A 57,671-nucleotide genomic window follows, 5' to 3' on the forward strand; every position below is an offset into this window, starting at 1 on the left:
AACAGGGCCCGCACGGCCCTCACGGCGTGGAAACCCTCGGCGAGGACGAGGATGGTGCCGCACTCGATGACGTCGACGTGGGGGGCCGCCTTCTGAAGCGGCCCGAGCGCGCTGGGAAGGTCGAAGGTGTCCAGGGCGATCTGCAGCCCGGGCGAAGGTGACATGCTCCTCTCCCCCGTTCAGCCGGCGAGGGGCTCGAAGGCGAAGAAGGTCGCCGCGTTGTTCACCAGGAGGTCCTGGACGTAGGCGGGGTCGACCCCTTCGTCGTCGATGAGGCGCGGGCAGAAGACGGCCGGGTCGTAGTCGATGCCGGAGACCGAGCCGTAGGCCTTCTGGTAGGAGGCCTTGCCGGAGTCGGTGCCCAGCAGGATCTGCTTGCCGTAGCCCTTGTCCCCCAGGGTCTTGATGATGTTGACGCGGGCGTTGTCCGGCACGTACTTGATGCGGTTGGTGCCGTCGAGCTCCACGTAGGCGCCGAGGGAGGTGATCTGCTCGTGGATCCAGGGGTCCCAGTTGCGCTGGATGTGGCCGATGGCGATCTTCTCGGGCGCCACGCCGTGCTCGATGAGGAAGCGCGCCTGCTCGGGGCCGCAGGTGCCGGCGGTGACATGCGTGTTGATGGGGGCGCCGGTCTCCTTGGAGGCGATGGCGACGGCCTGGCCGGTCTTGACCTCCCAGTCGGTGATCTTGCCGTAGGCGGTGGCCCACTTGATGCAGCCGGCCTTGATGTCCGTGCGCTTGACCAGCGGCCCCATGTAGTCGTTGGCGTCGACGCCCTCGACGATGTCGGCGATGAGCAGGTCGGCGATCTCGGTGACGGTGTACTGGTTGACCCAGGACTGACGCCATTCCAGGTAGACCTTCTGCTGGTGGAAGCCGGTAGCCTGGATGACCTGGAGGTCGGGGACCCGGTCGACGACGTCGCGCAGCTTCAGGACGCCGCGCCCCGAGGAGGCGGGGCACATGTCCACGATGGTGCCGGAAGTGGCGAAGCGCTTGGAGGCGTCCACGAAGTACGTGGCCTCCTCGACAGCCTTATCCTCGTCGATGAGGAGGTGGTCGGGGTCAATGTAGACCTCGCCGGCGCCGACGCGGATGAGGTGGTCGTGGGCGTTGACGACGCCGAGGGTGGAGGCGTCGACATCACCGTGGATGGTGCGGACGATGCTCATGCGGGTTCTCCTTCGAACGGACCGCGCCCAATGCGCGGATGGCATGGACGAGCCTAGGAGTCGGCCAGTGAGGATCACGCCCCAGCGGTGCACATAGGTTCACGACCTCTGACGCGCTCTCGGGCCGGCGCGTCCTAGAATCGCAGCACGCGCCTTGGAAACGCCGCCCACCCACGCCCCTGACGAGTCGAGAAGGAACAGATGTGCGCTGCAACTAGTCGATCCCGACTGTCCCTGCTGCTCGACGTCGCCCGCCTGTACTGGGAGGACGGGCTCGACCAGGCGGCGGTCGCCTCCCGCCTGGGCTACTCGCGCCCCACGGTCTCCCGGATGCTCGCCGAGGCCCGGCGCGAGGGGGTCGTCACGATCACGGTCGCCCATCCGATCGAGCGCCTCATGGGGCTTGAGGAGGAACTGACGCGGGTCTTCGGCCTCAAGCAGGCCCGGGTCTGCGAGGCGCGCCCCCCGGGGGAACAGGGCGTCAGCGCGGAGCTGGCGCGCTCGGCCGGGCAGCTCCTGCTGGAGCACGTGGGACGGCGCTGCGTCGTCGCCGTTTCCAATGGGCGCGCCGTCGGGGCGGTGGCGCATCACCTGCCGGAGCAGATCTGGCCGGACTCGATGGTGGTGGCGATGGTGGGCAGCGCCGGCGAGTCCTTCAACCTGGAGGACGGCCCCAATATCTCCCGTTCCATGGCCCTGCGCCTGGGCGGGCACTACCGCAATCTCACCGTGCCGCTCGTCTTCGACTCCCTGGCCATGGCCACGGGCATGCGCCAGGAGGAGCAGGTCTCGACGACGATCGAACTTGCCGCCCGCTCGGACGCGGCGCTGACCGGCATCGGCGCCGTCGGCGATGGGCTGGGGGTGAGCCCCCTGCTGCGGCGGTGGATGACGCCGGAGGTCATCGCCGAGTGCCGGGCCAAGGGCGTCGTCGCCCATATCTGCGGGCATCACCTCGACGCCAACGGCCGCCATGTGCATACCGCGATCTGCGAGCGCACCCTGTGCCTGGGACTGGAGCGCCTGGCGGGAATCCCGCTGGTCATCGGGGTCGCGGCGGGAGCCGATAAGACGACGGCGATCCTGGCGGCCCTGCGCAGCGGCTACCTCTCCGCGCTGGCCACGGATGAGCCCACCGCCCGCGCCGTTCTCGCCCCGGAGACCGCGAGGCGCTGAGCCCTTACGCCGACCGGTGCGATTCGCGCCCACTGGAGCGGGCGGCCCGCGCCTGTCGGGGCGGGGAGCGCCTGTCGGGGCGCAAGGCGCCTGTCGGCGCGGGGAGCGCGGCCCGGGCAACTCCCCGCGGCTCAGAAGCAGGCGAGGGGGCCGTGAGGGCCCTCGATGACCGTGATGTCGGTACCGAAGACCTTCGAGAGGACCGCGGGGTCCATGACCTCGGCCGGGGTACCGAAGAAGGCGACGCCGCCGTCCTTGATGGCGCAGATGCGGTCCGCGTAGCGGGCGGCGATGTTGATGTCGTGCAGGACGATGAGGATCGTGCGGCCGAGTTCCGTGGCGGCGTGGCGCAGGTGCGTCATCATCTCCACGCTGTGGGCGATGTCGAGGTTGTTCAGCGGCTCGTCGAGGAGCACGTACTCGGTCTCCTGGGTGAGGACCATGGCCACGTATGCGCGCTGGCGCTGGCCGCCGGAGAGTTGGTCGAGGTGGCGCGACTCCAGGTCGGTCAGGCCGAGGAAATCGATGTAGCGGCTGATGACGCGCTCGTCGTCGGCGGTCAGGCGCCCATGGCTGTGGGGGAATCGCCCGAAGCCCACGAGCTGGCGGACGGTGAGGCGGGAGATGAAGTGGTTTTCCTGGCGCAGGATGGACAGGATCTTGGCCATCTCGGCGGACCTCGTGGTGGTCACGTCCTTGCCGGCCACGGTGATGGCGCCCTCGTCGATGCCCAGCAGTCGGCCGATCATCGTCAGGAGCGTGGACTTGCCCGCGCCATTGGGGCCGATGAAGGCGGTCATGCCCCCGGCGGGTATCTCCAGGCTCACCGGCCCGATGGAGACCTCGGAGGAGTAGGCCTTGCGGACACCGGACAGGTCGATCATGGTGTCTCCTTCATCCGGGGGCTCACAGCCGGCCCCGGCGCAGTAGGACGATGAGGAAGAGGGCCCCGCCGACGAACTCGATGATGATCGATACGACCCCCTGGGCGGAGAAGACGTTCCTCATGAGGAAGTAGGCGCCGCACAGGGTAAGCATGGCCAGGCTGACGGCCATGGGGAAGACGTAGCGGTGGTCGTAGGTCGGCGAGAGCTGGTAGGCGAGGGTCGCCACGAGGAAGCCGAGGAAGGTCATGGGGCCGACGAGGGCGGTCGAGGTGGCCATGAGCACGGAGATGAGCACGAGGACGGCCAGGGAGATCCTGGCATGGCCGACGCCGAGGCTCGTCGTGGTGTCGCGCCCCAGGGCGAGGACGTTGAGGCGCTTGGACAGGGCGTACAAGAGCGCCGCCGCCCCCAGGACGAGGGGGATCGCCACCGGATAGTAGTCGGGGTCGGCGTTGTTGACGGAGCCGAAGAGCCGGGCCGTGAGCACGTCGAACTCGCTGGGGGTGAGCAGGCGCTGCATGAAGGTGGACAGGCTCCCCAGGCCCGCGCCGATGATGATGCCCACCAGCAGCATGGGGTACAGGCCCTTGACCGAGCCCAGGAGCAGCCAGGAGTAGAGCATGAGGCTGAGCCCGATCATGAGGGCCAGTTGGAGCAGGAACATGCTCGTGGTTCGGGCGGCGTTGAGGCCTGCGACGCCGAACAGGAAGATCGTCGTGGTGTGGATCGCCCGGTAGAGCGATTCGAATCCGAGGATCGAGGGGGTCAGGATCCGGTTACCGGTGACGGTCTGGAAGGAGACGGTGGCCATGGCCTGGCACAGCGCGACCACCGCCATGGCGATGACCGCGTCCATGCGGCGGTCGACGATCCTCCAGAACCCGCGAGAGCCGACAACCGCGGGGTTGCCGTAGAGGACGAGGCCGACGACGCAGGCCGCCGCCAGCGCTGTGATGCCGAGGAAGAGGAGCCACCAGCGGCGCCGGTCGGCCCGCGAGGCGAAGGCGCCGGAGCGCCGCTCTTGGGTCGTGCTCATACGGTCCCCCTCCTCACCTGGCCGATGATGAGGCCGATGAAGACCGCGGCGCCGAGGAGCCCGAGGATGACGGCCACCGGCACCTCGAAGGGGGCGATGATCGTGCGCGCCACGAGGTCGCACACGGTGACGATGCCGACGCCCAGCAGGCAGACCCAGGGCAGGTTCGAGCGCAGGTCGTCGCCTCGCCGCATCGACACGATGTTGGGGACGATGAGGCCCAGGAAAGGCAGAGAGCCGACGACGACCGTCACCACCCCTGTGGCGATGGCGATGAGGCCGGTGCCGATCATGACGGCGCGCCGGTAGTCCAGGCCGATCGTCGTCGCCACGTCCTCGCCCAGGCCGGCCGCGGTGAGCCTGTCGGCGTAGATGAAGACTGCGAGGACGACGGCCAGCACGATCCACAGCACCTCGTACTGGCCGCGGTAGACCGAGGTGAAGGAGCCCTGGAACCAGACGCCCAGGGCCTGCAGGGCGTCGGCCTCGAGGGCGATGAAGGTGGACACCGCGCTGACCACGGCGCCGAGCATGATGCCCACGATGGGCACGAGCAGGGAGGATCGCAGGCTGATTCGGCGCAGGATGAGGAAGAAGATCATCGTGCCGACGAAGGCGGCCGTCACCGCCCCGACCATGCGCGTGAGCACCGTGGCGTTCGGCAGGAGGATCGTGACCCCCAGGAGCCCCAATCCCGCCCACTCCGTGGTGCCCGTGGTGGTGGGCTCCACGAAGCGGTTCTGGGTGAGGGCCTGCATGACGAGCCCCGACATGGCCATCGCCGCGCCAGAGAGCACGAGGGCGACCGTGCGCGGGACGCGCACATCCAGGAACAGCCGGGCACCGTCGGCCCCGCGGAGGATGGAGTACTCGCCGGTGGCCAGGCTCGCGGCGAGCAGGGCGAGGACGACGGCGAGGCCGATGAGTTGGCCGCGCCCGAGCAGTGGGGGGCGGGTCGCCCGACCGGCGCCCGGTGCCAGCGCCACTCAGGAAGCCTTGCCGGAGAAGGCGTCGGCGATGGAGTTGACGATCTCGGTGTAGGTGATGATCGACTCGTTGGTGTAGGTGTCCGCGGGGGCGTAGACGATCTGCCCCTTGCTCACCGCGGTGACGCTCTGCAGCGCGGCATTGCCGGCGATGACGTCCTTGGCCGGGACGTAGGCGGGGTCGTTCGCCTTGATCGCCGCGTCGCGGTCGAGGACGAGGATCCAGTCGGGGTTGGCCTCAGCGATGGCCTCCACGGAGATGTCATCGCCCTGGTGGTCATTGGTGGCGCCCGGGACCTCGAGGGCGGGGGTGAGCCCCAGCAGGTTGAAGACCGGGCCCCAGGTGCGCCCCTTGCCGGGGCCGACGTACCCGATGTTGCCCCCGGAGACGTTGACGGCCATGACCTTGTGAGAGGCGTCGTAAGCGCCCTTGGCCCTCTCGATGGCGGAGCGGAAGTCGGCGATGAGCTTGTCCGCCTCGGCGGTCTTGTTGAAGATCCGCCCGAGCGCGGTCACCTCGCGGCCGAGCTCGGCGTCCAGGGGCTGGCCCTCGCGGGGCTCCAGGTCGATGACGGCGGCCTCGGGGTTGTCCTTGACGACGCGGTCGTAGTGCTGGGTGAAGCGCTGGCCGATGATGATGAGGTCGGGCGCGGCGGCGATCAGGGCGTCGAAGTCGGGCTCGCGGTGGTTGCCGAGGTCGACGACGTCGCTGCCGGAGTAGGCGGTGATGGTCGACGGGATGATCTTCTTGGGAACCGCGGCGAGCGTGACGCCCCAGTTGGCGAGGACCTCGAAGGTGCGGTTGTCGGTGGACACGACGGTCGCCGGCGGCAGGCTGACCTTCACCGTGCCGTGGTTGTCCTCAATGCTGACCGAACTGGGCGCCGCCGAGCCATCCGCGGCGGAGGCACTACTGGCGGCCTGCGAGCCGCTCTCCTTCTTAGAGCCACAGGCGGCCAGAGCGGCTGCCAGGCCGAGCGCGCCGGCCCCGGTCAGGGCTCCACGGCGGGTGAGCAGATACGGTGCGGCGAGGTGTCGGCGAGGGGCCACGGGAGATCCTTCTCAGTAGAAATCAGCGGTAAGCGGAGGCCAGCGGTGCGCGGCAGGGAAATAATGCCTGAGGGAACCGGGTTTTAAAAGGTGAGGCTTACCTCAGCCTCTCCATCGCGACAGGGCTTGACTGGACCGCCCCCACATGCGAATCGGCATCGGAGCGAGTCCCGGGGCGTCCACCATTCGTGTCAGAGCCCCTGGATACTCTCGGGGCATGCCGAGCAACACCGCTTCCTCTGTCAAGGCGCCCAAGCCCTCTTACCGCTGCTCCGAGTGCGGTTGGTCGAGCCCCAAGTGGCTGGGCCAGTGCCGGGAGTGCCGCGCCTGGGGGACCCTGGAGGAGGTCGCGGGCGCGCTCGGGGGCTCCGGGGTGACGCGGGCGGTGCCGGCGGCGCGCCCCTCCTCCCCCGCCCGCCCCATCGGGCAGGTCAGCGCGGAAGCGGCCCGGGCCCGCCCCACCGGGGTGGGAGAACTGGACCGGGTGCTCGGCGGCGGGATCGTGCCGGGCGCCGTGGTCCTCCTGGCGGGCGAGCCCGGGGTCGGCAAGTCCACCCTCCTGCTCGACGTCGCCGCCAAGGCGGCCGCCGTCGCCCGGCAGCGCGGCGAGGGGCCCGTCCTCTACGTCACCGGCGAGGAATCCGCCTCCCAGGTGCGCCTGCGCGCCGAGCGCATCGAGGCCATCGATGATGCCTTGCTCCTCGCGGCGGAGACGGAGCTGGGCGCGCTGCTGGGCCATGTGGAGGAGGCCTCCCCCTCGCTGCTCGTCGTCGACTCGGTGCAGACCATCGCCTCGGCCGCCGTCGATGGCTCGGCGGGCGGGGTGACGCAGGTGCGGGCCGTGGCCGGCGCCCTTATCGCGGTGGCCAAGGAGCGGGGGATCCCCGTGCTCCTCGTCGGCCACGTGACGAAGGACGGCGGCATCGCCGGTCCCCGGGTCCTGGAGCACCTGGTGGACGTCGTCACCCAGTTCGAGGGGGACCGCCACGCCCGCCTGCGGCTCCTGCGGGCGGTGAAGAACCGCTACGGGCCCACTGATGAGGTCGGCTGCTTCGACCTCGGCGAGCGCGGCATCGTGGGGCTGGCCGACCCCTCCGGGCTCTTCCTATCGGCCGCCCGATCCGAGGTGCCGGGCACCTGCGCCACCGTCACCCTGGAGGGGCGCCGGCCCATGCCCGTGGAGATCCAGGCACTCGTGGCCGCCACCGGAGCCGGGTCGCCGCGCCGCACCACCTCCGGCGTCGATCACGCGCGGGTCGCCATGGGCCTGGCCGTGCTGGCCGCCCGGCTCAAGGTGGACGCCAGCGGCTCGGATGTCTACGTCTCGACCGTCGGCGGGGCGCGCGCCGTCGAGCCGGCCACGGACCTGGCGGTGGCGATCGCCATCGTCTCCGCGGCCCAGGGCGTGCCCACGCCACCGGGGCTCGTGGCCTTCGGGGAGGTGGGGCTGACCGGGGAGGTGAGGGCCACCGTCGGCATCCAGCGGCGCCTGGCGGAGGCGGCGCGCCTCGGCTTCGACCGCGCACTGGTCCCCCTGGCCGGCTCCCAGGAGCTGCGGGAGGTGCCCGGCATGCGGGTGCTGCCGGTGAGCCATGTGGGCGAGGCCGTCGGCGCGGCGCTCCCCCGCGGCTGAGGCCGGCCCATCCGCGCGGGGCGGGGAAGACGGGCGGCGATGATCCGGGAAGGCAACAACTCGGCGTCGGAACCCGTGGTCTTCAACACCTTGCCGAGGCGGGCCGCCACCCGGCCACTACGATTGCCGAGGATCAGCCACGACAGCGCCACTCACCCATTGAGCGAGCGCCCGACCAGGAGCACTGATGAGTGACACGAGCAGTCTCATGCGTGAGACCCTCTCCCTCGTCGCCCCCGGCACCGAGTTGCGCGACGGCTTGGAGCGCGTCCTGCGCGGCCGCACCGGCGCGATCATCGTCATCGGCTACGACGAGACGGTCGAGGAGATCTCCTCGGGAGGCTTCCAGATCGACGCCGAGCTCTCCGCGGCCCGGCTGCGCGAGTTGTCGAAGATGGACGGCGCCGTCGTCATCGACTCCACCGCCACCCGCATCCGCCGCGCCAACGTCCAGCTCCTGCCCAGCGCCTCGATCGAGACCGCGGAGGCGGGCATGCGGCACCGCACCGCCGAGCGCGTGGCCCGCCAGACCGGCTACCCGGTCATCTCGGTGAGCCAGTCGATGCAGATCATCTCCCTGTACATCGATGGCAAGCGCCGCGTCATCGAGCCCAGCGAGTCGATCCTGGCCCGCGCCAACCAGGCCCTGGCCACCCTCGAGCGCTACACAACGCGCCTGTCCCAGACCACCTCCGGGCTCAACACCCTGGAGATCGAAGACATCGTCTCCGTCCGCGACGTCACCAGCGTCCTGCAACTGCTTGAGATGGTGCGGCGCATCGCCTCGGATATCGAGGGCTACGTCCTCGAGCTCGGCACCGACGGCCGCCTGCTCGACCTGCAACTCGAGGAGCTCACGCGAGGCCTGATGGCCGAGCGGGACTTCCTCCTGGCGGACTACCTGCCCGACAGCCTCGAGGTCGCCACCGTGGACGCGCGACTGAAGTGGGTGGGTTCTCCCGCGCTGCTCGACCTGGCCATGGTGGCCCGCTCCATGGGCCTGGGCGGCCCGGACGGCCAGGAGCTTGACGCCGCCATCTCCCCGCGAGGCCTGCGCCTGCTGTCCAAGATCCCGCGGCTGCCGCTGGTAGCGATCCGCGCCGTCGTCGACCACTGGGGGTCCCTGCAGGGGATCCTCGGGGCGTCGAGCGAGGAGATCGAGGCCGTCGAGGGCATCGGGCCGCGCCGCGCCCGCACCCTGCGCGACGGTCTGAGCCGCCTCGCCGAGGTCTCCCTCAACGAGCGTTGAGGCGAGGCGCTCGCGAGCGGCCGCGTCACTTGACGACGAACACCCTCTCGTCGCCAAGATTGGCGTCGCCCAGGCGCAGTTGGAGCTTGTAGACCCCGGTGGTGGCGACGTCCCCGTCGGACTGGGCGGGGGCCAGGGGCGAGGCCGACGGCGTCGGAGTGGCGGCGGGGTCGGCGCTGACGCTGGGAGCGGCGCCCTGGGAAGCGCTCGGGTCCACGGCGGGATCCTGGGAGGGCGTCGCGCTGGGTGATTCCGAGGCAGTGGTGGTGGGCGTCGCCATGGCCCCGGTGGCGGTCGCCGTCGGGGCGGCGGGGACGCACTTGGACCCACTGCGCCGCCCGTCCCAGGTGATGGTGGCGGAGGCCGAGGCACCGGGCTTGACGAGGAGCAGGCGGCTGCCGGCCGACGGCGAGCAGGTGTCCGATGCCCACACCGGGTTTCCCCCGGAGGTGATCCGGGCGCCCAGCGACTGGCCGCCCAGATCGAGGAGGCAGGCGTCGGCGCCGTTGTTCGTCGCGGTGACCTCGACGCTCATGCCCGCGCCGGGGGCGACTTCCTCGGGGGCTCTGACCGACACGCCAAGGGCGTCCGCTGCGCAGGCCCGCGGGGCGGGGTAGGGGGTGACCGTCCGCTCGGCGGCCTGCTGGCGGTCCTGCTCACGAATCTGGTCCCGGACGGCGTAGGCGGCCTGGACGATGCCCACGACAAGCGCCAGCAGGAGGAGGACGACAGCGCCCAGCAGGCTGAGCCGGCGCAGCCAGTAGCGGGGCTGGGGCGGAGGCACGGGGCGCTGGCCGCGGGCCCCGCGCGGGCCCCGTGGGACTCCCCCGCCATTGACCGCTGCGCGCCCGGCGCCGCCCCGGGGGCTCGCACCGGAGCGCCGCCCGGAGGCCCTGGCCGCGGAGGAGCGGGCCGCGGAGGAGCGGGCCGCGCCCGCCGTTCGCGGGCCCGCCGCTCGCGAGCCCGAGGCTCTTGGGCCGGCGGATCGCGGGCCGGCGGATCGCGAGGAAGAGGCGCGAGGTGAGGAGAGGCCGGGGGCCTTGCGGTCTTGGGAACGGGAGGCGAGGGAGGCGAGTAGCCCCCTCACGGCGCCGATGGCGCCCGCGCGCGGATGTCGCTGGGTGCTCAGGGCGTCGGCCGTGCGGTCCAAGCGCCCTTTGCGCGATCCCTGACCGGGCGACGGAGCGGAGCGGTGGCCCTTGGCGCGCCCTGTGGCAGCGGTCACTCGCTGGGAGGAGGCTGCCCGACGGCGCTTGGGAGCAGAGCCGGACCCGGCGCGCGCGCCCTCTCCGCTCATGGCTGAGCGGGCCTGCTGCCCCGAGGAGGATCCCCGCGACAAGGATGACGAGCCGGGTGCGCGCCCGCTTCCGGCCCCTCGGCCTGAGGAACGCGCCGAGCCCGCGGGGCGCGGTCGGCCGCTCTTCCGGCCCTTGGCAGCGCCACCGCTGCCTCCACCGCCCCCTCCGCGTCCCTGTGCCATGCGGCCGACTGTACCGCCCGAATCCTGCCCCGCCCGAGAGCACCCCGCCCAGTCGGCCGCGTGTCCCGGATCCTGCCCCGCCCGAGAGCACCCCGCCCAGTCGGCCGCGTATCCCGAATCCTGCCCCGCCCGAGAGCACCCCACCCGAGAGCGCCCCGCCCAGTCGGCCGCGTGTCCCGGACCCCTCGCACGCCGACCGGGCGCCCCAAGACTCGCTCCACCGCGCCAGGGTCGGCTGCTCTTGCGCGCTTGTCGGGTCGTGTCCTTCGGCGCGGCGCTCTTCACCCGGCCCGTCACGGGGTGGGCATCGACGGCGTCGTTGGTGGGCGGACGAGCCGGAGCGCCCAGGCCCCTGGATGGGTATCGGCGTCCCGGTCCTCCCCGAGGTGAGTCCCGCGTCTTGAGCAGCACTAGGAACTCTTGAGAAGCACCTGACCGTTTCGGGCAGCGCTGGGACGTTGAAAGCAGCGGTCCCCGCGATGCTCCCAACGTCCCAGCGCCGCCCACGACCGCCCAGCGCAGCTCAAGACCGCCCAGCACCGCCAAAAACCGCCCAGCGCTACTTAATGCCCACAACCGCCCAGCGCGGCCCACAACCGCCCAGCGCAGCTCAAGACCGCCCAGCGCTGCCCAGGTCGCCACCTGCCGCTCCACCCCTGGCCACTCGAACGGCTCGGGCCGTACCCATGACCGCCCAGTTTCGGCATGTTGATCTCACTGGTATCGCGACAAGAACCCGCAGTCGGACCGCTGCGGGGCGCAGGGGGACGAACACGGATCCCCACGATGCCAGCTGAACGCCCCTCACCGCGGAGGCGCGGGAATTGCCACCGCGCAACAGTACGCGTCCCACGCAGCGGGAAAGCCGGGCGGACACAACGACAGCGACTCCCGCGACGACACGCGTCCCACGCAGCGGGAAAGCCGGGCGGACACAACGACAGCGACTCCCGCGACGACACGCGGCCCACGCAGCGGGGAAGGCCGGTTCCTCACCCGCCTCGCCCCGCTCACGGCAGGCGATAGGTGGCGCCGGCGTCGTCGGTAGCGATGAGGCCATCGGCCAGGAGGCCCGCCAGTGCTCGGCTGGGCTGCCCGGCATCGGCGCTCCCCCGCCTGGCCGCGCGCGCGGCGGCGGCGAGCAGCACCTCGGCGACGACGCCTCGCCCCTCGGGCGCCTCCCGCAGGACCGCCATGACCAGGCCCCGCGCCTGGCGGTCCGTGCCCGCCCAGGCCTGAGTCCGACGCCGCCCCGCATGCGCGTCGCCGGGACGCCCCGCGGCGAGCCAGGCGCAGCGCTGGCTCCAGGGGCAGGCCCCGCAATCGGGCTCACGCGCCACGCACACCAGCGCCCCCAGCTCCATGACGGCCACGGACCACTGGGCCGCCGTCGCATCGTCATGAGGCAGGAGGCGCTCGGCGCGATCGCGCTCAGCGCGGCCCAGATGAGGGGCGGGCAGCGCCTCCCCGCCGGCACTGCGGGCCAGGACCCGGCGCACGTTCGTGTCCAGAGCGAGGGCGCGGCGCCCATACGCGAAGGCCATCACGGCTCCGGCCGTGTACTCCCCCACGCCGGGCAGGGCCAGGAGGAGGTCGCGCTGGGCGGGCAGCGCGCCGTCGTGCTCGACGACGACGGCGTCGGCGCATTCCTTCAGGCGCAGCGCCCGGCGGGGGTAGCCCAGGCTGCCCCAGACCCGCAGGACGTCAGCGGTGGGGGCGGCGGCGAGCTCGGCGGGCCCCGGCCAGCGGCGCTGCCACTCCTGCCAGGCCGGGATCACTCGGGCGACGGGGGTCTGCTGGCTCATGACCTCGCTGACGAGAATCGCCCAGGGCGTTGTTCCGGGACGGCGCCAGGGCAGGTCGCGGGCGTGGTGGCGGTACCAGGCGATGATCTCTGAGGCGGCGTCCTCTCCCCCAGTGACCCCGCCAGGGCAGCCGGCGCTGCCGGTGGAGCCGGTGGAGCCAGTGGAGCCAGCGCTATCGGCGCTGCCCATGGGGCTCCCGGCGCCACCTGGGGCCTGAGCGATCCCGCGGCTCAGGGTGCCCGATCCTCTTGCTCCATCCACGCGTGCCTCCTGGGCCCGCATCGTAGCGGCCCAGCGGCCATGACCTGGGCGCCAGGGCCCGGGCGCCAGGGCCCGCGGGACGGGGTTGCCTGGGCACCAGAGCCCGCGCGTCGGGTTCGCCAACGGGACGGTTCGCCAACGCGACGGTTCGCCGGCGCGTCCCCGTGGGACGTTCCACGACCACGCCGCGCGTTGGCGATCGCGGTCAGGGCCTGGCAGCGGATCAGAGTTCCAGGAGCATCCGGGTGTTGCCCAGGGTGTTGGGCTTGGCCCGGGCCAGATCGAGGAACTCGGCGACGCCGTCGTCATGGGAGCGGACGATCTCGGCGAAGGCATCGGTGCCCACGGGCGTCCCCGTGATCTCCTGGAAGCCGTGCCGGCTGAAGAAGCCGACCTCGAAGGTCAGGCAGAACAGGCGCTTGAGGTCCAGGGAGCGCGCCCTGATGATGAGGGCGCGCAGCAGCGCCGAGCCGACGCCGCGCCCCTTGAGGCGGGGGTCTACCGCCAGGGTGCGGACCTCAGCGATGTCATCCCACATGACGTGCAGTGCGCCGCAGCCCACGATCCGCCCCGGCTCGATGCCCGTGGGGCGTGAGGTCCCCGGCACCGGGGGCAGCTCGGCGACGGTGAACTCCTGGATGTCCTCGAAGTAGGTGATGAGGTCCTTGGCGACCAGGATCCGCCTCTCGGCGAAGGGCCGGACGAGCTCGGCGATGGCTCGCGCGTCCGCCGGGCGAGCGGGCCGCAGGATCGGGAGGCTCTCCCACTCAGCCGCCGGGCCGCCCGGCGCAACGCCCGATCCACTGCCTGCAGCGGGCGCCTGAGCGTGGGAAGGCTTGGGCTCTTTCACGGGGGTCACCGATCCACCCTACTCAGTCCCGTTCAGCTCGCCAGGATCGCGGAGGCCGTGGCTGAATCGGTGACGACGGCGGTGGCGAAGCCGGCGGAGAGGGCCACGCGCATCGGCAGCGCCTTGTCCGGCCCGTGGCCCGCCATGATCCGCCGGCCCGGCCCGGCGAGCGCCTCCAGGCCGATGGAGATGACGCGGTCCTCCACCTCGGGGATGACGGGCGCGCCGCGGGAGTCGACGAAGTGGGAGAAGAAGTCGGCCACCGCCCCCTTGGCGCGCAGTCGCTCCATCACCCCCTTCTTGAGGTATCCCGAGCGCACGAGGATGGAATCGTCGCGGATCGCCCCGGGCGAGTAGAGGATGGTGTCGGCGCCAGCGGCGTCGCGCAGCGTGCGGGCGATGCTCGGCTCCTGGCGCAGGCGCTGGGCCAGCTCGACGTCGCGCACGAAGGCCGGGGCGGGCAGGAGGCGCCCGACCCCCTGACCCTTGCGCGCGATGAGGCTGATCGATCGCCCGATGACGTCGTCATCGTCATCGGAGCGGATGAGCCCACCGAAGGCCTGGTAGACCTTGAGCCCGCTCGTCCAGCGTTCGGGCATGGCCTGGGCGACCGCCGCGACGGTGCGCCCCCAGGACACACCGAGGGTCGCCGGGCGTGGGCGCAGCCCGGTGAGGTAGTCGCTCGTCGCGGAGGCGACGATGCGCCGGGAGGTCCGCGCCTCCTCATCGCAAGTGACGACGATGGCGTCGGCGATGCCGAAGGCATCGCGCAGCCGGTTCTCCAAGGGACGGTCGCGGGCGTTCGGATGAACGATCGAGATGGTGATCATCCCGCAGTCCCGGGCCTCCTCCAGCAGGCGCCCGACGGTCCATCGCGAGCACATGAGGCGGTCGGCGATGGCCGCCTGCGTGAGGCGCTCGTAGTAGTAGAGTTCGGCGGCCCGCAGCATGAGGGCTTCGCGCTCTGAGTCAGTCATCATCATCCTCCCCAGGCTCCGGGCGCTGCGCGGCCCCGGTCCCGCCGGGCGCCGCGCAGCGCCATGCGCGTCGCTCAGTGCCGGCCGGCCTCGCCCGGCGCGGGCTCGTTGGCCCGGCGCCGCAGGGCGTCGGCCCGCAGCGCCTTGAGGGCGTGCATCGTCTCGTCCCCGCGCCCGAAGAGCCCATGGAGATGGCGGTAGATCTCGTAGAGGCGATCGTATTGAACCGCCGCGCTCTCGTTGGGCTCGTAGATCCTCTCGGAGACGCCGCCCATCGCGGTCGCCGCGGCGGGAAGGTCCGGGTGGGCGCCGGCGGCGACGGCCGCGAAGATCGAGGAGCCGTGGGCCCCGGCCTGGATGGTGGAGGCGGTCAGCAGGCGTCTCCTGGTGATGTCGGCGTACATCTGCATGAGGAACCCGTCCTTGATGAGGCCGCCGGCAACGCGCACCTCGGTGACGGGCACGCCGTGGGACTCGAAGTTCTCGATGATGACGCGGGCGCCGAAGGCGGTGGACTCCAGGAGCGCGCGGTACTGGTCCTCGGGGCGGGTCACGAGCGTCTGGCCGATCATGAGGCCGGTGAGCTGGGAGTCGACCAGTGGGGACCGGTTGCCGTTCCACCAGTCGAGGGCCACCAGGCCGTGCTCGCCGATCTCCTGCTCGGCGGCCAGGCGGGCCAGGAGCGCGAAGATCGAGACGCCCTCGGACTCGGCCTGGATGAAGTACGAGCGCGGCACGTTGTTCTCGATGAACCAGGCGAAGGAGTCCCCCACCGCGCTCTGACCGGCCTCGTAGCCCCATGTGCCCTCGGAGATGCCGCCGTCGACGACGCCGAAGACGCCCGGCACCTCCACGCACTCCTCGGCGGGCAGGACCCAGCAGGTCGAGGTGCCGAGGATCCCGGTGAGCTGACCGGGGCGAACCGCGTTGACCGAGGCGGCGTGGACATGGGCGTCGATGTTGCCCGCGGCCACGGGGGTGCCCTCGCGCAGTCCGAAGGCCTGTGCGTACTCCGCCCTCAGGCCCCCCACGGCCGTTCCGAGCGGGGCGATCGGGTGGCTCATGCGCGTGGCGTAGACGTCGGCGAAATCGGGGTTGAGGGCGCCGAGGAACTCCTCGGAGGGGTAGACGCCGTCCTGGAGCATGCGCTTGTAGCCGGAATCGGAGGCCGAGTAGGCCAAGGTTCCGGTCAGGCGCCATGTGAGCCAGTCGAGCATGTCGACGATCTCTGCCGTGGCGGCGTAGAGGTCAGGGGCCTTCTCGAGGGTCTCCAGCGCCTTGGGCAGGAGCATCTCGGCGGACAGGATGCCGCCGTAACGGGGCAGCCAGGCCTCGCCGCGCTTCTTGGCGAGATCGACGATGCGGTCGGCCTGGCCCTGCGCCCCGTGGTGCTTCCACAGCTTGACGTAGGCGTGGGGGTTGTTGGCGAATTCGGGCTTGTCGCACATGGGCATGCCGTCGGAATCGGTGACGACGACGGTGGCGGAGGTGACGTCGAGCCCCACCCCGATGATGTCGGCGCTACTCACCCTGGAGGCGCGCACGGCGGCGGCGCTGGCGGCACACATGGACTCCAGGTAGTCGCCGGGCACCTGGAGGGCGAACTCCGGGGGCAGCTCGTGGTTGTCACCGGCGGTTAAGCGCCGGTCCATGATCGGGGTGGCGTACTCGCTCACGGCATCGGCGAGGATCTCGCCGTCGGATACGCGGGTGACGACGGCGCGCACGGACAGCGTGCCGAAGTCGAGGCCCAGGGTGCAGGCCCCGTTCCTGGAGGGCGCTCCTGTGATTGTCATGGTGCTCATCGCTTCTTCGCATTCAAGGTCACGGTGGGTGGTCGGTCAGGGGCCCAGCAGGCCCCCGCGTGCTGCCGGGTCTCGACCGGCGGTCAGCCCCGCTCCTCATGGGGGTGGCGCCCCCAGTAGCCCTGGGGGGAGAAGAGGGCGTCGACGACGTCGTCGAGCAGCCCGAGGTCGGTCAGGGCATCAAGGATGGTGTAGCGGGGCCGGATCATCTGGGCCTTGGCGTGGGTCGCCCGGAAGCGCCCCATGTCGATCCCGATCATCTCGGGATGGTAGGGCGCGCCCACGGCCTTGAGGCGGTCGGCCACCTCCTGTGGGCTCATGAGCAGGGGGCGGACCCGCTCGACCACGCGCGGCCAGGCCCTTTTGATGGCGGTGATGCGCTCACGCAGGGCGTCACCGGTGAGGTTCTTGCCGACGGCGTGCCCCACCGCCTCCTGCGCGATGCGCGGGATGAGGGCCCGGCGCACGGCGGCCTCGATCTCCTCATCGGCGCGGGCCCGCGCGACGACCTCGTCGGCGTCGATCGCTTCCACGAAACCGGGTCCGCGGCTCAGGATCTCCTCCCACATGGCGCAGGAGGCGATGGTGCCGATGCCGACCTTCATGCCGTGGGACAGCGGCGGCTCCCAGTCCAGGCCGTGCCCCTCCATCTCCCACACGTGGGAGAACTGGTGCCCCGCCCCGGAGGCGGGTCGGGAGGACTGGGCGGCCTGCATGGCCAGCCCGGACATGATGTTGCCCTCGGCCAGGCCCCTGATGGCCCCGGGGTCTCCCGCTCCGATGCGCCCGGGATCGGCCAGGGCGTCGCGCAGCGGGCCCTGGACCAGGTCCCACACGTCGTCGTCGATGGGCTCGATGCCGAGTTCGTCGGCGAGCACCCAGTCGGCCCCGGCGGGGATCTTCTCGATGAGGTCGCCGTAGCCGGTGGCGGTCAGTCGCCTGGGGGCGGCGGCGATGACGCCGAGGTCCGCCACGAGGCCCGCGGGGGCCGGGCAGCCGCGGGTGATCTTGAAGCCGTCCTTGGAGATCGAGGCCCCGAAGGAGGCGTAGCCGTCCACGGAGGCGGCGGTGCACACGTTCATGTAGGGGCGGGAGAGCTCCCCGGAGGCGAGCTTGGCGATGTCGTTGAGCGTGCCCGCGGCGATGGAGCACACGATGGCGTCCTCGAAGGGCCTGATGCGCTCGCGCAGGATCTCGACGTTCTCATAGCCGGCGTAGAGCGTCGGGGCGCCTGGGAAGATGCAGGGCTCGATGGCCTCGACCCCGGCGGCCGCCAGGGAGTCCACCACGGGCCGGCCCGCCGCGGCGAAGGTGTTCTCGTCGGCGACGACGATGGCCCGCTTGCCGGGGAACAGATCGGCGAAGAGGGGGCCCGTGGCGCCCAGGGCGTCGTCGCCGAAGGCGATGCGCCTGGTATCGGTCGCGGTGGCAAGGGCCCGGGTGATGAGGTCGGTGTTCGAGAACTGTGTCATGGATCGTGCTTCCTTCCTGGGATTCAGGCGCGTCAGACGAGGTGGTCGACCATCCCGTGGGAGAGATCCCGCAGGCGCGGGTAGGTCTCCATGTACTTGCGGAGGTAGAACCGGTACTCCTCGTGGACGTCTGGGCGCGGCTCGATGCGGTCGGTCTCGCGCACCATGTTTCGGACGGCGTCCTGGATGGAGGGGTACTGCCCGGCGCCGACGGCCGCGAGCACGCACGAGCCCAGGACGACGGCGTCGCCCACCTCGGTGAGGGTGACGGGAACACCGGTGACATCGGCGTGCATCTGCATCCAGTCACGGGACTTGGTGGCGCCGCCGCAGGCGACGAGCTCGGTGGTGGCGAAGCCGGCGTCCTTGAACGCCCGCAGCACGTGGGCGGTTCCGTAGCAGACGGCCTCCTGGATGGCCCGGTAGAACTCCTCGGGCGTGGTGCCCAGGGTGAGTCCCCATACGATGCCGCGCGCCTTGGAGTCGGTGTACGGGGTGCGGTTGCCCTGGAAGTACTCGTTGATGATGAGGCCGTTGGAGCCGACCGGCACATGGGCGCTGCGCTCGTCGAGGATCTTGTAGGGGTTGTAGCCCAGGCGCTCCGCGGCGGAGGCGACGTCGGCGGCGAAGTTGTCCTTGAACCACTTGAGCACAGAGCCCGAGGAGACCAGGCCGCCCTCACAGGTGTACTGGCCGGGCAGGACGCCGTCGGTGTAGCCGCCGAAGAAGCCGCTGCCGTGCAGGGGCTTGGGCGACTGGCCGGTGATGACATGGGAGGAGCCGGTGATGATGGCGGTCTTGCCGGGCTCGACGACGCCCAGGCCGATCTGCCCCGCCCAGGCGTCGGCGCAGCCCTGGGCGACCGGCGTCCCGGGCAGTAGGCCGAGGTCGCTGGCGGCGGCGGTGGTCAGCCCGCCGACGGGCATGCCGAGGTCGAGGATGCGCTCGGGGATTTTGTCGAAGACGTCGCCGCAGCCGATGTGCTCGTAGAACTCGACCGGCCAGCCGCCCTTGTCGCGGTTGTAGTACATGCGCAGGGCCGCGGAGTTGATGTTGAGGGTCCACTCGCCGGTGAGCTTGTGGGTGAGCCACTCGGGGGCGTCGACGAGCCGGTGGGCGGCCCTGTAGACCTCGGGCTCGTTCTCCTTGAGCCAGGCGGCCTTGAAGGGGTACCACTCGGCGGTCGCCCCCATGGTGCCGCCGCCGTTGTACAGGCGGGCCCAGTGGTCGATCGTCTCGGCGCGGGCGGCCTGCTCGGAGGCTCGCACATCCATCCACATGATCGCCGGGCGCAACTCCCGGCCGTTGGCGTCCACGGCGACGACGGTCATCGTCGTAGCGTCATAGGAGATGCCGGCGATGTGGCGGCCGGGGATGCCCGTCTCGTTGAGGACCCGGTAGACGGCGGCCCTGAGGGCGTCCCACCAGTCTCCGGGGCTTTGCTCGGCCCGGCCCGGGCGGGGGTGGGCGGTGGGGTAGGGGGCGGCGGCGAAGGCGATCGGGTGACCGGAGAGGTCGAAGATCGCCGCGCGGCAGGACTCCGTTCCGAAATCGATGCCGAGCAGGTAGGGGCCTTCGTATCCAGGACTGACCATCGTTGGTCTCCTTTCCTCGTGTCGTCTCTTCGTGTCGTGGCGCCGGTGCCGTCGCGTGATCGGCGTCGGACGGGCTTGGTCAGGGGACGGGGTCGGCGTCCTCGCTCCAGCCGAGCTCCTCCCACGCGGCGGCGGGGATGAGCCGGTCGATGCGGTCCAGGACGTAGGTGGGGCGGTCGGCGCTGTCGAGGGCCAGGGCCTCGGCGAGGGTGGACTCACCCGTGAGCGGCATCGCGGAGCGCATGCCGGTGCGCGCCGCCATCTGGATATCCGTGCTGAGCCGGTCGCCGACCATCACGCACCGCTCGGGCCTGACGTCGAGGTCGCCGATGGCGGCCTGGAGCATCGAGGCGTTGGGCTTGCCGATGACGGTGCGGCAGGTGGTGCCGGTACAGGCCTCGATCGCGGCGATGACGGCGGCGCAGTCGGGCTGGCCGCGCCCACCGGGGAAGGGGCAGAAGCGGTCGGGGTTGGTGGCGATGAGGAAGGCCCGCTTGTGGAACCAGATGGCGTCGAAGGCGATCTGGAGCTTGCGGTAATCGAAGGCGCGGTCGTAGGAGGCGATGACGATGTCGATCTCCTCGGGGTCCTCGCTCTGCGCGATGCCGGCCCGGGCCAGCGCGCGCTTGAGCGGATCCTCGGCGATGGCGAAGACGGTGGCATCGGGGTGGTGGGACGTCAGCCAGCGCACGGTGGTGACCACCGTGTTGGCGATCTCGCCCACCGGGGTCGGCAGGCCGAGGCGGGCGAGCTTGTCGGCGTACTGGTCGGGGTCCTTGGTGGGGTTGTTGGACAGGAAGCGCACGGGGATGGCCCGGCGGCGCAACTCGGTGATGAGGCGCTTGGCTCCCGGCAGGAGCTCATCGCCGAGGTAGATGGTGCCGTCCATGTCGAAGACGTAGGCGTCGTAGAGCTCGGTGGGCCAGTCGTGGGCGGTGCTGGGGGCGGTGTTGGGTGGACGCGTGTCGCTCATGAGTGCTTCCAGGGGTCATGGGGGCGTTTCGGGCAGGGGCTCCCCGGGAACGCCCCGGTCGGAGGCGGAGGAGTCAGACGGCGAGCAGGGTCAGGTGGATGAGGGTGGTCATGATCCAGATCACCCCGGCCGGCGGGTCGATGTGCGTGTCGCCGTGGTAGTAGGTGAGGCGCGCGATGACGAACTCGGCGACGAAGCCCGACAGGACGCCGAAGACGGTGCCGATGGCCAGGGCCGCCCATCCATTGCCGGTGGCGAGCCAGAACTGCGCGCCGGCCAGACCCGCGATGATGGTGATGTGGTGGGTGACATTGACCCTCTGCCCTGCCACCAGCAGGAAGATGCAAAGAGCTGAGATGGCGAAGGGCAGGGTGTGGGCATTGCCCACTACTGCGGCCGCCGCATCCTCGGGCAGGTGCGCCCGGGCGTAGGAGGCCAGCACGATCGCGCCGCCGGAGGCCATGACGGCGGCCCCCAGGGCGACGGTGCCGAGCTGCCCCGGCGTCTCCTGGTGATCGAGCCAGCGGTGCGAGCCCTGTGGCCGGGTCGGGGCGTGGAGGACGCCGGTGGAGCCGAAGATGAGGCGGGAGGCGCAGCCGGACAGGAACACCGTCAGGGCCACGGAGTCGGTGTGGCTTCCGAACCAGGGGATGAGCGCGATGAGGCGCTGCACGATCAAACCTGCCACCCCGAATCCCGCGGCCACCCACAGGACCGAGGGATCCTTGAGGCTGCCCAGCGGCGTATCGATATCCCGCCCAGTGGCGAGCAGCTTCTTCTTCGCCGAGTAGGCGGATCCGGCGGCAGCTCCCGCGAAGGCGATATGCGGCCCGAAGACGGGCCCGAAGGCGACATAGTCGAAGAAGAAGGTGCTGCCCGTCGAAGCGGCGATCCCAAAACCGGTCAGGATCATAACGCCGGTGAATCCGAAAGCGTTGTTCGCTCCGACGATGGCGCCGATAATGCCTCCGACGCAGGCCGCTAGGAGCCAGAACAAATCCAGGTTCTCCAGTAGGGGAAATGTTGTATCAGGTGTCATTCTTCATCCTTGAGGTGCTGCGGTGGTCGGGGAGCGCCTCACCCGGGCGCGCAGGGGGTTGGCTAGGGGCGGGGCGGGGATCAGACGCCGGACTCGTAGGACTCCAGGGCGGCCACCTTGCGGGCCGACGGCGAGGAGGGGTCGAAGACGTGGCCGAGCCACTCGCTCACGAGCCTTCGGGCGAGCTCGATGCCGATGACGCGCTGGCCGAGGGTCAGGACCTGGGCGTTATTGGACTTGATGAGGCGCTCCACCGAGAAAGAGTCATGGGCGACGCAGGCGCGGATACCAGGGACCTTGTTGGCGCTGATCGCCATCCCCATTCCGGTGCCGCAGAGCAGGAGGCCGCGATCGGCGTCGCCATCAGAGATCATCCGGGCGGCTTTCACGGCGACGTGGGGGTAATCAATGCTCTCCCCTTCCGACACGCCGGCGTCGATCACCTTATCGACGCGCGGATCACCATTGAGATCCCTCGCCAGCGCCTCCTTGTAATCAATGGCGGCGTCATCACAGGCAACGACGATTCTGTATCCCATATGCGGCCTCCTCGCTCGCCCGCACCATTCCGCCTGGAGCCTCTCAAGCCCCGGGGAGAGACGGATGATGCGGTGGTTGATACGCGCTTCTCATATTCCTGAATTGCGGCGAATTCGACAATCGGTTGCACACATGAGCAGTTTCCGCCGAGCCCCTGCCGCCGCGCCGGAGCCGGTGGTATCGCACCGCACCCAGAGCGCTCAGCGCCCTGGCGCCCCCGGCACCCCCGCCGGGGGCGCGCACATATGAGCGGCGCGGCGCTGGCTCCCGGCGCCTCGGCGTGCTTCGTTAGTGTGTGAATCAACAACCGCACCAGCCCAGCCCAGGGACCGCCGTCCTAGGAGGAACGCATGACCGCACCCGCACTGTTGACCGACCTCGACCTCAAGGCCATCGCCGCGTCCAAGGCGCTGGCGGCCGACGCCGTCGAGAAGGCCGGATCCGGGCACCCCGGCACCCCCATCTCCCTGGCCGGCGTCGCCTACCTGCTCTATCAGAAGGAGATGGCCGGCGATCCCGCCGACCCGGCCTGGCTGGGCCGCGACCGCTTCGTGCTGTCCATCGGGCACGCCTCACTGCTCCAGTACATCCAGCTCGCCCTGGCCGGCTACGGCCTGGAGATCAGCGACATCGCCGCCCTGCGCTCATGGGGCTCCCTCACCCCGGGCCACCCCGAGTTCGGGCACACCGCCGGCATCGAGACCACCACCGGGCCGCTGGGCGCGGGAATCGCCAACGCCGTGGGCATGGCCATGGCCGCGCGCAGGGAGCACGGCCTCTTCGACGCCTCCACCCCCGCCGGCGAGTCCGTCTTCGACCACTACGTCTACACAATCGTGGGCGACGGGTGCCTCCAGGAGGGCGTGGCCTCCGAGGCCGCCTCCCTGGCGGGCACCCAGCAGCTGGGCAACCTCATCGCCATCTACGACGACAACGACATCTCCATCGAGGGCGACACCGACATCGCCTTCACCGAGGACCCCTCCGCCCGCTTCGCCGCCTACGGCTGGCAGGTGCTCGACGTCGACTGGAAGGCCGGCGGCCAGTACCGCGAGGACTACGACGCGCTGCACGCCGCCCTCGTCCAGGCGCGAGCCGAGACCGCCCGGCCCACGCTCATCCGCCTGCACACGATCATCGCCTGGCCCTCACCCACCAAGCAGGGCGATGAGTCCTCGCACGGCGCCAAGCTCGGCGCCGAGGAGGTCGCCGGCCTCAAGCGGGCCCTCGGGCTCGACCCGGAGGCCGACTTCCAGATGCCGTCCGAGGTTCTGGAGCACACCCGCGCCCAGGCCGCTAAGCGCGCCGCCGCCCTGCGCGCCGACTGGGACGCCCGCTTCGCCGCCTGGCAGGCCGCCGCCCCCGAGGGCTCCGCGCTTCTGGAGCGCCTGCGCGCTGGTCGGCTCCCCGAGGGGCTGGACGCCGCCCTGCCCCGCTGGGAGCCCGGCGACGCCGTGGCCACTCGATCCGCCTCCGGCAAGACCCTGAGCGCCCTCGCCCCCGTGGTGCCCGAGCTGTGGGGCGGCTCGGCGGACCTGGCGGGGTCGAACAACACGACGATGGCCGGCGAGCCCTCCTTCCTGCCGCCCTCCCTGGCGGTGGGCCAGGGCGACGGCCCCTACGGGCGCACCATCCACTTCGGGGTCCGCGAGCACGCGATGGGCTCGATCCTCAATGGCATCGCCCTGGATGGCCTGACCCGCCCCTACGGCGGCACCTTCATGGTGTTCTCCGACTACATGCGCCCGGCCGTGCGCCTGGCGGCGCTCATGGGCATCGGCTCGGTGTTCGTCTGGACCCACGACTCCATCGGCGTGGGTGAGGACGGCCCCACCCACCAGCCCATCGAGCACCTGGCGGCCCTCCGCGCCATCCCGGGCTTCGCCGTCGTGCGGCCCGCGGACGCCAACGAGACCGCGGCCGCCTGGGCGGAGATCCTGCGCCGCCGCCGCGAGCCGGTCGGCGTGGTCCTGTCGCGCCAGAACCTCACCGTGAGCGCCACCCCCGAGGCTGCCGCCGAGGGCGTGCGCCGGGGCGCCTATGTCCTGGCCGACGCCGTCGACGCCTCCGGGGCGCCGGCCGATCCCGCCGTCGTCATCATCGCCACCGGCTCCGAGTTGGGCGTGGCCATGGACGCGCGCGAGCGCCTGGGCGCCGCGGGCACCCCGGCCCGCGTGGTCTCCGCGCCGTGCCTGGAGTGGTTCGCCGAGCAGGACGAGGCCTACCGCGCCTCCGTGCTGCCCGCCGGTGCCGTGCGGGTCTCCGTGGAGGCCGGAATCGCGATGGGCTGGCGCGAGATCGTGGGCGACTCGGGGGCGATCGTGTCCCTCGACCACTACGGCGCCTCAGCGCCCGGACCGCGCCTGTTCGAGGAGTACGGCTTCACCGGCGAGCATGTCGCCGAGGCGGCCGCCCAAGCCCTCGCCCGCGCCTGACGCCACCCCGGCGAGACCGGTCGAAAATAGGAGCGAAACCGGTTCGTGAACCGGTTTCGCTCCTATTTTCGACCGGTCTCGCATATTGGGGGAGGCTATGGGGCGGAGGCTAGATCGAGGACGGCGCGCGCGGTGGCGTCGTCAACAACCAGATCCGTGGCCACCCGCGCCCGAAGCGCCGCCAGCAGGGCGGGGGCCTTCGCCCTCCCCGCCACCACGCACAGGCGCCTGGGGATGCGCGCGAGTTGGGCCGGAGTGGGGCCCGTGGCCCGCGCGTTGAGGGCAATATCGCTCCAGGACCCGTCGGCGCGCAGCAGCACGGTGCACACATCGCCCACCACCCGCTCCCGGCGCAGCGCCACGCGGTCGGCGCGGCTGACATGCCCGCCCTCGTAGACCTGCGAGGGCAGGACGCCCTGAACCACTGACCCGACGCCGAAGACCGCCAGGTCGGCGCTGCGCGCCAGCGCCAGTACCCGGCGCACGGAGCGCTCGGACCACATCGCCTCGCGCGTGGCCACATGATCGAAGAAGGCGGGGACGGGGAAGGCCACCACGCGCGCGCCCAGCGCGTGGCCCACCCGCGAGAGCACCTCGCCGGCGCTGGGCCCCACCTCCATCGGATCCGTGGCGCCGTTGAGCTGGACCACGGTCACCCCCGGAACCTGCCGCGCTGGCAGGGCCACGCTCACCTCGGACATGGTGGTCCCCCAGGCGATACCGACGACGACGCCCCGGCCACCCGCCCTCGCCGCCCCCTCGGCGCCCCCCATCTCGGCGTCATCGGCACCGGACCCCACCGGTGCCCCCGGCGCCTCAGCGGCGCGCCGCTCGGCCAACTCGGCGACGAGCTCGACCATCCGGGCAGCCGCGACACCCGCGACCTGCTGGAGCCGATGGATCTCGGTGGTTCCCTCGCGCACAGGCACGATCTGGGCGCGCACGCCGAAGAGGGTGGCGAGCCGCCCCTCGATGGAGCCGGCGCCCCCCGGCTGGGTGAGTTCGATGCGCACGATGCCCGTCGCCCTGGCGCGGTCCAGGAGCCGGGAGACGGTCGAGCGAGACACCCCCAGGTGGTGGGCGATCACCTCCATGGTCTCGCCCTGCACGTAGTACATCGACGCCGCCTCATAGGCCCGCAGCAGGGTGGAACTCTCGCCGGAAATGTTGGAATTCCGGGAAGAATCGTGGCTCCGAGTGCTCATGTTCCTCCGCTTCACGCTCCGGCTCTGCACGTTCGTGCAGCGCGCTTGCTCATCCTCTCACAAGCCTCGACGATGTGTCACAGGGAACAATCGCCGCCCTGACAGCCGCGCCAGAGACGCAGCCGCTCACCGTCGAGACCGAGGAGCCACCATGCCAAGCCCAGCACCCGCGCCACTGCGATCCACAGCCCTCAACCGGGAGCAGCGCGTCGAGGCGCTCGCCGCCCTGTCCGCGAACGGCCCCACCGACGAGCCCCTCGACGTCCTGGTCATCGGCGGGGGCGTCACTGGCGCCGGGATCGCCGTCGACGCCGTCTCCCGCGGCCTTCGCACCGGCATCGTCGAGATGGGCGACTGGGCCTCCGGCACGTCGTCGTGGTCCTCCAAGCTCATCCACGGAGGCCTGCGCTACCTCTACCAGGCGAACTTCGCCCTCGTTCACGAGGCCCTCACCGAGCGCGGCCGCCTCCTGACCACCACCGCTCCCCACCTCGTCAAGGCCCAGCCCTTCCTGTGGCCGCTCAAGCACCACTACGAGCGCACCTACTCCGCCGTCGGCGTGGGCATGTACGACGCCCTGGCCGTCGCCGGCGCCCGCGGGCACAAGACCGTGCCCGTCCAGAAGCACCTGGGCAAGAAGGGCACCGCCGCGCTCGCCCCCGCGCTGGACACCAGCCACCTGGCCGGCGCCATCCGCTTCTACGACGCCCGCGTGGACGACTCGCGCCTGGTCATCGACCTCGTGCGCACCGCTGTCGGCCTGGGCGCCCACGCCGCCAACCGCACCCGCGTCACCGGCTTCCTCAAGGACGACGAGGGCCGCGTCCTCGGCGTGTCCGCCACGGACCTCGCCTCCGGCGAGGAGATCGAGATCCGCGCGACCCGCACCATCAACGCCACCGGCGTGTGGACCGAGGAGGTCCAGGACATGGCCACCACCGAGGGCGGCCTCAAGGTCCTGGCGTCCAAGGGCATCCACATCGTCGTGCCCAAGACCGCGATCGACGCCGAGACCGGCATCTTCCTGCGCACCGAGAAGTCCGTGCTCTTCATCATCCCGTGGCCCGAGTACTGGGTTATCGGCACCACGGACACCCCCTGGACCGAGGACATCGCCAAGCCCGTGGCCACCAGCGCGGATATCGACTACGTCCTCGAGCACGCCAACTCCGTGCTCACCCGCCCGATTCACCGCGAGGACATCATCGGCGTCTACGCGGGCCTGCGCCCGCTGCTCCAGCCCCGTCTCAAGCCGGGCGCCAAGGCGGCCTCCACGAAGGTCTCCCGCGAGCACACCGTCACCCGCGTGGCCCCCGGCCTGACCGCCATCGCCGGCGGCAAGCTGACCACCTACCGCGTCATGGGCGTCGACGCCGTCGACCACGCCCTGGGCGAGGCCCTCGCCCACGCACACCCCAGCCGCACCGAGAACCTGCCGCTCGTGGGCGCCCAGGGCTACGAGGAGTTGGCCGGCCGCGCCGCCCAGCTCGCGGCGGAGCGCGACTGGACGCTGGCGCGCATCACCCACCTCCTGGACCGCTACGGCGACGAGACCGCCGACATCCTGGAGCTCATCGACGCCGACGCCGCGGCCGAGGACTCCCAGCGCCTGGGCGAGCCCCTGAACGGCGCGCCCACCTACCTGCGGGCCGAGGTCGCCTGGGCCGTCACCCACGAGGGCGCCGAGCACCTCGAGGATGTCCTGCTGCACCGCGTGCGCCTGGACGTCTCCCACCGCGACCGCGGCCTGTCGGTGGCCGAGGAGATCCTGGGGATCATGGCGCCACTCCTCCGTTGGTCTGACAAGGACGCCGCGAGCGAGCTAGCCTCGTATGCCGAGAGGGTGAAGCAGATCGCCGACGCCGAGGCCGAGACAACCGACGCCGACGCGGTCGCCAAGCTCACCCGATCGATCTGATTAGAGCGTGCGCCCGCTCGGGCGAGTGGGCGCACGTGCCTCTCCCCCGTCCCTGGTAACCCCCATGGCACGTTGACGTGCAGAAAGTGATTCTTCATATGAGCCTTGCTCAGATCTTCTTCTCGGAGTTCCTCGGAACTGCGATCCTCCTCCTGCTCGGTGGAGGCGTCGTCGCGACGAACCTGCTGCCCAAGTCCAAGGGCAAGGACAGCGGGTGGCTCCTCATCAACTGGGGGTGGGGCCTGGCGGTGTTCGCCGGCGTCTACGTCGCCTACAGCACCGGCGGCCACCTCAACCCCGCGGTGACGATCGCCAAGGTCGTCGCCCACATGTTCGACTCCAGCGTCACGCTCAACGGCCCGGAGCTGGGCGCCGGCGGCATCGCCGTGAGCGCCACGAACGTGCTCATCTACATCGTCGCCCAGTTCCTGGGCGCCTTCGCCGGCGCCGTCCTGTGCTGGCTGACCTTCAAGCAGCACTTCGACGAGGACTGCGACCCGGCCCTCAAGCTCGGCGTCTTCTCCACCGGCCCTGAGATCCGCTCCTACGGCTGGAACACCCTGACCGAGGCCATCGGCACCGCCGTCCTGATCATCTGGGTCCTCGTGTCCGGTCACACGCAGAGCGCCATCGGCCCCCTCGGCGTGGCCCTCATCATCGTGGGCATCGGCAACTCGCTCGGCGGCCCGACCGGGTACGCCATCAACCCCGCCCGTGACCTCGCCCCGCGCGTCGCGCACGCCATCCTGCCCATCAAGGGCAAGGGCGGATCCGACTGGGGCTACTCGTGGGTCCCGGTGGTCGGCCCGATCCTGGGCGCCATCGTCGCCACGGTGATCGTCTTCGCCTCCGGCCTCGCCTGACCCGCATCGGGGCGGCCCCGGTATCCGCCCGGGGCCGCCCCGCTACCCGCCCCCTCACAAAGAAGTGAAAGGAAACCCCATGACCGAGAAGAAGTACGTCCTCGCCATCGATCAGGGCACGACGTCCTCGCGCGCCATCCTGTTCAATCACTCCGGTGAGATCGTCTCCGTCGGCCAGAAGGAGTTCACGCAGATCTTCCCCAACCCCGGCTGGGTCGAGCACGACCCCGTGGAGATCTGGGAGTCCGTGCGCTCCGTCGTCGCCGACGCGCTGCAGAAGGCGGAGACCAACCGCCACGAGGTCGCCGCCGTTGGCATCACGAATCAGCGCGAGACCACGATCGTGTGGGACAAGAACACGGGCAAGCCCGTGTACAACGCCCTCGTGTGGCAGGACGTGCGCACGGGGGACATCGTCCGGGAGATCGCCGACGGCGACCCGCTGGGCACCGAGCGCTACCGCCAGATCACCGGTGAGAACGTCTCCACCTACCCCTCGGCCACGAAGATCAAGTGGATCCTCGACAACGTCGAGGGGGCCCGCGAGCGCGCGGAGGCCGGCGACCTGCTCTTCGGCACCCCGGACACGTGGGTCCTGTGGAACCTCACCGGAGGGATCAATGGCGGCGTCCACGCCACCGACGTCACCAACGCCTCCCGCACCCTCCTCATGGACGTGCGCACCCTGACCTGGCGCGAGGACATCTGCGCCGACTTCGGCATCCCGATGTCCATGCTTCCCGAGATCAAGTCCTCCTCCGAGATCTATGGGTACGGCCGCAAGAACGGCCTGCTGGTGGACACCCCGATCTCCGGGATCCTCGGCGATCAGCAGGCGGCGACCTTCGGGCAGGCCTGCTTCGAGAAGGGCATGGCCAAGAACACCTACGGCACCGGCTGCTTCACGCTCATGAACACCGGCACCGAGCCCGTCTTCTCCTCCAACGGCCTGCTGACCACCGTGCTGTACAAGCTCGGCGACGAGGCCCCGGTCTACGCCCTGGAGGGCTCGATCGCGGTGGCCGGCTCCCTGGTGCAGTGGCTGCGCGACAACCTCGGCATGATCGCCACGTCCTCCGAGATCGGCGAGCTCGCCGCGAGCGTGGAGGACAACGGCGGGGTGTACTTCGTCCCGGCCTTCTCCGGCCTGTTCGCCCCTTACTGGCGCGACGAGGCCCGCGGCGCGATCGTGGGCCTGACCCGCTACGTGACCAAGGGACACATCGCCCGCGCGGTCGAGGAGTCGACGGCGTTCCAGTCCGCCGAGGTGCTCGACGCCATGAACGCTGACGCGGGCGTGCCGCTCAAGGAGCTCAAGGTCGACGGTGGCATGACCCACGACGACCTCCTCATGCAGTTCCAGGCGGACATCTCGGGCTGCGACGTCGTGCGCCCCTCGGTGGTGGAGACGACGGCGCTGGGCGCGGCCTACGCCGCCGGCCTCGCGGTGGGCTTCTGGGCCTCCACCGATGACGTCATCGCCAACTGGCAGGAGGGCAAGCGCTGGACGCCGTCGATGGACGCCTCCGAGCGCGACCGCGCCTACCGCCTGTGGAAGAAGGCCGTGACCCGGACCTTCGACTGGGTGGACGAGGACGTCAAGTAACCGCCACCCCTGACCGGCCGGCCCTGCTGCTCCCGCTGGTCTCCTGAGGCCCCTGGCGCCCGCGCCGGGGGCCTCGGCGCGTCCTCACCCCCGAGATACCGTCTCGGGGGTGAGGGCGCACGAGCGGGCCGAGGGGGCGGCGGACCGCCCCTTGCGCACGAATCGTCACCTCCCTATCATTTAACCGTGAACGCAAACGCTAAACTCTCTCTTGTGCGCGACGACGGCGCCGCCCCGCGCCCCACCATGAGCGACGCCGAGACCCAGGAGACCGCCGAGCTCGCGGCCGAGGTCTTCTCCCTTCTCGCCGATGCCACGCGCATCCGCATCATCGCCCTGCTGGAGGAGGAGGGGGAACTCTCCTCCGGCGTCCTGGCCGAGCGCACCGGCCGCAGCGCCGCCGCCGTCTCCCAGCACCTGGCCAAGCTCCGCCTCGGGCACGTCGTCGCCTCGCGCGGCGAGGGCCCCCGCGTCTACTACCGGCTCATCGACGAGCACGCCCGCATCCTCGTGCGCCAGGCCGTCTTCCAGGCCCAGCACGTCACCGGGAACCTGCCCGCCGACCACCGGATCGGAGTGGATCATGATTGAGACCGCCCCTGAGCGCGTCGAGCCCGCGCCGCGCCCCCGGCGCGATCCGGCATCCTCGACTCCCCCTCCCACCGAGGCCCCCGAGTCGCTCCTCAACCGGATCGAGACCGCCGACGCCGCCCGCGTCATCCTCGTCGCCGTCGGCGCGCTGGCCGCCTGGGTCGCCCGCCTGGAGGGCGCGCCGGGGTGGGCGCTGGCGACGATCGGCACCGCCGTCCTGGCGGCCGGATGCTGGCCCATCGCCGTTGAGGCCTGGGGCGACCTGCGCGAGCGGCGCATGAGCATGGAGCTGTCCATGCTGCTGGCCATCGCGGCGGCCGCCGTCATCGGACAGTGGGGCACGGCCCTGCTCATCGCCCTGTTCGTGCTCGTGGCCGAGATCCTGGAGGAGCTGTGCATGGAGCGGGGGCGCGACGCGCTCACCGGCCTCATGACCTTCCTGCCGCGCACGGCCCGCGTCATCATCGACGGCGAGGAGCACGAGACCCCCATCGATGACCTCGCCCCGGGCCAGGTCATCGCCCTGCGCCCCGGTGGGAGGGTCCCGGCCGACGGCGTCGTGCGCAGGGGCAGCGCCGACATCGACCAGTCCCGGATCACCGGGGAGTCCATGCCGGTGACCGTGGGCGCGGGCGATCCCGTGCCCGCCGGTTCGATCACCCAGGGGCCCCTCGAGCTCGAGGTGACGAAGGCGGGCGAGGATTCCTCCTTCGGGAGGATCATCGCCGCCGTGCGCGCCGCGCAGGACAGCCGAGCCCCCGTCCACCGCCTGGCGGACGTGCTCGCCGCCCGCATCGTCTACCTGGCCCTCGGCCTGGCGCTTCTCACCCTTGTCGTCACGCGGGACACCCGGGCCACGATCTCCGTGGTCATCGCCGCCGGCGCCTGCGGCGTCGCGGCCGGCACGCCCCTGGCCGTCCTGGCATCCGTCGCCCGGTGCGCGCGCACCGGGGCCTTCGTCAAGGACGGGGCGCATCTGGAGAGCCTGTCCGCCGTCGACACCGTGGTGCTGGACAAGACCGGCACGCTCACGACCGGCGCGCCGCGCGTGATCGCCCTGAGCCCCACCGACGGCGGCCCGGGCGCGGAGGACTCCATGCTCCGCCTGGCCGCGGCCGCGGAGTGGAACACGGAGCACCCCATCGGGCGGGCCATCGTCGAGAGGGCCCGCGAGCGCGGCCTGACCCTCCCCTCGCCCGAGTCCACCCGCTACACCCCCGGCATGGGCGTCGAGGCCATTGTCGAGGGGCGGCGAGTGAGGGTCGGCCGCCTCGACGCCGATCAGGCCTCCAGGGGGCTCGCCGGACTGACGGGCCCCGCGGAGGACCTGCCCGCGGGCACCACCGCCGTCCAGGTCGTCGTCGACGGCGCCACGGCAGGGATCATCCTGGTGGCCGACGAACTGCGCGAGGGGGCGGCGCTGATGCTCTCCCAGATCCGTGACATGGGCCTCGATGTGCTCATGCTCACCGGGGACGCGCCGTCGACGGCCGCGAGGATCGGGGCTGAGCTGGGCCTGGCCCCCGAGCGGATCCGCGCCGGGCTGCTGCCCCACGACAAGGGCGCGATCATCGGCGAGCTGCGCGCGGCGGGCCATCGCGTGGCGATGGTCGGCGACGGCATCAACGACGCCCCCGCCCTGTCCGCCGCCGATGTGGGCATCGCCATGGGCTCGGGCACGGACGTGGCCCGGGAGGCGGGGGACATCGTCCTGGTGGGCTCTGACCCGCTCTCCCTGGCGCGCACGATCCGCATCGCCCGCAGGGCCCGGCGGATCATCATGGCGAACTTCATCGGGACCATCGCCGTGGACGCCGTGGCCATGGGGCTGGCCGCTCTGGGCATGCTGGGCCCGATCGCCGCCGCGCTCGTGCATGTGGGCTCCGAGAGCGCCTTCATCCTCAACTCCGCGCGCCTGGCGCCCGGCCCCCGGCGCTGAGCGACGGCGGGCCGGCCTCGGAGCGCCACCCGGCGCGGAACCCATCAGCCCGCCCGCTCCCGGCATCCCCGGCTCGCACCGCGCGCCGGGGATGTCGGGTACTCTCGCCTAGGACGTTCGTCCACTTGCCGCGCCCGGGGCGACTCGGCGTGGCGGGATCCACCCCTTCCCGGGCCTTCAGATGGCACGAGGCACCGCGCCCGAGCCACCTCGCAGACCCGGAAACTGACCAGCAACGACGCCGGAGGTCCTCATGGCATCAGCCTTCCCTGCCAGCGCTCTCCCAGCGGTCCTCGCGACGGGTTTCACGCCGTCGACGAGCGCCGTCGGGGACAGTGTCTACCTGACCGCCCTCGTGGGGCTCGTACCCCTAGCGTCCTTCTTCATCCTCATGGGGGCATTCAAGGTCAAGACCCACTGGTGCGCGCTCATCTCGCTGGCGATCTCCATGGTCATCGCCCTCTTCTTCGGGATGCCGGTGGTCCTGACCGTCATGAGCGCCACCCAGGGCGCCGTCTTCGGCCTCATGCCGATCATCTACATCATCATCGCGGCCGTGTGGCTCTACAACCTCACCGAGTCCTCCGGGCGCAGCGCGGACCTCAAGGCGATCTTCAACGTCATCGGCAAGGGCGACCAGCGCGCCCAGGCGCTCATCATCGCCTTCTCCTTCTGCGGGCTCATGGAGGGACTGGCGGGCTTCGGCGCGCCCGTGGCCATCACCTGCGCCCTGCTGGTGAGCCTGGGGCTGCCCAAGATCAAGGCGGCCGTGGCCGCGATCGTGGGCAACGCGATCAACGTCGGGTTCGGCGCCATGGCCATCCCCGTGACCACCGCCGGCCAGCTGGGCGGGGAGGACCCGGTCGAGGTCGCCACCCGCATGGGGCACCTCACCTGGATCTTCGCGGCCTTCATCCCCCTGATCCTGCTGCAGATCATCGACGGGATGCGGGGCATCAGGCAGTTGTGGCCGCTGGCGATCGCGATCGGCCTGGCCACCGGCGCGGGGCACTTCTTCGTCTCCTCGAGTTCGTACGAGCTGACCGCCGTGGCCGCCTCCCTGCTGGGCCTGGCCGCCGGCTACGCCTTCCTGCTCGCCTGGACCCCGACCACGCCCGAGGAGTTCCGCACCTTCGTGGCCGAGGAGGACAAGCCCGACGGCGCCCGCGTGGGACTCGCCCTGCTGCCCTACGTGCTCGTCGTCATCATCATCGCCATCACCAAGTTGTGGAGGATCGGCGTGGACCTGCCCGCGGTGCTGAAGTCCAAGGACCTGCCGATCCACTGGCCCGGGGTCCACGGCCAGCTCTTGGGCGCTGACGGCCAGCCCTCGCCGTCGGGCACTTACACCCTTCAGATCCTGTCCAACCCGGGCACGTGGATCTTCGTCACCGGCATCATCGTGGCCATCGTCTACGGCACGCGCTCCTCCGGCGGGCGGTACCGCACGAGCGTGGGCACCATGTTCGCCGTCCTGCCCAAGACGATCCACAACCTGCGCCTGGCGATCCTGACCATCGCCTCGGTCATGGCGCTGGCCTACGTCATGAACTTCTCCGGCCAGACCACGGCGATCGGCGCGGCACTGGCGTCAACCGGCGCCTTCTTCGCCTTCCTCGCCCCGATCCTGGGCTGGGTGGGCACCGGCGTGGCGGGCTCGGCGACCTCCGCCGGCGCCCTGTTCGCCAAGCTCCAGGCGACGGCCGCCCAGGGCGCCGGTCTCGACGCGCGCATCCTGCTGGCGGGCAACACGATCGGCGGCGGCCTGGGCAAGATCATCTCCCCGCAGAACCTGGCGGTGGCCTCCACCGCGATCGACGAGCCCGGGTCGGACGCCCAGATCCTCAAGAAAGTGGCGCCCTACTCGATCGGCCTGCTGATCCTCCTGTGCGCGCTGATCTTCGTCGGCTCACAGGGCTGGCTGGGCGCCTACATGCCCATCCGCTGAGCCGACCGAGGCGGGGCCCAGCGCCCCTGACCCGGCTTCGGCCCAGCCCACCCACTCAACCGCCCCCTCGCGCCACCCGCGCGAGGGGGCGGTCCCGCTGGGGCCCACCTGAGAAAACATCACGACACACGTTCGTAATATCCGGCGCGCGGAGGGTCGCCGCCACTGGCGCGGCCGCCGCCCTCAACCGGCCCCCATCCCACGACAGCGCCGAGTTTCCGCAGCCCACCAAGGGTCACGCCCCCACCGCGCCCCACCGGGCACCGCCCGACGGACATCACGGTCACTGACGCAAGGACGAAGGCCCTAAGGTGAGAGCGACATCGGACAACGACGCCGCGAGACAGAAGACAGGGAGGTCCTCATCGTGCGTATCGCGCTCTTCGCGACCTGCATCGCGGACACCATGTTCCCGCAGGCGCCGCAGGCGACCGTCACACTCCTGGAGAGGCTCGGCCATGAGGTCGTCTTCCCCGAGGGGCAGGTCTGCTGCGGCCAGATGCACGCGAACACCGGGTATTTCAAGCAGGGCGCCAAGCTCATCCGCAACCATGTGAAGACCTTCGAGCCGGTGCTCGACGGCGAGTGGGACGCCATCGTCGTCCCCTCGGGCTCCTGCACCGGGGCCACGCGCCACGAGCAGGCCCTCGTGGCCGAGCACGTCGGGGACCACGACCTCGCCAAACGGGCCGACGCCGTCGCCAAGCGGACTTACGACCTCTCCGAGCTGCTCGTCGACGTCCTCGGGCTGACGGACGTCGGCGCCTATTTCCCCCACCGCGTCACCTACCACCCCACATGCCACTCGATGCGCATCGCGAAGGTCGGGGACCGCCCCTACGCGCTGCTGCGGGCCGTCGAGGGCATCGACCTGGTCGACCTGCCCGACGCGGACGTCTGCTGTGGGTTCGGCGGCACCTTCTCCATGAAGAACCATGAGGTCTCCACGGCGATGCTCACCGACAAGGTCGCCAACGTGAAGGCCACGAAGGCCGAGATCCTGTGCGCGGGCGACTACTCCTGCCTCATGCACATCGGTGGCGGGCTGTCCCGCTTGAACTCCGGGGTGCGGATCACGCACCTCGCCGAGATCCTCGCCTCGACGAAGGACGCCCCCTTCATCGGCAACGTCGCCTTCCAGGCGGATGCGGAGGCGGCCCGATGAGCCAGACATTCCTGGGCATGCCCGCGGGCGCGGGCCAGCGCCCCGAGGACCGCCCCCACACCGGCGGCTGGGCAACCACCGTGGACGTCCCCGAGAACCCGCTGCGCTGGGGCACCACCTTCCCCAAGGGCGCGCACCGCACCCTGCAGAACACGCAGATGCGCCGCAACCTGGGCCACGCCACCCGCACCATCCGCGGCAAGCGCGCCATGCGCGTGGAGGAGATGCCGGACTGGGAGGACCTGCGCGACGCCGCCTCCGCCGTCAAGAACGAGGTGATGAGCAACCTGCCCGAACTCCTGGAGCAGTTCGAGGCCAACGTGACCGCCCGGGGCGGGATCGTCCACTGGGCGCGCGACGCCGCCGAGGCCAACGCCATCGTCACCGAGATCATCAAGTCCAAGGGCGTCGATGAGGTCGTCAAGATCAAGTCGATGGCCACCCAGGAGACCAATCTCAACGAGCATCTCAAGGCCGAGGGGATCTTCGCCAACGAGACCGACCTCGCCGAGATGATCGTCCAGCTCGCCGACGACATGCCCTCGCACGTCGTCGTCCCGGCCATCCACCGCAACCGCTCCGAGGTCCGCGGCATCTTCCTGGACCGCATGGGCGATGCCCCGAAGGACCTGTCCGACGATCCCAAGGAGCTCACGGCTGCCGCCCGCGCCCACCTGCGCAAGAAGTTCCTCCACGCCAAGGTGGCCGTCTCCGGCACCAACATGGGCGTGGCCGAGACCGGCACCGTCTCCGTGTTCGAGTCCGAGGGCAACGGCCGCATGTGCCTGACCCTGCCGGACACGCTCATCACCCTCATGGGCATCGAGAAGCTCGTCCCCCGCTTCCAGGATGTCGAGATCTTCTCCCAGCTCCTGCCGCGCTCGGCCACCGGCGAGCGCATGAACCCCTACACCTCCATGTGGACGGGCGTCACCGAGGGCGACGGCCCCCAGGAGTTCCACCTCATCCTCATGGACAACGGGCGCACCAAGGCCCTGTCCGACCCGATCGGCCGCGAGGCGCTGCACTGCATCCGCTGCGGCTCGTGCATGAACATCTGCCCCGTCTACCAGCACACGGGCGGCCACGCCTACGGCTCGGTCTACCCCGGGCCCATCGGCGCGATCCTCACCCCCCAGCTGACCCAGGGCCTAGCCGACGACGATCCGGTCCACACCCTGCCCTACGCCTCCACCCTGTGCGGGGCCTGCGGCGAGGTCTGCCCGGTCAAGATCGACATCCCGACGATCCTCGTCCACCTGCGGGCCAGGACCGTCGACGTCAAGCGCAAGATCCTCCCCGATATGTGGGACGTGGCCATGGGGGTGACCACGCCAGTCATGAAGAGCGGCCGGGTGTGGGCCACCGCCACGAAGGCCATCAAGGCCACGCGCCTCATCGACCGGGACGGCAAGATCGGCTCCCTGCCCTTCCCCGCCTCGATGTGGACGGGCACCCGCGACGTGCCCGCCGCCCCCGCGGAGAGCTTCCGTGAGTGGTGGAGGCGCACGCACCCGCAGTCGATCGCGAACAGCAAGGAGGCCAAGTGATGGACGCCCGCAGCGTGATCCTCTCGCGAGCCCGGGAGGCGATCTCCCGCTCCCAGGCCGCCCCGGCCGCGCCCGTCCCCCGCACCTACACGCGCGTCGGCGCCAACCCGCCCGGATCCGAGCCCGTCGTGGCAGAGATGGTGGAGAAGTTGGAGGACTACAACGCCGTCGTGCGGGTGGAGGCCGAGGACGCCGGAATCCTCGACGCCATCGACGCCCTCCTGGCCGACGCGACCACCGTCGTGGTTCCCGCGGGGCTCCCGCAGGCCTACAAGGAGGCCGCGGCGAGGAACGGCCGGACCGTCCGCGAGGACTCCCGTCAGGACCCGATCCCCACGCTCGAGCTCGACGGGATCGACGCCGTCGTCACCTGCTCGCGCACCGCGATCTCCCTGTCGGGCACGATCTGCCTCGACGGCGAGCCCGACCAGGGGCGCCGTGCCATCTCCCTGGTGCCGGACCGCCACGTCATCATCTTGGAGCGCGAGTCGATCCAGCCCACGGTGCCGCAGGCCGTGGACATCCTGGGCGAGAACCCGACCCGTCCGAGCACCTGGGTCGCCGGCCCCTCGGCCACCAGCGACATCGAGCTCATCCGCGTCAACGGCGTCCACGGGCCCCGCAACCTGGGGGTCGTGATCGCGCACTGACCGCGGGGCCGGACGCGATCCGGCCCCGCCCGATAGCCCCACTGCCCGGGATGTTCACCCTCGGGCAGTGGAGAACCGGAGGCCCCGGCGCTCATCCCTGTCCCAGAGGGCGCCGGGGCTTCCGGGCACCTCGGCCCCACACTTGCCTCCCACGCCACTGGCTGACATGCCACGATGGAGGGCATGGGCATTGAGATCACAGCGGATCCGTCGCATCCCGAGGGCGGACGGCCCCTGACGCCAGACGGACAGCACGCCGAGCAGTTGGGTGCGGCCGAGCGGCGCAAGGCGATCCTCGCCCATCTCCGGGCCACCGGCGAGGTGTCCGTGTCCTCCCTGCCGGGCCTCTTCGGGGTCTCCGTGGAGACCATCCGGCGCGATTTGCGCGAGCTCGAGGACACGCACGCGATCACCCGTTCCTACGGGCGCGTCAGGATCGCTGAGGCCTCCAATTACGAGTCGACTCTGACCTACAGGAAGGAGCACCTCGCCGATGAGAAGGAGCGCATCGCCCAGGCCGCCGTCGATCGGCTGGGCGCGGCCGACACCGTTTTCCTCGATGAGGGCTTCCATCCGCTCCTCGTCGGCCGGGCCCTGCCCGCGGACCGGGACCTGACGATTATCACCGCCTCCCTGCCCACGGCCCTGGAGATGTGCGAGCGCCCCCGCACCACGGTGATCGTGTTGGGCGGCAGGGTGCGCCACGTGACCGCCGCCAGCGTCGAGCGGTGGGCCACGAGGATGCTGCGCGACATGCGACCGGATCTGGCCATCATCGGCGCCAACGGGGTAGATCTGGACGGCTGGCTCACCACGCCCCACGCCTCCGTGGCCGAGGTCAAGGAGACGGCGCTGTCCGTGTCTCAGCGAGCGCTGTTCGTGGGCTCGCACACGAAATTCGCGCGCTCCACCCTGTGCCGGTTCGGCCATGTGCGCCAGTTCGAGCGCGTCATCACCGGCACCGAGCTGCGCTCGTCGACCGCCCGCCGGATCATCGACGCCGGGGGGCGCCTGGATCGGGTCTGACCACGCCCCACTCAGCGACGCCCCGCGAGCGCTCGCCCCCCCCCATCGGGGAAGACCCCCGCCCGGATCCGCTCCCCGCAGTGAATCGGGCACCGAAATGGTTGCCAACGGTCACTCGGGCCCCGAGAACCGGTCAGCCGGGCGCTTCACCGGGCCCGCTCAACCGCGCCGGCGGAATCGACGCGCCGTTGGGACCCCATTGATAAATCGGCAGTCGGTGATCCCCGACCGGTCACTCCCAGGCACCCCCGTGTCGGCCATGCTGGAGCCGTCAGAACGATCTGACACGACATCCAAGACAACGCAGTCCCCGTCGAAACGAGCCTTGAATGCCCAGCTCCAATCCTGTTATCGCGGCGATCCAGAAGACTGGATTCCCCACCAATCTCGCCCTCGGCTTCCTCGGCGTCGTCATCTTCGTGATCGGCGATGGAATCGAAGCCGTGTGGATCACGAACTACTTCTCCTCCGACGACGTGGGATTCACGGTGGCGCAAGGGTCCACCATCGTCTCCTTCTACGGCGTCATCGTCGCGATCGCGGCGTTCTTATCCGGGGCGCTGTGCGATGCGCTGGGCTGCCGAGCGGTCATGCTCACCGGCCTGATGTCCTTCCTCATCTTCGACGCCCTGTTCATCCTCGTCGGGCTCCCCAGCCACTCGATGCCGCTCGTCCTGCTGTTCTACGGGCTGCGAGGATTCGGCTATCCCATGTTCGCCTACGGCTACCTCACCTGGACCATGATGGTCACGCCCCCGGAGCGCCAGTCCTCGGTCTCCGGCTGGTTCTGGTTCGCCTTCTCCCTGGGCATGCAGTTCCTCGGCTCCTACTTCTCAAGCTTCTTCCTGCCGGCCATCGGCCATGTCGCCACCCTGTGGGCCGGATGGATCCTGGCGGCCATCGGCGGCATCATCACGATGCTGTTCCTGCGCCTGCACCCCTCGGCGACGCAGACCGCGGGGATCTCGATCGCCAATTCGGTCGGCTCGGCGGTGTCAGTCCTCTGGCGCTACCCCAAGGTGTCGATCGGCGGCATCGTCAAGATCATCAACCTCTCCGGCCAGTACGGGATGCAGGCCTACTACGTCGTCTACCTCCACAAGGTGTTCGGGATGCCGGAGTCCCAGGCCATCCTCGAGTTCTCCGTATTCGGCCTGGTCGCGATCATCGGTGACGTCTTCTGGGGCGTGGCCGGCGACAGGATCGGTTGGAGGAACACCCTGCAATGGGCGGCCACCCCGATCACTTTCGCCTCCCTGGTGTACATGTACTTCATCCCGATCATCGCGGGGCCGAACTTCTTCCTTATCGCGATCGGCACCGCTGGGATCGGCATCGGTCTGAGCGCGCACGTGCCCACCACTCCCCTACTCGTGGCCCATGCGCACGGCGAGACCGGCAACGCCCTGGCCATCCTCAACCTCGGAGCCGGCCTGGGAGCGTTCGTTGGCCCCGCCATCGTGACCGTGCTCCTGGGCGACGAGAGCACCGCGCAGGGCTACTTCTGGCCCGGGATGGCCCTGGCCCTCATCTACGCCGTCTCCTTCCTGCTGTGCTTCGCCCTCAAACTGCCCGGCAACGCGCGAATCCTCCACTCGGCGCCCGCACTGTCCGACAAGCCGAGGGCGGGGGCCGGTCAGGCGGCCGGCTGACGGCGCCCCGCGCCCATGGGCGCCGCCGCGCGTCCGGCGCGTGAGCGATACACCGACGGCCGCCGGGCGACCACCACCCCTTGCCCATCGCCAGATGACCACCACCGTCCCAAGGAGAGAACCATGACCACCAGCCTCGCCGACTCACCCCTGGCCCCCGCCTACGACCGCTCGGCCATCACCACCGGGATCGTCCACTTCGGCGTCGGGGGATTCCACCGCGCTCACCACGCCATGTACCTGGACCGCCTCATGCGCGAGGGCAAGGCGCTGGACTGGGGCATCTGCGGCGTCGGGCTCCTCCCGGCCGACGCCGCCATGCGCGATGCCCTGACCAGTCAGGACACCCTTTACTCGCTTACCCTCAAGCACCCCGACGGCCATCTTGAGCCCGCGATCATCGGCTCCATCCACCGCTACCTGTACGCCCCCGAGGCCCGCGCGGAGGTTCTTGACGCGCTCACCGCGCCGACCACGCGGATCGTCTCCCTGACCGTCACCGAGGGCGGCTACAACATCGACGACGCCACCGGCACCTTCCGCACCGACGCCGAGGGGGCGGTCCGCGACGCCGCCAACCCCGGTGAGCCGACGACGGCCTTCGGCTACATCGTGGAGGCTCTACGCCGTCGCCGTGAGGAGGGCACCGCCCCGTTCACGGTCATGAGCTGCGACAACCTGCCCGGCAATGGGAAGGTGGCCCGCGCCGCCGTCGTCTCCCAGGCCCGGATGAGCGATGCGGAGCTGGCCGACTGGATCGACACGAGCGTCTCCTTCCCCAACTGCATGGTGGATCGGATCACCCCCCGCACCACCGATGAGGACATCGCCATGGTGCGCTCCGAGCTCGGCGTCGACGACGCCTGGCCGGTCGTGGCCGAGCCCTTCACCCAGTGGGTGCTTGAGGACGATTTCCCCGCCGGGCGCCCTCCGTACGAGGAGGTAGGCGTGCAGATGGTGACCGACGTCGTCCCCTACGAGCTCATGAAGCTCCGGCTGCTCAACGCCTCCCACCAGGCGCTGGCGCACTGGGGGAGGCCGCTGGGGATGACCTATGGCCACGAGGCCGCCGCCGACCCGCGGATCGCCGCCTGGACCCGCGCCTACCTGGAGCGCGAGGCCCTGCCGACGCTGCGCCCGGTGCCGGGCATCGATCTTCCCGCCTACGTGGACTCGCTGTTCGAGCGCTTCACGAACGCGGCGATCGCCGACACCCTGGCGCGTCTGGCCTTCTTCGGTCCCTCGGGCATGCCCAAGTTCGTGCTGCCCACGATCCGGGAGAACCTGGAGGCGGGCCGCTCCATCCGCCTGGGCGCGGCGCTGTGCGCCGCCTGGGCCTGGTGCGCCGAGGGCGTGGATGAGGCCGGCGAGCCGATCCCGGATGCCCAGGACCGCCTGGAAGACTACGGGCGGCGCCAGCGCGACGGCGAGGAGGGCGCCTTCCTCACCAATGAGGAGGTCTTCTCCGACCTGGGCGCGAACGAGCGTTTCCGGTCAGCCTTCCTCACCGAGCTCGCCGCTCTCAAGGAGCAGGGCGCGCGCGCCCGGATGGAGGCCACGCTCAACGAGGGCTGAGGGGCGCCCCGCGCGGTCCAGAAGAGTTCCCAGCGCGCCGAGCCCCGCGATCGGGCCCGCCAGCGATACCGGGGCCCCGGCTCCCTCCCTCAGCCCGGGGGGGGGGGCGCCGGGGCCCCGCCACCACAGCAATTGCATAGGTAAGGCTTGCCTTGCGCTTTCGGCTGCCGCAGAGCATACTTCGGCGTGCGCCAGACCTAGACCAAGGTCTCAGCCCTATCCGATTGCCGCAGCGGCCATCACCGGCTGCGGCACCACCCGCCAACAAAGAGGTAGCCCTGTGGTGAAGCGCCAGTTCCCCAGACCATCCGAGGTCTTCGAGCTCCTGCAGTTCAAGACTCCAGACTTCAACGGACGCCGTCGGCGACTCGCCGCAGCGCAGACGATCTGGGACCTTCGCACTATCGCCAAGCGCAGCACGCCGGCAGCGGCCTTCGACTACACCGACGGCTCCGCCGACGAGGAGATCTCCCTGCGCCGCGCCCGCCAGGCCTTCCGGGACATCGAATGGCACCCGGACATCCTGCGCCCCGCACCGGAGACCGACACCGCTTGCTCCATCCTCGGCGGGCGCTCCTCGCTCCCCTTCGGCATCGCCCCCACCGGGTTCACCCGCCTCATGCAGACCGAGGGCGAGATCGCCGGGTCCACCGCCGCCGGCGCCGCGGGCATCCCCTTCAGCCTGTCCACGCTGGGGACCACGTCCATTGAGGACGTCGCCGCCGCCAATCCCCACGGCCGCAACTGGTTCCAGCTCTACGTCACCCGCCAGCGCGAGATCTGCTACGGCCTGGTCGAGCGCGCGCAGAAGGCCGGCTTCGACACCCTCATGTTCACCGTGGACGTGCCCACCGCGGGTGCCCGCCTGCGGGACAAGCGCAACGGGTTCTCCATCCCGCCGCAGATCACCGCCGGAACGGTCCTCAACACGGCGATGTACCCGCGCTGGTGGTTCGACTTCCTGACCACCCCGAAGCTCGAGTTCGCGTCCCTGTCCTCCACTGGCGGAACAGTGGGCGAGTTGCTCGACTCCGTCATGGACCCCACGATCTCCGACGACGACCTCTCCGTCATCCGCTCCATGTGGACGGGCAAGATCATCGTCAAGGGGGTCCAGAACGTGCAGGACTCCAAGCGGCTCGTCGACCTCGGCGTCGACGGGATCCTGCTGTCCAATCACGGCGGGCGCCAGATGGACCGCGCCCCCGTCCCCTTCCGTCTCCTGCCCGAGGTCCTGCGCGAGGTGGGCAAGGACACCACGGTCATGATCGACACCGGAATCATGCACGGCCAGGACATCATCGCCGCCGCCGCCCTGGGATCGAAGTTCTCACTGGTGGGCCGCGCCTACCTCTACGGCCTCATGGCCGGCGGACAGGCCGGGGTGGACCGCATGATCGAGATCTTCAGCGATCAGATCGTGCGCACCATGCGCCTGCTCGGGGTCAGCTCCATCGAGGAGCTGGAGCCGCGCCATGTCACCCAGCTCACCCGACTCGTCCCCGTGAGCCGCCAGGTCGCCGCGGCCGAGGCGAACCTCAGCCGCTGAGGATCCTGCGCCCACGGCCTACTCCGGACGTGGAGGGTCGCGGCGCGCCGCTCCGCCCGGCCGTATCCCGGCGCGCCGCGACCGGCGCCCCGGGATGCGGCCGGTCCCTGCCACGCCCCACGGGGAAAACAATTCGTTACACCCCGGGGGTATCGTGCCCGCAGTGCTCTCACCCGACGGCGTCCCCAGCAGATCGCCCTCACAGCGGTCGCCGGGGACGCCGTCGGGCGAGGGCTGGACCACTGGACCCCCAGCGGCCCCACGTCACAGCACGGTGGCCCCACCCACAAGGCGGCGCCACCGGCCGTCTCACCCCCTTGAGGAGACACACATGACGACCGAGACCACTGCCTCGGCCACGGCGGACCGGGCACCCATCGCGTCCCGGTGGACGCCGACCACCCTGCGCACCGGCCCCTCCCGAGATGATCGCAGTCCCTTGTTCGGCCATCCCCGCGGCCTGCCGTGGATGCTCAACGTCGAGATGTGGGAGCGCTTCTCCTACTACGGGATGCGCGCCATCCTGCTCTACTTCCTCACCGACACGATCGCCAACGGCGGCCTGGGCCTGAGCACCAACACCGGGCAGGTGATCCTGTCCGCCTACGGCGCCGCCGTGTACCTGCTGGCGATCCCCGGGGGCATCTTCGCCGACCGCGTCATCGGCCCGTGGCTGTCGACGCTCTACGGCGGGGTCATCATCATGATCGGCCATCTGTGCCTGTCGGTCCCCGTGGCGCCGCTGGCGTGGGTTGGGATCGTATGCGTCGCCATTGGAACCGGTTTCATCAAGCCGAACCTGTCGACGATCGTCGGCGGTCTCTACGACGATGATGACCCGCGCCGCGACGCCGGCTTCCAACTGTTCTACATGTCGGTGAACGTCGGCTCCTTCTTCTCCCCACTGGTGACCGGCTGGCTCAGGGGCCACTACGGCTACCACGCGGGCTTCGCGGCCGCCGCCGTCGGCATGGCCCTGGCGCTCGCTGCATTCATCTACGGGCGGAGCAAGCTCTCCGCCTTCGCCTTCGACGTGCCCAACCCGATCCGCGGCGAGGCCCTGACGCGCCTCCTGCTGACCTGCGTCGGCGCGGTAGCCGGCTTCGCGGCCCTGGCCGGGGTCATCTTCGTCATCACCCACTCCCTGACCTCCGCGATCGCCTACGCCCTGTTCCTCGTCGCCACGGGCTCGTCGATCACCTACTTCGTCGTGATGTTCCGCTCCCCCAGCGTCACCACCGCCGAGCGCGGCCACCTGCGGGCCTACGTCCCCCTGTGGATCGGTGCCGTTCTGTTCTGGATGATCTTCGAGCAGGCCGCGGGCAAGATGGCGACCTTCGCCGAGGCGCACACCGACGGCCGCACCCCCTTCTTCGGCTGGACCCTCACCCCCGAGGCCTACCAGTCGGTCAACCCACTGGTGATCGTGGCCCTGGCTCCCGTCGTCGGGTGGATCTTCACGCGCCGAGCGGGCAGGTTCCCCTCCACACCGGTCAAGTTCGCCTCGGCCGTCCTCCTCATCGGCCTGTCTGCCCTGCTCATGGGCCTCGGCTTCGCCACTTGGCCCGGTGGCGGCGTGCTCTCACCCTGGTGGTTCCTGGCCTTCGTGTTCATCGTCCAGACCATCGGCGAGCTGTTCCTGTCCCCCGTGGGGCTGTCCACGACGGCGGCACTGGCCCCCAAGTCCTTCGCCTCCCAGTCGATGGCGCTGTGGCTGCTGGCCTCCTCCACCGGCCAGGGCATCGCCGCCGTCGTCATCGAGCGCACGGAGGGCATCGCCGACTCGACCTACTACTACGGCCTGGGCGCCATCACGATCCTCGTGTCCCTCGGCCTCTACGCCCTGGCTCCCTGGACGCAGCGACAGATGGCCGACGTCGGGGTCACCTCCCGCGGCTAGGCGCCGCTCGCTTCCTCAGCCCTGAGGGGCGCATACCCACCACTCAATCTTTTTGGGGGCCGCCGGATACTCCGGCGGCCCCCAAAAAGTTCGCTACGCGCTCACGTCACTTGGCGGTGATCGCCTCGGCAAGCTCCTCGAAGCAGGAAACATAGGCGTCGATCGCCTCGTCCGTGTGGGTCACAGACAGCGTCCACTCCTCCTCACGGCCCGGAGTCATGAAGATCCCCCGGTTCATGTTGAACAACCAGGCGAGCTCGGACAACTGCGCATTCTGGTGCTCCTTGAAGGACTCGTAGTCGACGACCTTCTTCGGGGAGAAGGTGACACATCCCTTGCCGCCGACGCCCACCGCGTAGCCCGGAAGGCCGTAGCGCTCGATGACCTCCGTGCAGCCCGTGAGGATGCGCTCGTTGAGGTGGTCGAGGTGGGCGTAGGCATCCGGGGTGAGGACCTCCTCAAGGTTGGCCCGCACGGCGGCCATCACCAGGGGGTTGCCGTTGTAGGTGCCGACTTGGAAGACGGTGTGATCCTCCACCACGGACATGACCTCCTCGGTGCCGCCGATGGCGCCCGAGGGCAGACCGCCGCCGAGGGCCTTAGCCATGGTGACCATATCGGGAGTCACTCCGAAGCGCTTCGTGGCGCCACCCGGCCCGATGCACAGGCCGGTCTTGACCTCATCGAAGATCAGCACGATGCCGTGCCGGCGGGTGATCTCACGAACCTGCTCCAGATAACCCGGCTCCGGCAGCACGACGCCCAGGTTCATCATGGCCGGCTCCATGATGACGCAGGCGGGTTTGCGCCCCTCATCGGTCAGCCGGATGATGCGGCGCTCCATGGCCTCGGCATCGTTGAAGGGCACCGGCACCGTCATCTGGACGGTGGCGTCGGGGATGCCACCTCCGTAGGGCAGGGAGGCCAGGTTGTCGCGGTCGCCGATCTTGTCGTACTCGACGCCGATCGAGACCATGACGGTGTCGTGGTGCCCGTGGTAGGAGCCGAAGATCTTCATGACAGTGTCGCGACCGGTGTAGGCGCGCGCGATGCGGATGGCGTCCATCGTGGACTCCGAGCCCGAGTTCGTGTAGCGCCACTTCGGCAGTCCCCACCTGTCCGAGAGGTTCTCCGCCACGACCAGGGCGTCCTCAGTCGGGGCGGCGAAGTGGGTGCCCTGGGAGTACCGCGCCTGGACGGCCTCACCGATCGCCGGGTGGGCATGCCCCTGAAGCATCGATCCGAATCCGTTGTGGAAGTCCCACATCTCGTTGCCGTCGACGTCCCAGACCTTCGGCCCCTGCCCGCGCTCGAGGTAGATGGGCCAGGGATCGCGCAACTGGTACGAGGAAGCCACACCGCCGGAAAGACTGATTCTCGCGCGACTGTACATGTCGCCGGACCCCTTGGTCCGTTCATTGAGGCGCTTCGACTCGATCTCCGTCAGCTCAGCGACTCGTTCCATATTGATACTCATTGCTCACTCCTTCGTGGTCCGGCCTGGCGTCCACATGTCGTGTGTTTGATTCCGGTGCATCGATCAGAGTACTCGTCGATGCGATCGCGATGCGATTCCTCTCAGCTCCTCCCACCGGCCTGGCGCGGGCGGGGCTGTTCTCATTCGCGCGCATGCTCATCCCGGCTCACCGGCACTCACAAAGCCGCGCTGGGCGGGAAGGCCTCACCGCCCTCTAAGGCGGTCGATGCCTTCCTCTCCTCGGTGACAGCGTCCGATCGTGCGATCACCTCCCCGCGGAAGAAGGCCGGTGCTCGGACGTACTGCACAACCATCAGCACCACCCCCAGGAGAATGAGGACGAGGGTGAGGACGAAGACGAGTCCGACGCCGAAGAGCTGCGATCCCGACCCATAACTCGGGTCGAGGGAGTCCTTCAGGGTCAAGCCGAGCAGTGAGAAGAGGATAAGGCCCCCCAGCCCCGGCGATACCAGCCTGAAGAAGAAGCACCTCACCGACCGGAACCAATGCCCCCGAAAGTACCACACCGCGGCGAAGGCGGTGAGCCCGTAGTAGAAGGCGATCATGGCCCCCAGGGTCTGGACCGTGTCCCACAGGACGGTAGTGGACACGAAGCGCAGCAATGTATAGAATGCCGAGGCGGAAATCGCCGAGATGACTGTTGCACGACCGGGGGTGAGGAAGCGCGGAGAGATCTTGCTGAGATTCTCCGGCATCGCCCTGTAGTACCCCATCGACAGCAGGGTGCGGGCAGGAGAGACGAAGGTCGACTGCAGCGAGGCGGCCGAGGATATCAGCACCGCCGTCGACATGAGGATCGCGAACGGCCCCAGGACCGGCTTGGCCAAGGCGAAGAAGACGTTGTCCTGGATCGCCGGATTACCCAGCCCAATCCCATCCTCCCCCATACCGGCGAACATCATTGATGCGATCGTGACGAACATGTACACCGAAACAATGGTCATGACGGTGAGCACGGCGGCGCGCCCGGGGGTGGAGGTAGCGTCGTCCGTCTCCTCATTGACCGTCAGAGACACGTCCCAGCCCCAGTAGATGAATAGGGATAGGGAGACGCCCGCCACGAAGGTCCGCACAGAGTCGACGGCGAACGGATTGAGCCACTCAAGCCTGAATGGAGTCGGATTGACGGCGCTCCCGGTGAAGTACCGGAGGACGGCCACCGCGCCGAAGCCGAGGAACACCGTCAACTGAAATCCCACCAACCAGTACTGAAGCTTCTGGGTGGTATGCATGTCGCGGTAAGCGATCCAGGTCGCCAGGGTGATGAAGATCAGACAGGTGAGCGTGTTCACCCACACGTTGTCAGCGAGTTCCGCGATGGAGGGCCTTCTGGTGACCTGCGCGATCAGCAGGTAGAAGAAGTCGACCGCGATGGCCGCGAGGTTTGATAGAACGACGACGGTCGCCACAATCAGCCCCCAACCGTTCATCCATCCGACCCACGGGCCGAAAGCGCGAGTCCCCCAGGTGAAGGAGGTGCCCGAGTCGGGCATCGCCGCATTGAGCTCTCGGTACCCGAAGGCGACCAGGAGCATCGGGATGAACCCAACGAGGAAGATCGCCGGAACCTGCTCGCCGACCTCCGAGGCCGTGGGCCCCAGCGCGCCGGTAAGGGTGTACGGGGGGGCAATGCAGGACACGCCGATGATGATGGCGCCGAGCAGGCCGACGGAGCCCTTGGCCAGCCCCTTCCGCGATAACCCACCCTCGGCGCCAGTGGACGCCGCGCTCATGACCCGCTCCCGCCGTCGGCCGCGTCAGCCGGGACGGCGACGAGCGGCACAGGCAGGACACGCAGGATCTTGTTGGCATCCGGCCCCAGGAACAGGCGCCCACTCTGGGCCAGGCGCGCCGATCCCAGGAAGGCCAGCTCATTCCTGTTCCACTCCATGGCCAGCACGGCGGCGCTCATGCCATGGGCGTAGACGACCTGGACACGCTGGTCATCCAGTCCCGTCAAATCCAGGCGCACCTCAGCGAGCAGGGCTTCAGCCCGCTCCTCGATCTCCGTCCTGTCCTGGGAGTCATCGGTGGCCACCGTGACGAGGCGCAAAGGAACACCGGCCCTATCGGCGAATTTCCTGGCCGTGCTGAGCAGCCCCCTCCACCTGCCGGACTCCCCCAGCATGACCGTGATGCGCGAGAGCCCGTCGAGAGGGGCGTGCCTCATACCGCGCGGGGACAGCGCGACCGGAACAGTCGAGGAGTTGAGCAGCGTCTGCCCCACGGAGCCGAGGGACACCCGTCCCATGACCCCGTGACGACCCCCGCCGGCCACGAGCAGATCGACCTTGAGTTCCTCGGCCGAGGCGATGATCCCCTCGGGGAAGGAGAGGCTGTACCGCAGGTATTTGCTCACCGGCACACGGGGCCGGTGCTCCTCCATGATCTCCGTCATCCAGTCGTCGACCTGCGTGGCGACGACGTCCTGGAATGCGGGATCGGTGACATCAAGCACGTAGCGCCCATCGCCGCCCTTGACGATGGTGACGAGATCGAGCGGGCACGAAAACGCTTCAGCCAGAGACACGCCCAGGTGATAGGAGTCCCGACCACCGAGCGAATTGGTGAAGGCCGTCAGAATGCGCATGGGGATGACCTCCTAATCGCTAGCGCCGCGTCACAGGGCGCTCATGACGTGCTTGATGCGCGTGTAGTCCTCCACGCCGTAGATCGAGAGGTCTTTGCCGTAGCCGGACCGCTTGAATCCGCCGTGAGGCATCTCCGCGACGAGGGGGATGTGGGAATTCACCCAGACGCAGCCGAAGTCCAGGTCCCGGCTGAATCGAAGGACGCGCTGATGGTCGGTCGTCCAGATGGACGAGGACAGCGCGTAGTCCACGCCGTTGGCCATGGACAGGGCCTCATCGGCGGAGGAGAACTCCTGAACGGTCAGGACCGGGCCGAACACCTCCTGCTGCACTAGCGCGTCGTCCTGCTTGAGCCCCGAGATGATGGTGGGCGCGTAGTAGTACCCGCTCTCACCGACGCGGTGCCCACCGGTCAGCAGGTTGGAGTGCGCGGGCCTCTCCTCGACGATCTTTTGCACGGAGGCGAAGTGACGGGCATTGTTCAGGGGGCCGTAGAACGCCTCCTCCTCGGGAATCGGACCGGTCCGCAGGGACTCGGCGTGACGCACCAGCGCATCGGTGAACTCCTTCGCGACCGAGGCCTCGACCAACACGCGGGTGGCGGCGGTGCAGTCCTGCCCGGAGTTGAACATCCCCGCGGCGGCGATGCCCTCGGCAGCCGCCTCGATGTCGGCATCGGCGAAGACGATGGCGGGGGCCTTACCCCCGAGCTCGAGGTGAACGCGGGTCACGTTGCCAGCCGCCTGTTTGGCGAGATCTGAGCCCGCGCGCACCGATCCCGTGAGCGCGACCAGCCCGGGCACCGGGTGGGCGCTCATGAGGCGCCCGGTATCGCCGGTGCCAAGCACCAGGTTAAAGACCCCGGGCGGGAGGATCTCGCCTGCGATCTCAGCGAAGACAATGGCGCTCTCGGGCGTGGTGGCGCTGGGCTTGAGCACCACCGTGTTGCCGGCGGCCAGAGCCGGCCCGACCTTCCAGATGAGCATCATGAACGGGTAGTTCCACGGGACGATCTGCCCGACGACGCCGATAGGCTCTCGACGGATCTGCGAGTTCAGCCCCTCGGCGTACTCACCTGAGGCAACACCCGACTGGATGCGGGCGGCACCAGCGAAAAACCGCAACTGGGAGGCGCCCGTCAGCACTTCCTCCACGCGGATCATCTCAGCGAGCTGACCGGTGTTGCGGCGCTGGGCCTCAACAATGCGGTCGGCATTGGCTTCCAGGGCTTCTGCGAGCCGGAGCAGGAATGCCTGCCGTTCTGCCGGCGTTGTCAGCCGCCAGCTCTCGAAGGCCTTGAGGGCGGCGTCGTAGGCCGCATCGACGTCGGCGGCCCCTGAGACCGGGCACTGCGCCACGGCTTGTTCCGTCCGGGGGTCTACAACCTCAACCGCGGTGTCGGTGGCTGCAGCAACAAATCTTCCGTTAATGAAATTCTGGAGGAGGGGAAGGCTCATGTGAATCACTCCGCTTCTTGGCATCGGCGGGACATCAGTGTCGAGGTGGGAGGTGTCGAGAGTCGAACAACCAGGCGGCTCGGGCCTCTACCGCCCGAGCCCATGCAGGTCCATGCCGGCCACAACGCGGGCTAAGGTCCTACGTGACGGCCACATGGTAGGCACACAGCGTCAACTATGTCGAGCATCACTTTCAGCGCTCGAGAGATCCGCGCCATCACAGGGAAAAGTCGCCCGCGCGCGAGACGACGGATCGTCACATCTTCAGAAAGTGTGATGCGATCCACAAATTTGCTCGCTGCTCGGCGTCCTCAATGTCGACGCCGAGAGCCCGACGCAGGCGCACGAGGCGCGCCGACACCGAGTTGCGATGCACCCCCAGGCGGTCGGCGATGCGCTGAACCGCCCCCGCCTCGCTCAGGTAGACCCGCAGCAGCTCGAGCAGCTCGGGCTGCTCGACGATGGCCCCGAGTCGAGCGCGGGCGAAGGCGCGGGCCTTGTCCTCGTCGAGGAGGTCCATGACCGACGGCGGCCCCGAGGCCTCCCAGCGCACCGCCCGTCCGACCTGCTGAGCGCCAGCGCACACGGACAGGGCCTGCTGCGCGGCCCGCGGCAGGTCGGTGATGCCGGCAGGGCCACTGACCCCGATCCGCATCCGCCCCGTCCATGGCGTGACGCGACCATCTTCGAGAAGCGCGGGAACGAGCTCGGCCTCCCCGAGGATCATCAGGCGGGCCCCGCCCCGTTCCGCGCGCCATAGAAGCCCCTCCCCCGCCGGGGCCCCCCGCCTCTCGACGAGCAGCCTGGCCAGCGCCGAGGCGAGCCCGGCGATGGCGCCGCCAGCACCCTCGAGGCAGATCACGCGCCACTGATGGTCGAGGCCGGCACCGGCCATCGACCGCCGCGCCGGGGATGGGAGGCGCTTGAGGACGAGCTCCTGGACCTGGCCGGCCAGGGCCAGCCCCTGCGCGGCCTCGCCCGCCAGGAGATGCCCGGCGGCGGCTCCCACGAGCTGAAGGAGCCATCCGGTGAATGCCTTGGAGGACTCGGCGATGAGATTCAGGAACGACCAGGCGAGGTCCGCCCCCAGGCTCTGGGCGCGCGTGAGCGCCCCCCGATGGACGGTCGTCAGATAGTTCTCGGGCTCACCGGTGACGCCGACCGGGCGAACGACCAACCGCATCTCACCGAGCCCCACCGCCCCGGCTCCCCGCATTCCTCCCGCGCGGATCCTGTCGATGCACTCGGCGACCTCGTCGTCGACCCCTGGAGCCGGCGGGCCGAAGGGGCCGACCACCGTGCGCCCCGTAGCGTCCCTCAGGGACACCTCCCCCCGGAGGATCGACGCCAGGGCACGCATGATCGCGCTCTGGTTGTCCTTGGCGGCCGCGCGCGTCAACTGCTGCAGGACCAGGGTCTCCTCATCTCCCGCCCCCTCGGCACCCGCATCGGGCCCGGCCCCCTGAAGCATGGCCCCCACCTCACGGCTGATGGAGGCGAAGGAGACCTCGAGGGGGACCTCGAGGAGGTTAAGCCGCACGACCCGGCAGGCCTCGCGCAGATCCTCGGGCACGGCGTCGAAGACGATGCCGGTCCCCAGTCCGAGCGCAGCGACTCCCGCCTCGACCAGTGAGGCCGCGTACTCCCGCCATGTGCTCGCCTCGGCATCCGCCATGACAAGGCCCGTGGTGAGAACGAGCTCACCCCCCTCGAGGTAGGACGCCGGCTGGAGGAGCTCGGTCGCCACGACCCACCTGACAGCGGCGCTCGGCGCGGGCAGGAGCACCTCGCGAACCCCCAGTTCCGCTCGATTCATGAGGTCCGACACCAGCAGCATGCCTGGATTCAAGCATGCTTCTGTGCATCGCGCACAGGATTCGCGCGATTTTGTGCATCATGCTTAGGTGCTCAGCCCCAGAGGCGGGCATATTCTGAAGCGGTACTCAACGCCGAGCACGTCTCTACGACATCCCGGAGCGCTCTGCTCTCACGCAGATCTCCGCCCGTCACGACATCCTGTGAGGTCCACATGGCAACGCTGCCCCAGACCATTCATCTCGCCACTCCTATGCCCGGCCCCGAGGCCAGCGCCCTTGACGAACGCGCTAGTAGCGCGCTCCCACGCGCGCTGACCGCCGCCATGCCGACCTTCGCACGGCGCACGGACCGCGGTGTCCTGGAGGACGTGGACGGCAACCGTCTCATCGACTTCGGATCAGGCATCGCGGTCACGACCGTGGGAGGCGCGGCGGCACCCGTCGTCGCCGCGATCCGGGAGCAGGCCGAGAACCTGACGCACACCTCCTTCGCCGTCACGAGGTACGCCGGATACGTCGACGTCGCTGAGCGCCTGAACGCCCTGACCCCGGGCAGCTCCCCGAAGAAGACCGCGCTGTTCAACTCCGGGGCGGAGGCCGTCGAGAACGCCATCAAACTCGCTCGCAAGCACACCGGCCGCCAGGCGGTCATCTGCTTCGACCACGCCTTCCACGGACGCACGTCCCTGACGATGGGGCTGACGGCCAAGGTGGCCCCCTACAAGGGCGGCTTCGGTCCCTTCGCCCCGGAGCTCTACCGGGTCCCCGGCTCCTACCCGTACCGCGACGGGCTGGACGGCCAGGCCGCCGCCGCGCGCACGATCAGTCAGATCGAGAAGCAGGTGGGGGCGTCCTCCGTCGCCGCCGTCATCATCGAGCCCATTCAGGGCGAAGGCGGGTTCATCGTCCCGGCGCCCGGCTTCCTCTCCGAACTCCAGCGCTGGTGCCATGACAATGGCGCGGTCTTCATCGCCGACGAGATCCAATCAGGAATCGCCCGCACCGGCGCATGGTTCGCCTGCGAGCACGAGGGCGTCGTCCCCGACCTGGTGACGACCGCCAAGGGCCTGGCCGGGGGCATGCCGTTGTCAGCGGTCACCGGTTCGGCCGAGATCATGGACTCCGCCGGCCCCGGTGCCCTTGGCGGCACCTACTGCGGCAACCCCGTGGCCTGCGCCGCCGCCCTGGCGACCCTGGACATGATCGAGGAGCACGATCTCCTCAAGCGGGCCGACACGATCGGCAAGACCGGCATCCGCCTGATGGAGAGATGGAAGGCGGAGGACCCGCGCATCGGCGAGGCCCGCGGCAGGGGCGCCATGATGGCCCTTGAACTCGTCGACCCCGTCTCGCAGGAACCCGACGCGGCGCTGACCGCCGCCGTCGCGGCGGCCGCGCGCTCACGCGGTCTGATACTGCTCACCTGCGGCACCTACGGCAACGTCATCCGCCTGCTGCCACCGGTCACCATGCCCGACGAGCTGTTCGCCGAGGGCATGGGGATCCTTGAGCAGGCGCTCCGGGACCAGTCCTGACCCCCTCTCCCACCCACGCTTCAAGGCCGTACCGGCCTTCGGATCACGATCCGCCACTCGACCAACCCAGGAGGTAGTCACATGTCCTCGACCCCTCATCCCCTCGACGATGCTCGGACACAGCTCGCCGAGGCCATCCAGTTCCTCGGTTTTGACGATGGAATGCGCCGAATGCTCGAAACCGCTCGTAAGGAGGTGACGGTCGCGATCCCGCTGCGACGCGACGACGGCACGATGGAGCTGCACATCGGGCACCGCGTCCAGCACAACATCTCTCGCGGCCCGGCGAAGGGAGGGATCCGCTATTCCCCCAACGTGGACCTCAACGAGGTGCGGGCCCTGGCCATGTGGATGACATGGAAGTGCGCCCTTCTCGATCTGCCGTACGGCGGGGCGAAGGGAGGGGTCCAGGTCGACCCACTGGCCCTCTCGACACGAGAGCTTGAGCGCCTGACCCGGCGCTACACCTCGGAGTTGATCCCTCTGATCGGGCCCGGCAAGGACATCCCCGCCCCCGACATGGGGACCGACGAGCAGACCATGGCGTGGATGATGGACACCTACTCGGTGGCCATGGGGCACACCGTGCTGGGCACCGTCACGGGCAAGCCGGTCAATCTCGGCGGATCCCAGGGACGGGCCGCGGCCACCTCCCGCGGCATCGTCTACACCACTCTCAACGCGATGGAGAGCGTCGGCCTGAAGCCCTCGCAGACCACCGCGATCGTTCAGGGCTTCGGCAAGGTCGGCAGGGGCGCCGCTCGCTTCCTGCATGAGGCAGGCGTGAAGGTCCTGGCCGTGGCGGACGTGTACAGCACGATTCGCAACGACAAGGGCATTGACATCCCCGCGCTAGAGACCTTCGTGGATGAGACCGGCACCGTCAAAGGGTTCCCCGGCGCGGATCCGATCCCTCCGAGCGAACTCTTCGCGATTCCCTGTGACGTGGTCGTCCCCGCGGCGATCGAGGGGGTCATCACCGAGCAGACCGCGCCGACGATCGATGCCAAACTGATCGTCGAGGGCGCCAACGGCCCAACGACTCCCACGGCCGACGCGATCCTGGAGGACAAGGGCATCCTGGTCGTTCCGGACATTCTCGCCAACGCCGGTGGTGTCATCGTGTCCTACTTCGAGTGGGTGCAGGCCAACCAGTCCTACTGGTGGACCGAGAACGAGGTCAACGAGCGCCTCCGCGCCAGGATGGACAGGGCATGGGACGAGGTCACGGCCTTCTCCCGGGATCACGGGCTCTCACTGCGCACCGCCGCGACGACGATGGCGGTCAAGCGCGTCGCTGAGGCCCACGTCTCCCGCGGTCTCTACCCGTGATGCGCGGCAGGCGAAAGTCGATGGTCAGGGAGCACCAGCATGGCTGAGACAAGACCCAGCGCGCCGGCTGACGCGGCGGCGTACACAACCCTCGGAGCCCACCCGGCTCTGGCCGACTACCTGCGCAGCATCCATCCCGAGGAGGGGATCCTCCTGGGCGGGAGGATGATGGCAGCGTCCGACGGGGGAACCTTCGACGTCGTCGACCCCGCCAGCGACGCCGTGTTCGCGCGCTGCGCGGACGCGACTGTGGCGGACGCCGCGCGCGCCGTCGACGCCGCCGCCGAGGCGCTACCGGCGTGGAGCGCCACCCCGCCCCGGCAGCGCGCAGAACTGCTGCGGACCCTGTTCAGCCTCATGGTGGAGCAGAAGGAGGAGCTCGCGGCGCTCATCAGCGCGGAGCACGGCAAGTCACTGGACGATGCCAGGGCGGAGGTCCTCTACGCGGCGGAGTTCTTCCGGTGGTTCTCCGAGGAGGCGGTGCGCACCGAAGGTGATTTCGGCTCCTCCCCGGCAGGCGGGACTCGGACGATCGTCACCCACCGGCCGATCGGGGTGGTCGCCATGATCACCCCCTGGAACTTCCCAGCGGCGATGGGGACCCGCAAGATCGCCCCAGCCCTCGCCGCCGGGTGCACAGTGGTCCTCCGCCCCGCGTCCCTCACGCCTCTGACAGCGGTGGCACTGGGCCATCTGATCCTGCGGGCCGGCCTGCCCGCGGGCGTGGTGAACATCGTGCCCTCGAGCCGTGCCGCGGAGGTGTCGACGACGTGGCTCGAGGACCCCCGGGTCCGAGCCGTCTCCTTCACCGGCTCGACCCAGGTCGGTCGCGTGCTCATGAGGCAGGCGGCGGAGAAGGTGCTCGTGTCATCCATGGAGCTCGGAGGGAACGCTCCCTTCGTCGTGGCGGCCGACGCCGACATCGACGTCGCGGTGACGGGCGCCGTCCAGGCCAAGCTCAGAGGAGGCGGCGAGGCCTGCACCGCCGCCAACCGCTTCTACGTCCACCAGGACGTCGCCCAGGAGTTCACCGAGAAGTTCTCCACTATCGTCCGCGACCTGAGGGTCGGACCGGCGCTGGCGGAGGAGGCCAACCAGATCGGCCCGGTGATCACGACCGATGCCCGCGACACGATCAACGCCCTGGTGGACAGGGCGGTGGCCAAGGGCGCAGTCGTGCACGCCGAGTCCTCCTGGCCCGAGGACTCTCCAGGAGCGTTCATGCCGGTGCGGGTCCTCACCAACGTCGCCCCCGACGCGGAGATCGTGCGCACCGAGATCTTCGGCCCCGTGGCCCCGATCGTCACATGGGACGATGAGGACGAGTTGCTGACGTGGATCAATGACACGGACTACGGGCTGGCGGGCTACGTCTTCTCCCGCGACCTCGGGTGGGCGCTGCGCCTGGCCGAGCGCATGGAGGTCGGGATGGTCGGCGTCAACCGCGGGCTCGTGTCTGATCCCGCCGCTCCCTTCGGCGGCGTCAAGCAGTCCGGCATCGGGCGCGAAGGCGCGCGCGAAGGGATCCGTGAGTTCCAGGAGACTCAGTACTACTCGGTTGCCTGGAGCTGACGGGTCACGCCCGATCAGCGCGCGGCGGCCACGAAACTCTCCAGGCTAAGGAGGTCTCAGAGCATCGCGCGACAGCGCGCTCCTGGAGCTGCTGGTTCACCGCCTCCACGCCACTGGCCCATGACCAGGCACGCGCGGCTTGGGAGCATACCTGGCCGCAGCGCGCCGACCCGCGGGCCGACTCCACAATCGGCACCGCTTCCTATCCCCGGGCCCCGGCCCCGATCATGAGTCTGCCGACTCGATCGGGCCGGGGCCGGCGTATATGGCCCCTCCCCTATACTTGGGCCACCCCGAATCCCGTTCCCGAA

The 57,671-nt window shown here is 70.0% G+C and carries 43 protein-coding genes (1 of these 43 only partly in view); 21 read left to right on the forward strand and 22 right to left on the reverse strand.

The genetic code is table 11. From position 1 onward, the window contains the following. On the reverse strand, window positions 1–164 hold the start of the coding sequence (locus GVV75_RS00500) for an orotidine 5'-phosphate decarboxylase / HUMPS family protein (protein WP_159522209.1). 496 nt of this gene lie to the left of the window's left edge; 164 of the gene's 660 nt are visible here — the first part of the coding sequence; it begins with the start codon at window positions 162–164; the stop codon falls past the left edge of the window. Window positions 165–179: 15 nt separating this feature from the next. After that, complete coding sequence (locus GVV75_RS00505; protein WP_159522207.1) at window positions 180–1,172, reverse strand: phosphotriesterase family protein; 993 nt, start codon at window positions 1,170–1,172, stop codon at window positions 180–182. 201 nt (window positions 1,173–1,373) lie between these two features. Between GVV75_RS00505 and GVV75_RS00510 the strand changes: the two genes are divergently transcribed. After that, window positions 1,374–2,348 (forward strand): sugar-binding transcriptional regulator, encoded by a 975-nt coding sequence (locus GVV75_RS00510; protein ID WP_159624910.1) that lies wholly within the window; start codon window positions 1,374–1,376, stop codon window positions 2,346–2,348. A gap of 131 nt (window positions 2,349–2,479) precedes the next feature. Here the strand turns inward: GVV75_RS00510 and GVV75_RS00515 are convergent, their stop codons facing one another. From GVV75_RS00515 to GVV75_RS00530, 4 genes are read right to left on the reverse strand one after another with little or no spacing between them, the layout of a single operon-like run. Beyond that, window positions 2,480–3,232 (reverse strand): iron ABC transporter ATP-binding protein, encoded by a 753-nt coding sequence (locus tag GVV75_RS00515; RefSeq protein WP_159522203.1) that lies wholly within the window; start codon window positions 3,230–3,232, stop codon window positions 2,480–2,482. Between the two features lie 22 nt (window positions 3,233–3,254). Beyond that, window positions 3,255–4,271, reverse strand: a complete 1,017-nt coding sequence (locus GVV75_RS00520) for an iron chelate uptake ABC transporter family permease subunit (RefSeq protein WP_159717538.1) — start codon at window positions 4,269–4,271, stop codon at window positions 3,255–3,257. Beyond that, complete coding sequence (locus GVV75_RS00525; protein WP_159522199.1) at window positions 4,268–5,257, reverse strand: ABC transporter permease; 990 nt, start codon at window positions 5,255–5,257, stop codon at window positions 4,268–4,270. The genes GVV75_RS00520 and GVV75_RS00525 overlap by 4 nt, the downstream gene beginning before the upstream one ends. After that, window positions 5,258–6,307 (reverse strand): siderophore ABC transporter substrate-binding protein, encoded by a 1,050-nt coding sequence (locus GVV75_RS00530; protein ID WP_235904909.1) that lies wholly within the window; start codon window positions 6,305–6,307, stop codon window positions 5,258–5,260. Between the two features lie 217 nt (window positions 6,308–6,524). Between GVV75_RS00530 and radA the strand changes: the two genes are divergently transcribed. Continuing rightward, window positions 6,525–7,940, forward strand: coding sequence for a DNA repair protein RadA (radA, locus tag GVV75_RS00535; RefSeq protein WP_159522197.1), 1,416 nt, complete (start codon window positions 6,525–6,527; stop codon window positions 7,938–7,940). 187 nt (window positions 7,941–8,127) lie between these two features. Continuing rightward, window positions 8,128–9,189 (forward strand): DNA integrity scanning diadenylate cyclase DisA, encoded by a 1,062-nt coding sequence (disA, locus tag GVV75_RS00540; protein WP_159522195.1) that lies wholly within the window; start codon window positions 8,128–8,130, stop codon window positions 9,187–9,189. Window positions 9,190–9,214: 25 nt separating this feature from the next. Here the strand turns inward: disA and GVV75_RS00545 are convergent, their stop codons facing one another. The 10 genes from GVV75_RS00545 to GVV75_RS00590 all read right to left on the reverse strand — a co-directional run bounded on the left by GVV75_RS00545 (window position 9,215) and on the right by GVV75_RS00590 (window position 21,985). Then, window positions 9,215–9,973 (reverse strand): hypothetical protein, encoded by a 759-nt coding sequence (locus GVV75_RS00545; protein ID WP_159812999.1) that lies wholly within the window; start codon window positions 9,971–9,973, stop codon window positions 9,215–9,217. A gap of 1,706 nt (window positions 9,974–11,679) precedes the next feature. Further along, entirely contained in the window at window positions 11,680–12,735 is a 1,056-nt protein-coding gene (locus tag GVV75_RS00550) for an A/G-specific adenine glycosylase (RefSeq protein ID WP_236266013.1), read from the reverse strand. Between the two features lie 223 nt (window positions 12,736–12,958). After that, window positions 12,959–13,594, reverse strand: coding sequence for an amino-acid N-acetyltransferase (locus tag GVV75_RS00555; RefSeq protein WP_159813001.1), 636 nt, complete (start codon window positions 13,592–13,594; stop codon window positions 12,959–12,961). A gap of 23 nt (window positions 13,595–13,617) precedes the next feature. Then, window positions 13,618–14,562, reverse strand: a complete 945-nt coding sequence (locus GVV75_RS00560; RefSeq protein ID WP_159813003.1) for a sugar-binding transcriptional regulator — start codon at window positions 14,560–14,562, stop codon at window positions 13,618–13,620. 74 nt (window positions 14,563–14,636) lie between these two features. Next, a complete protein-coding gene (locus tag GVV75_RS00565) occupies window positions 14,637–16,367 on the reverse strand; it encodes a ribulokinase (protein WP_236266014.1) in 1,731 nt (576 codons plus the stop codon). A gap of 83 nt (window positions 16,368–16,450) precedes the next feature. Further along, a complete protein-coding gene (locus GVV75_RS00570; RefSeq protein ID WP_159813005.1) occupies window positions 16,451–17,839 on the reverse strand; it encodes a sn-glycerol-1-phosphate dehydrogenase in 1,389 nt (462 codons plus the stop codon). A gap of 32 nt (window positions 17,840–17,871) precedes the next feature. After that, window positions 17,872–19,434 carry an FGGY-family carbohydrate kinase gene (locus GVV75_RS00575; RefSeq protein ID WP_159522185.1) on the reverse strand — a complete coding sequence of 521 codons (1,563 nt, stop codon included), beginning with the start codon at window positions 19,432–19,434 and terminating at the stop codon, window positions 17,872–17,874. Window positions 19,435–19,513: 79 nt separating this feature from the next. Next, window positions 19,514–20,407 carry an HAD-IIA family hydrolase gene (locus GVV75_RS00580; protein ID WP_159813007.1) on the reverse strand — a complete coding sequence of 298 codons (894 nt, stop codon included), beginning with the start codon at window positions 20,405–20,407 and terminating at the stop codon, window positions 19,514–19,516. A 73-nt stretch (window positions 20,408–20,480) separates the two neighbouring features. Then, a complete protein-coding gene (locus GVV75_RS00585) occupies window positions 20,481–21,446 on the reverse strand; it encodes a hypothetical protein (RefSeq protein WP_159522181.1) in 966 nt (321 codons plus the stop codon). Between the two features lie 80 nt (window positions 21,447–21,526). Continuing rightward, complete coding sequence (locus tag GVV75_RS00590; protein WP_159522179.1) at window positions 21,527–21,985, reverse strand: ribose-5-phosphate isomerase; 459 nt, start codon at window positions 21,983–21,985, stop codon at window positions 21,527–21,529. A gap of 351 nt (window positions 21,986–22,336) precedes the next feature. Here GVV75_RS00590 and tkt point away from each other — a divergent pair, with 351 nt between their 5' ends. Further along, complete coding sequence (tkt, locus tag GVV75_RS00595) at window positions 22,337–24,421, forward strand: transketolase (RefSeq protein ID WP_159813009.1); 2,085 nt, start codon at window positions 22,337–22,339, stop codon at window positions 24,419–24,421. Between the two features lie 95 nt (window positions 24,422–24,516). Here the strand turns inward: tkt and GVV75_RS00600 are convergent, their stop codons facing one another. Further along, on the reverse strand, window positions 24,517–25,626 hold the full coding sequence (locus GVV75_RS00600) for a sugar-binding transcriptional regulator (RefSeq protein ID WP_201288676.1): 1,110 nt from the start codon (window positions 25,624–25,626) through the stop codon (window positions 24,517–24,519). 151 nt (window positions 25,627–25,777) lie between these two features. Here GVV75_RS00600 and GVV75_RS00605 point away from each other — a divergent pair, with 151 nt between their 5' ends. The 14 genes from GVV75_RS00605 to GVV75_RS00670 all read left to right on the forward strand — a co-directional run bounded on the left by GVV75_RS00605 (window position 25,778) and on the right by GVV75_RS00670 (window position 45,558). Then, entirely contained in the window at window positions 25,778–27,544 is a 1,767-nt protein-coding gene (locus tag GVV75_RS00605; protein ID WP_159813011.1) for a glycerol-3-phosphate dehydrogenase/oxidase, read from the forward strand. A gap of 98 nt (window positions 27,545–27,642) precedes the next feature. Then, window positions 27,643–28,407: an MIP/aquaporin family protein gene (locus GVV75_RS00610; protein WP_159522173.1), complete on the forward strand. Its 765-nt coding sequence runs from the start codon at window positions 27,643–27,645 to the stop codon at window positions 28,405–28,407. A gap of 79 nt (window positions 28,408–28,486) precedes the next feature. Next, window positions 28,487–30,013 (forward strand): glycerol kinase GlpK, encoded by a 1,527-nt coding sequence (glpK, locus tag GVV75_RS00615; protein WP_159522171.1) that lies wholly within the window; start codon window positions 28,487–28,489, stop codon window positions 30,011–30,013. A gap of 186 nt (window positions 30,014–30,199) precedes the next feature. After that, a complete protein-coding gene (locus GVV75_RS00620) occupies window positions 30,200–30,604 on the forward strand; it encodes an ArsR/SmtB family transcription factor (protein ID WP_235925199.1) in 405 nt (134 codons plus the stop codon). Further along, complete coding sequence (locus GVV75_RS00625) at window positions 30,597–32,543, forward strand: heavy metal translocating P-type ATPase (protein ID WP_159813013.1); 1,947 nt, start codon at window positions 30,597–30,599, stop codon at window positions 32,541–32,543. Before GVV75_RS00620 ends, GVV75_RS00625 begins: the two co-directional genes overlap by 8 nt. A gap of 253 nt (window positions 32,544–32,796) precedes the next feature. Further along, window positions 32,797–34,491 carry an L-lactate permease gene (locus GVV75_RS00630; RefSeq protein ID WP_159522167.1) on the forward strand — a complete coding sequence of 565 codons (1,695 nt, stop codon included), beginning with the start codon at window positions 32,797–32,799 and terminating at the stop codon, window positions 34,489–34,491. Window positions 34,492–34,858: 367 nt separating this feature from the next. Further along, complete coding sequence (locus GVV75_RS00635) at window positions 34,859–35,656, forward strand: (Fe-S)-binding protein (RefSeq protein WP_159522165.1); 798 nt, start codon at window positions 34,859–34,861, stop codon at window positions 35,654–35,656. Continuing rightward, the gene (locus GVV75_RS00640; RefSeq protein WP_159624931.1) at window positions 35,653–37,206 is read left to right on the forward strand and encodes a LutB/LldF family L-lactate oxidation iron-sulfur protein; all 1,554 of its coding nucleotides are present in this window, start codon (window positions 35,653–35,655) and stop codon (window positions 37,204–37,206) included. The genes GVV75_RS00635 and GVV75_RS00640 overlap by 4 nt, the downstream gene beginning before the upstream one ends. Beyond that, window positions 37,206–37,856 carry a LutC/YkgG family protein gene (locus GVV75_RS00645; RefSeq protein ID WP_159717520.1) on the forward strand — a complete coding sequence of 217 codons (651 nt, stop codon included), beginning with the start codon at window positions 37,206–37,208 and terminating at the stop codon, window positions 37,854–37,856. Before GVV75_RS00640 ends, GVV75_RS00645 begins: the two co-directional genes overlap by 1 nt. Before the next feature lie 183 nt (window positions 37,857–38,039). Continuing rightward, entirely contained in the window at window positions 38,040–38,882 is an 843-nt protein-coding gene (locus GVV75_RS00650) for a DeoR/GlpR family DNA-binding transcription regulator (protein WP_159813015.1), read from the forward strand. Window positions 38,883–39,211: 329 nt separating this feature from the next. Continuing rightward, the gene (locus GVV75_RS00655) at window positions 39,212–40,534 is read left to right on the forward strand and encodes an RbtT/DalT/CsbX family MFS transporter (RefSeq protein ID WP_159813017.1); all 1,323 of its coding nucleotides are present in this window, start codon (window positions 39,212–39,214) and stop codon (window positions 40,532–40,534) included. 123 nt (window positions 40,535–40,657) lie between these two features. Further along, complete coding sequence (locus GVV75_RS00660; RefSeq protein WP_159813019.1) at window positions 40,658–42,109, forward strand: mannitol dehydrogenase family protein; 1,452 nt, start codon at window positions 40,658–40,660, stop codon at window positions 42,107–42,109. A 280-nt stretch (window positions 42,110–42,389) separates the two neighbouring features. Next, a complete protein-coding gene (locus GVV75_RS00665) occupies window positions 42,390–43,658 on the forward strand; it encodes an alpha-hydroxy acid oxidase (RefSeq protein ID WP_159813021.1) in 1,269 nt (422 codons plus the stop codon). Window positions 43,659–43,989: 331 nt separating this feature from the next. Continuing rightward, on the forward strand, window positions 43,990–45,558 hold the full coding sequence (locus tag GVV75_RS00670) for a peptide MFS transporter (protein WP_159522153.1): 1,569 nt from the start codon (window positions 43,990–43,992) through the stop codon (window positions 45,556–45,558). Between the two features lie 106 nt (window positions 45,559–45,664). Here the strand turns inward: GVV75_RS00670 and GVV75_RS00675 are convergent, their stop codons facing one another. From GVV75_RS00675 to GVV75_RS00695, 5 genes are all read right to left on the reverse strand, one after another. Continuing rightward, window positions 45,665–47,035: an aspartate aminotransferase family protein gene (locus GVV75_RS00675; RefSeq protein ID WP_159813023.1), complete on the reverse strand. Its 1,371-nt coding sequence runs from the start codon at window positions 47,033–47,035 to the stop codon at window positions 45,665–45,667. Window positions 47,036–47,211: 176 nt separating this feature from the next. Continuing rightward, a complete protein-coding gene (locus GVV75_RS00680; protein ID WP_159522149.1) occupies window positions 47,212–48,789 on the reverse strand; it encodes an APC family permease in 1,578 nt (525 codons plus the stop codon). Then, window positions 48,786–49,646 carry a universal stress protein gene (locus GVV75_RS00685; protein ID WP_159522147.1) on the reverse strand — a complete coding sequence of 287 codons (861 nt, stop codon included), beginning with the start codon at window positions 49,644–49,646 and terminating at the stop codon, window positions 48,786–48,788. Before GVV75_RS00685 ends, GVV75_RS00680 begins: the two co-directional genes overlap by 4 nt. 30 nt (window positions 49,647–49,676) lie before the next feature. Then, a complete protein-coding gene (locus GVV75_RS00690; RefSeq protein ID WP_159522145.1) occupies window positions 49,677–51,104 on the reverse strand; it encodes an aminobutyraldehyde dehydrogenase in 1,428 nt (475 codons plus the stop codon). A gap of 256 nt (window positions 51,105–51,360) precedes the next feature. Next, window positions 51,361–52,941, reverse strand: coding sequence for a PucR family transcriptional regulator (locus tag GVV75_RS00695; protein ID WP_159717506.1), 1,581 nt, complete (start codon window positions 52,939–52,941; stop codon window positions 51,361–51,363). A gap of 192 nt (window positions 52,942–53,133) precedes the next feature. Here GVV75_RS00695 and gabT point away from each other — a divergent pair, with 192 nt between their 5' ends. The 3 genes from gabT (at window position 53,134) to GVV75_RS00710 (ending at window position 57,360) form a co-directional block, all read left to right on the forward strand. After that, on the forward strand, window positions 53,134–54,456 hold the full coding sequence (gene gabT, locus GVV75_RS00700) for a 4-aminobutyrate--2-oxoglutarate transaminase (protein ID WP_159813025.1): 1,323 nt from the start codon (window positions 53,134–53,136) through the stop codon (window positions 54,454–54,456). Window positions 54,457–54,537: 81 nt separating this feature from the next. Next, window positions 54,538–55,788: a Glu/Leu/Phe/Val family dehydrogenase gene (locus GVV75_RS00705; protein WP_159813027.1), complete on the forward strand. Its 1,251-nt coding sequence runs from the start codon at window positions 54,538–54,540 to the stop codon at window positions 55,786–55,788. A gap of 39 nt (window positions 55,789–55,827) precedes the next feature. Further along, window positions 55,828–57,360, forward strand: coding sequence for an NAD-dependent succinate-semialdehyde dehydrogenase (locus tag GVV75_RS00710; protein ID WP_159522137.1), 1,533 nt, complete (start codon window positions 55,828–55,830; stop codon window positions 57,358–57,360). Window positions 57,361–57,671: the final 311 nt, after the last annotated feature.

The organism is Actinomyces sp. zg328, from assembly GCF_009829635.1.
GTDB lineage: Bacteria > Actinomycetota > Actinomycetes > Actinomycetales > Actinomycetaceae > Actinomyces > Actinomyces marmotae.

Excerpts from the sequence above, each read along its gene's own strand:
- GVV75_RS00505 (WP_159522207.1), bottom strand. The coding sequence starts at position 1,172 with ATGAGCATCGTCCGCACCATCCACGGTGATGTCGACGCCTCCACCCTC.
- GVV75_RS00510 (WP_159624910.1), top strand. The coding sequence starts at position 1,374 with ATGTGCGCTGCAACTAGTCGATCCCGACTGTCCCTGCTGCTCGACGTC.
- GVV75_RS00515 (WP_159522203.1), bottom strand. The coding sequence starts at position 3,232 with ATGATCGACCTGTCCGGTGTCCGCAAGGCCTACTCCTCCGAGGTCTCC.
- GVV75_RS00520 (WP_159717538.1), bottom strand. The coding sequence starts at position 4,271 with ATGAGCACGACCCAAGAGCGGCGCTCCGGCGCCTTCGCCTCGCGGGCC.
- radA (WP_159522197.1), top strand. The coding sequence starts at position 6,525 with ATGCCGAGCAACACCGCTTCCTCTGTCAAGGCGCCCAAGCCCTCTTAC.
- disA (WP_159522195.1), top strand. The coding sequence starts at position 8,128 with ATGAGTGACACGAGCAGTCTCATGCGTGAGACCCTCTCCCTCGTCGCC.
- GVV75_RS00560 (WP_159813003.1), bottom strand. The coding sequence starts at position 14,562 with ATGACTGACTCAGAGCGCGAAGCCCTCATGCTGCGGGCCGCCGAACTC.
- GVV75_RS00565 (WP_236266014.1), bottom strand. The coding sequence starts at position 16,367 with ATGAGCACCATGACAATCACAGGAGCGCCCTCCAGGAACGGGGCCTGC.
- GVV75_RS00570 (WP_159813005.1), bottom strand. The coding sequence starts at position 17,839 with ATGACACAGTTCTCGAACACCGACCTCATCACCCGGGCCCTTGCCACC.
- GVV75_RS00575 (WP_159522185.1), bottom strand. The coding sequence starts at position 19,434 with ATGGTCAGTCCTGGATACGAAGGCCCCTACCTGCTCGGCATCGATTTC.
- GVV75_RS00580 (WP_159813007.1), bottom strand. The coding sequence starts at position 20,407 with ATGAGCGACACGCGTCCACCCAACACCGCCCCCAGCACCGCCCACGAC.
- GVV75_RS00585 (WP_159522181.1), bottom strand. The coding sequence starts at position 21,446 with ATGACACCTGATACAACATTTCCCCTACTGGAGAACCTGGATTTGTTC.
- GVV75_RS00590 (WP_159522179.1), bottom strand. The coding sequence starts at position 21,985 with ATGGGATACAGAATCGTCGTTGCCTGTGATGACGCCGCCATTGATTAC.
- tkt (WP_159813009.1), top strand. The coding sequence starts at position 22,337 with ATGACCGCACCCGCACTGTTGACCGACCTCGACCTCAAGGCCATCGCC.
- GVV75_RS00600 (WP_201288676.1), bottom strand. The coding sequence starts at position 25,626 with ATGAGCACTCGGAGCCACGATTCTTCCCGGAATTCCAACATTTCCGGC.
- GVV75_RS00605 (WP_159813011.1), top strand. The coding sequence starts at position 25,778 with ATGCCAAGCCCAGCACCCGCGCCACTGCGATCCACAGCCCTCAACCGG.
- GVV75_RS00610 (WP_159522173.1), top strand. The coding sequence starts at position 27,643 with ATGAGCCTTGCTCAGATCTTCTTCTCGGAGTTCCTCGGAACTGCGATC.
- glpK (WP_159522171.1), top strand. The coding sequence starts at position 28,487 with ATGACCGAGAAGAAGTACGTCCTCGCCATCGATCAGGGCACGACGTCC.
- GVV75_RS00625 (WP_159813013.1), top strand. The coding sequence starts at position 30,597 with ATGATTGAGACCGCCCCTGAGCGCGTCGAGCCCGCGCCGCGCCCCCGG.
- GVV75_RS00630 (WP_159522167.1), top strand. The coding sequence starts at position 32,797 with ATGGCATCAGCCTTCCCTGCCAGCGCTCTCCCAGCGGTCCTCGCGACG.
- GVV75_RS00640 (WP_159624931.1), top strand. The coding sequence starts at position 35,653 with ATGAGCCAGACATTCCTGGGCATGCCCGCGGGCGCGGGCCAGCGCCCC.
- GVV75_RS00645 (WP_159717520.1), top strand. The coding sequence starts at position 37,206 with ATGGACGCCCGCAGCGTGATCCTCTCGCGAGCCCGGGAGGCGATCTCC.
- GVV75_RS00650 (WP_159813015.1), top strand. The coding sequence starts at position 38,040 with ATGGGCATTGAGATCACAGCGGATCCGTCGCATCCCGAGGGCGGACGG.
- GVV75_RS00655 (WP_159813017.1), top strand. The coding sequence starts at position 39,212 with ATGCCCAGCTCCAATCCTGTTATCGCGGCGATCCAGAAGACTGGATTC.
- GVV75_RS00660 (WP_159813019.1), top strand. The coding sequence starts at position 40,658 with ATGACCACCAGCCTCGCCGACTCACCCCTGGCCCCCGCCTACGACCGC.
- GVV75_RS00670 (WP_159522153.1), top strand. The coding sequence starts at position 43,990 with ATGACGACCGAGACCACTGCCTCGGCCACGGCGGACCGGGCACCCATC.
- GVV75_RS00675 (WP_159813023.1), bottom strand. The coding sequence starts at position 47,035 with ATGAGTATCAATATGGAACGAGTCGCTGAGCTGACGGAGATCGAGTCG.
- GVV75_RS00680 (WP_159522149.1), bottom strand. The coding sequence starts at position 48,789 with ATGAGCGCGGCGTCCACTGGCGCCGAGGGTGGGTTATCGCGGAAGGGG.
- GVV75_RS00685 (WP_159522147.1), bottom strand. The coding sequence starts at position 49,646 with ATGCGCATTCTGACGGCCTTCACCAATTCGCTCGGTGGTCGGGACTCC.
- GVV75_RS00690 (WP_159522145.1), bottom strand. The coding sequence starts at position 51,104 with ATGAGCCTTCCCCTCCTCCAGAATTTCATTAACGGAAGATTTGTTGCT.
- GVV75_RS00695 (WP_159717506.1), bottom strand. The coding sequence starts at position 52,941 with ATGCTGCTGGTGTCGGACCTCATGAATCGAGCGGAACTGGGGGTTCGC.
- gabT (WP_159813025.1), top strand. The coding sequence starts at position 53,134 with ATGGCAACGCTGCCCCAGACCATTCATCTCGCCACTCCTATGCCCGGC.
- GVV75_RS00705 (WP_159813027.1), top strand. The coding sequence starts at position 54,538 with ATGTCCTCGACCCCTCATCCCCTCGACGATGCTCGGACACAGCTCGCC.
- GVV75_RS00710 (WP_159522137.1), top strand. The coding sequence starts at position 55,828 with ATGGCTGAGACAAGACCCAGCGCGCCGGCTGACGCGGCGGCGTACACA.